Origin of the sequence: Arthrobacter sp. ZGTC412, from assembly GCF_002929215.1 — a bacterium.
In the GTDB taxonomy this organism is placed as follows: domain Bacteria; phylum Actinomycetota; class Actinomycetes; order Actinomycetales; family Micrococcaceae; genus Arthrobacter.
This window is the reverse complement of sequence record NZ_PJII01000001.1, coordinates 1-57017: the sequence shown is the minus strand read 5'-3', so window position 1 is coordinate 57017 and position 57017 is coordinate 1. Positions and strand designations below refer to the sequence as shown.

Annotated in this window: 54 protein-coding genes, 1 tRNA gene and 1 riboswitch; of the genes, 41 read left to right on the top strand and 14 right to left on the bottom strand. The window is 65.5% G+C overall.

Translation table 11 applies throughout. The features are described from left to right. Nucleotides 1-135 precede the first annotated feature (135 nt). The 3 genes from CXQ88_RS00275 to CXQ88_RS00265 all read left to right on the top strand — a co-directional run bounded on the left by CXQ88_RS00275 (nt 136) and on the right by CXQ88_RS00265 (nt 3725). Nucleotides 136-211, top strand: a tRNA-Glu gene (locus CXQ88_RS00275). 119 nt (nt 212-330) lie between these two features. Then, nucleotides 331-2112, top strand: coding sequence for a dynamin family protein (locus tag CXQ88_RS00270; protein WP_104042172.1), 1782 nt, complete (start codon nt 331-333; stop codon nt 2110-2112). Next, a complete protein-coding gene (locus tag CXQ88_RS00265; RefSeq protein ID WP_104042171.1) occupies nt 2109-3725 on the top strand; it encodes a GTPase in 1617 nt (538 codons plus the stop codon). The genes CXQ88_RS00270 and CXQ88_RS00265 overlap by 4 nt, the downstream gene beginning before the upstream one ends. A 30-nt stretch (nt 3726-3755) precedes the next feature. Here CXQ88_RS00265 and CXQ88_RS00260 read toward each other — a convergent pair whose 3' ends face one another. Together CXQ88_RS00260 and CXQ88_RS00255 are read right to left on the bottom strand one after the other, a co-directional pair. Continuing rightward, entirely contained in the window at nt 3756-4307 is a 552-nt protein-coding gene (locus tag CXQ88_RS00260) for a DUF1697 domain-containing protein (protein WP_104042169.1), read from the bottom strand. A gap of 55 nt (nt 4308-4362) precedes the next feature. Continuing rightward, on the bottom strand, nt 4363-5082 hold the full coding sequence (locus tag CXQ88_RS00255; RefSeq protein ID WP_104042168.1) for an IclR family transcriptional regulator: 720 nt from the start codon (nt 5080-5082) through the stop codon (nt 4363-4365). A 113-nt stretch (nt 5083-5195) separates the two neighbouring features. On the opposite strand from CXQ88_RS00255, the gene leuC reads away from it, so the two are divergent. The 6 genes from leuC to CXQ88_RS00225 all read left to right on the top strand — a co-directional run bounded on the left by leuC (nt 5196) and on the right by CXQ88_RS00225 (nt 11729). Further along, nucleotides 5196-6662: a 3-isopropylmalate dehydratase large subunit gene (gene leuC, locus CXQ88_RS00250; protein ID WP_104042686.1), complete on the top strand. Its 1467-nt coding sequence runs from the start codon at nt 5196-5198 to the stop codon at nt 6660-6662. Nucleotides 6663-6670: 8 nt separating this feature from the next. Further along, nucleotides 6671-7273: a 3-isopropylmalate dehydratase small subunit gene (leuD, locus tag CXQ88_RS00245; protein WP_104042166.1), complete on the top strand. Its 603-nt coding sequence runs from the start codon at nt 6671-6673 to the stop codon at nt 7271-7273. Between the two features lie 150 nt (nt 7274-7423). Continuing rightward, the gene (gene murA, locus CXQ88_RS00240; RefSeq protein WP_104042164.1) at nt 7424-8749 is read left to right on the top strand and encodes a UDP-N-acetylglucosamine 1-carboxyvinyltransferase; all 1326 of its coding nucleotides are present in this window, start codon (nt 7424-7426) and stop codon (nt 8747-8749) included. Nucleotides 8750-8759: 10 nt separating this feature from the next. Further along, nucleotides 8760-9536 carry a lysophospholipid acyltransferase family protein gene (locus tag CXQ88_RS00235; RefSeq protein WP_104042162.1) on the top strand — a complete coding sequence of 259 codons (777 nt, stop codon included), beginning with the start codon at nt 8760-8762 and terminating at the stop codon, nt 9534-9536. Continuing rightward, complete coding sequence (locus tag CXQ88_RS00230; RefSeq protein ID WP_104042160.1) at nt 9526-10578, top strand: NAD(P)H-dependent glycerol-3-phosphate dehydrogenase; 1053 nt, start codon at nt 9526-9528, stop codon at nt 10576-10578. Before CXQ88_RS00235 ends, CXQ88_RS00230 begins: the two co-directional genes overlap by 11 nt. Nucleotides 10579-10580: 2 nt before the next feature. Beyond that, nucleotides 10581-11729 carry a D-alanine--D-alanine ligase family protein gene (locus CXQ88_RS00225; protein ID WP_104042159.1) on the top strand — a complete coding sequence of 383 codons (1149 nt, stop codon included), beginning with the start codon at nt 10581-10583 and terminating at the stop codon, nt 11727-11729. Nucleotides 11730-11762: 33 nt separating this feature from the next. Here CXQ88_RS00225 and CXQ88_RS00220 read toward each other — a convergent pair whose 3' ends face one another. Beyond that, entirely contained in the window at nt 11763-12266 is a 504-nt protein-coding gene (locus CXQ88_RS00220) for a DUF3515 family protein (RefSeq protein WP_104042157.1), read from the bottom strand. Nucleotides 12267-12370: 104 nt separating this feature from the next. Here CXQ88_RS00220 and thiL point away from each other — a divergent pair, with 104 nt between their 5' ends. Genes thiL through rsmD form a run of 4 tightly spaced genes read left to right on the top strand, consistent with a single transcriptional unit; the run spans nt 12371 to nt 17376 of the window. Further along, nucleotides 12371-13417, top strand: coding sequence for a thiamine-phosphate kinase (gene thiL / locus CXQ88_RS00215; RefSeq protein WP_373637677.1), 1047 nt, complete (start codon nt 12371-12373; stop codon nt 13415-13417). Between the two features lie 22 nt (nt 13418-13439). Then, the gene (locus tag CXQ88_RS00210; RefSeq protein WP_104042685.1) at nt 13440-14426 is read left to right on the top strand and encodes a DAK2 domain-containing protein; all 987 of its coding nucleotides are present in this window, start codon (nt 13440-13442) and stop codon (nt 14424-14426) included. Next, on the top strand, nt 14416-16680 hold the full coding sequence (locus CXQ88_RS00205) for an ATP-dependent DNA helicase RecG (protein WP_104042683.1): 2265 nt from the start codon (nt 14416-14418) through the stop codon (nt 16678-16680). The genes CXQ88_RS00210 and CXQ88_RS00205 overlap by 11 nt, the downstream gene beginning before the upstream one ends. A gap of 45 nt (nt 16681-16725) precedes the next feature. Next, on the top strand, nt 16726-17376 hold the full coding sequence (rsmD, locus tag CXQ88_RS00200; RefSeq protein WP_104042155.1) for a 16S rRNA (guanine(966)-N(2))-methyltransferase RsmD: 651 nt from the start codon (nt 16726-16728) through the stop codon (nt 17374-17376). On the opposite strand, the gene CXQ88_RS00195 is transcribed toward rsmD, so the two are convergent. Together CXQ88_RS00195 and CXQ88_RS00190 are read right to left on the bottom strand one after the other, a co-directional pair. Beyond that, a complete protein-coding gene (locus CXQ88_RS00195) occupies nt 17373-18161 on the bottom strand; it encodes a spermidine synthase (protein ID WP_104042154.1) in 789 nt (262 codons plus the stop codon). The two genes, rsmD and CXQ88_RS00195, sit on opposite strands and share 4 nt — an antisense overlap. After that, nucleotides 18161-19390: an aminotransferase class I/II-fold pyridoxal phosphate-dependent enzyme gene (locus CXQ88_RS00190; protein WP_258061630.1), complete on the bottom strand. Its 1230-nt coding sequence runs from the start codon at nt 19388-19390 to the stop codon at nt 18161-18163. The genes CXQ88_RS00195 and CXQ88_RS00190 overlap by 1 nt, the downstream gene beginning before the upstream one ends. Before the next feature lie 43 nt (nt 19391-19433). On the opposite strand from CXQ88_RS00190, the gene coaD reads away from it, so the two are divergent. From coaD to ftsY, 7 genes are all read left to right on the top strand, one after another. Continuing rightward, nucleotides 19434-19934, top strand: a complete 501-nt coding sequence (gene coaD / locus CXQ88_RS00185) for a pantetheine-phosphate adenylyltransferase (RefSeq protein WP_104042151.1) — start codon at nt 19434-19436, stop codon at nt 19932-19934. 123 nt (nt 19935-20057) lie between these two features. Then, on the top strand, nt 20058-20582 hold the full coding sequence (locus tag CXQ88_RS00180) for a YceD family protein (RefSeq protein ID WP_104042149.1): 525 nt from the start codon (nt 20058-20060) through the stop codon (nt 20580-20582). A gap of 36 nt (nt 20583-20618) precedes the next feature. Continuing rightward, nucleotides 20619-20822 carry a 50S ribosomal protein L32 gene (gene rpmF / locus CXQ88_RS00175; protein ID WP_009356569.1) on the top strand — a complete coding sequence of 68 codons (204 nt, stop codon included), beginning with the start codon at nt 20619-20621 and terminating at the stop codon, nt 20820-20822. Nucleotides 20823-20843: 21 nt separating this feature from the next. Continuing rightward, on the top strand, nt 20844-21572 hold the full coding sequence (gene rnc / locus CXQ88_RS00170) for a ribonuclease III (RefSeq protein ID WP_104042148.1): 729 nt from the start codon (nt 20844-20846) through the stop codon (nt 21570-21572). 5 nt (nt 21573-21577) lie between these two features. After that, nucleotides 21578-22552, top strand: coding sequence for a bifunctional DNA-formamidopyrimidine glycosylase/DNA-(apurinic or apyrimidinic site) lyase (gene mutM, locus CXQ88_RS00165; RefSeq protein WP_104042146.1), 975 nt, complete (start codon nt 21578-21580; stop codon nt 22550-22552). 117 nt (nt 22553-22669) lie between these two features. After that, a complete protein-coding gene (gene smc, locus CXQ88_RS00160; protein WP_181037361.1) occupies nt 22670-26272 on the top strand; it encodes a chromosome segregation protein SMC in 3603 nt (1200 codons plus the stop codon). 68 nt (nt 26273-26340) lie between these two features. Further along, entirely contained in the window at nt 26341-27549 is a 1209-nt protein-coding gene (gene ftsY / locus CXQ88_RS00155; RefSeq protein ID WP_104042145.1) for a signal recognition particle-docking protein FtsY, read from the top strand. On the opposite strand, the gene CXQ88_RS00150 is transcribed toward ftsY, so the two are convergent. Next, a complete protein-coding gene (locus CXQ88_RS00150; RefSeq protein WP_104042143.1) occupies nt 27546-28808 on the bottom strand; it encodes an MFS transporter in 1263 nt (420 codons plus the stop codon). The two genes, ftsY and CXQ88_RS00150, sit on opposite strands and share 4 nt — an antisense overlap. Before the next feature lie 226 nt (nt 28809-29034). On the opposite strand from CXQ88_RS00150, the gene CXQ88_RS00145 reads away from it, so the two are divergent. Both CXQ88_RS00145 and CXQ88_RS00140 read left to right on the top strand, forming a co-directional pair. Continuing rightward, a complete protein-coding gene (locus CXQ88_RS00145) occupies nt 29035-30396 on the top strand; it encodes an ammonium transporter (RefSeq protein WP_104042142.1) in 1362 nt (453 codons plus the stop codon). Further along, nucleotides 30393-30731, top strand: a complete 339-nt coding sequence (locus CXQ88_RS00140) for a P-II family nitrogen regulator (protein WP_104042140.1) — start codon at nt 30393-30395, stop codon at nt 30729-30731. The genes CXQ88_RS00145 and CXQ88_RS00140 overlap by 4 nt, the downstream gene beginning before the upstream one ends. 128 nt (nt 30732-30859) lie before the next feature. On the opposite strand, the gene CXQ88_RS00135 is transcribed toward CXQ88_RS00140, so the two are convergent. After that, nucleotides 30860-32263, bottom strand: a complete 1404-nt coding sequence (locus CXQ88_RS00135; RefSeq protein WP_104042139.1) for a glucose-6-phosphate dehydrogenase — start codon at nt 32261-32263, stop codon at nt 30860-30862. A gap of 84 nt (nt 32264-32347) precedes the next feature. Here CXQ88_RS00135 and ffh point away from each other — a divergent pair, with 84 nt between their 5' ends. Together ffh and CXQ88_RS00125 are read left to right on the top strand one after the other, a co-directional pair. Further along, nucleotides 32348-33934: a signal recognition particle protein gene (gene ffh / locus CXQ88_RS00130; RefSeq protein ID WP_104042137.1), complete on the top strand. Its 1587-nt coding sequence runs from the start codon at nt 32348-32350 to the stop codon at nt 33932-33934. A gap of 101 nt (nt 33935-34035) precedes the next feature. Beyond that, complete coding sequence (locus CXQ88_RS00125) at nt 34036-34770, top strand: alpha/beta fold hydrolase (protein ID WP_104042136.1); 735 nt, start codon at nt 34036-34038, stop codon at nt 34768-34770. Here CXQ88_RS00125 and thiC read toward each other — a convergent pair. Next, nucleotides 34767-36602, bottom strand: a complete 1836-nt coding sequence (gene thiC / locus CXQ88_RS00120; protein WP_373637676.1) for a phosphomethylpyrimidine synthase ThiC — start codon at nt 36600-36602, stop codon at nt 34767-34769. The two genes, CXQ88_RS00125 and thiC, sit on opposite strands and share 4 nt — an antisense overlap. Beyond that, nucleotides 36597-36704, bottom strand: a riboswitch (TPP riboswitch). Its footprint overlaps the gene before it by 6 nt. Before the next feature lie 77 nt (nt 36705-36781). Here thiC and CXQ88_RS00115 point away from each other — a divergent pair. The 17 genes from CXQ88_RS00115 (at nt 36782) to CXQ88_RS00035 (ending at nt 50254) form a co-directional block, all read left to right on the top strand. Beyond that, nucleotides 36782-37864 (top strand): amidohydrolase family protein, encoded by a 1083-nt coding sequence (locus CXQ88_RS00115; RefSeq protein ID WP_104042134.1) that lies wholly within the window; start codon nt 36782-36784, stop codon nt 37862-37864. Between the two features lie 110 nt (nt 37865-37974). Beyond that, nucleotides 37975-38850, top strand: a complete 876-nt coding sequence (locus tag CXQ88_RS00110) for a VOC family protein (RefSeq protein ID WP_104042132.1) — start codon at nt 37975-37977, stop codon at nt 38848-38850. A gap of 134 nt (nt 38851-38984) precedes the next feature. Next, nucleotides 38985-39425 (top strand): hypothetical protein, encoded by a 441-nt coding sequence (locus CXQ88_RS00105; protein WP_181037385.1) that lies wholly within the window; start codon nt 38985-38987, stop codon nt 39423-39425. A gap of 207 nt (nt 39426-39632) precedes the next feature. Next, entirely contained in the window at nt 39633-40049 is a 417-nt protein-coding gene (rpsP, locus tag CXQ88_RS00100) for a 30S ribosomal protein S16 (RefSeq protein WP_104042129.1), read from the top strand. Between the two features lies 1 nt (nt 40050). After that, nucleotides 40051-40293, top strand: coding sequence for an RNA-binding protein (locus CXQ88_RS00095; RefSeq protein WP_013601399.1), 243 nt, complete (start codon nt 40051-40053; stop codon nt 40291-40293). 104 nt (nt 40294-40397) lie between these two features. Further along, on the top strand, nt 40398-40961 hold the full coding sequence (gene rimM / locus CXQ88_RS00090; RefSeq protein ID WP_104042128.1) for a ribosome maturation factor RimM: 564 nt from the start codon (nt 40398-40400) through the stop codon (nt 40959-40961). After that, a complete protein-coding gene (gene trmD / locus CXQ88_RS00085; protein ID WP_104042126.1) occupies nt 40962-41774 on the top strand; it encodes a tRNA (guanosine(37)-N1)-methyltransferase TrmD in 813 nt (270 codons plus the stop codon). It abuts the gene before it with no gap. Between the two features lie 261 nt (nt 41775-42035). Then, complete coding sequence (rplS, locus tag CXQ88_RS00080) at nt 42036-42395, top strand: 50S ribosomal protein L19 (RefSeq protein ID WP_104042125.1); 360 nt, start codon at nt 42036-42038, stop codon at nt 42393-42395. A gap of 81 nt (nt 42396-42476) precedes the next feature. Further along, nucleotides 42477-43154 carry a signal peptidase I gene (lepB, locus tag CXQ88_RS00075; RefSeq protein WP_104042123.1) on the top strand — a complete coding sequence of 226 codons (678 nt, stop codon included), beginning with the start codon at nt 42477-42479 and terminating at the stop codon, nt 43152-43154. Next, nucleotides 43155-43997: a signal peptidase I gene (gene lepB, locus CXQ88_RS00070; protein ID WP_104042122.1), complete on the top strand. Its 843-nt coding sequence runs from the start codon at nt 43155-43157 to the stop codon at nt 43995-43997. A 2-nt stretch (nt 43998-43999) separates the two neighbouring features. Next, a complete protein-coding gene (locus tag CXQ88_RS00065) occupies nt 44000-44863 on the top strand; it encodes a ribonuclease HII (RefSeq protein WP_104042120.1) in 864 nt (287 codons plus the stop codon). Nucleotides 44864-44914: 51 nt separating this feature from the next. Next, nucleotides 44915-45241 carry a DUF2469 domain-containing protein gene (locus tag CXQ88_RS00060; protein ID WP_013601392.1) on the top strand — a complete coding sequence of 109 codons (327 nt, stop codon included), beginning with the start codon at nt 44915-44917 and terminating at the stop codon, nt 45239-45241. A gap of 134 nt (nt 45242-45375) precedes the next feature. Then, nucleotides 45376-45732: a YraN family protein gene (locus tag CXQ88_RS00055; RefSeq protein WP_104042119.1), complete on the top strand. Its 357-nt coding sequence runs from the start codon at nt 45376-45378 to the stop codon at nt 45730-45732. A 30-nt stretch (nt 45733-45762) separates the two neighbouring features. After that, on the top strand, nt 45763-47277 hold the full coding sequence (locus tag CXQ88_RS00050) for a YifB family Mg chelatase-like AAA ATPase (RefSeq protein WP_258061666.1): 1515 nt from the start codon (nt 45763-45765) through the stop codon (nt 47275-47277). Beyond that, complete coding sequence (dprA, locus tag CXQ88_RS00045) at nt 47274-48473, top strand: DNA-processing protein DprA (RefSeq protein WP_104042116.1); 1200 nt, start codon at nt 47274-47276, stop codon at nt 48471-48473. Before CXQ88_RS00050 ends, dprA begins: the two co-directional genes overlap by 4 nt. An 88-nt stretch (nt 48474-48561) precedes the next feature. Next, nucleotides 48562-49488: a tyrosine recombinase XerC gene (locus CXQ88_RS00040; RefSeq protein ID WP_104042114.1), complete on the top strand. Its 927-nt coding sequence runs from the start codon at nt 48562-48564 to the stop codon at nt 49486-49488. A gap of 262 nt (nt 49489-49750) precedes the next feature. Beyond that, complete coding sequence (locus CXQ88_RS00035) at nt 49751-50254, top strand: DUF3145 domain-containing protein (RefSeq protein ID WP_104042113.1); 504 nt, start codon at nt 49751-49753, stop codon at nt 50252-50254. A 149-nt stretch (nt 50255-50403) separates the two neighbouring features. Here the strand turns inward: CXQ88_RS00035 and CXQ88_RS00030 are convergent, their stop codons facing one another. From CXQ88_RS00030 to CXQ88_RS00005, 6 genes are all read right to left on the bottom strand, one after another. Beyond that, a complete protein-coding gene (locus CXQ88_RS00030) occupies nt 50404-51639 on the bottom strand; it encodes a beta-ketoacyl-[acyl-carrier-protein] synthase family protein (protein ID WP_104042111.1) in 1236 nt (411 codons plus the stop codon). A 171-nt stretch (nt 51640-51810) separates the two neighbouring features. After that, the gene (locus CXQ88_RS00025; protein WP_009359314.1) at nt 51811-52056 is read right to left on the bottom strand and encodes an acyl carrier protein; all 246 of its coding nucleotides are present in this window, start codon (nt 52054-52056) and stop codon (nt 51811-51813) included. Between the two features lie 80 nt (nt 52057-52136). After that, entirely contained in the window at nt 52137-53198 is a 1062-nt protein-coding gene (locus CXQ88_RS00020; protein ID WP_104042110.1) for a beta-ketoacyl-ACP synthase III, read from the bottom strand. Further along, the gene (locus CXQ88_RS00015; RefSeq protein WP_181037360.1) at nt 53195-54124 is read right to left on the bottom strand and encodes an ACP S-malonyltransferase; all 930 of its coding nucleotides are present in this window, start codon (nt 54122-54124) and stop codon (nt 53195-53197) included. Before CXQ88_RS00015 ends, CXQ88_RS00020 begins: the two co-directional genes overlap by 4 nt. 88 nt (nt 54125-54212) lie before the next feature. Beyond that, the gene (locus CXQ88_RS00010; RefSeq protein WP_104042107.1) at nt 54213-55457 is read right to left on the bottom strand and encodes a PucR family transcriptional regulator; all 1245 of its coding nucleotides are present in this window, start codon (nt 55455-55457) and stop codon (nt 54213-54215) included. A gap of 174 nt (nt 55458-55631) precedes the next feature. Then, a partial coding sequence (locus CXQ88_RS00005; protein WP_441296475.1) for a transketolase-like TK C-terminal-containing protein occupies nt 55632-57017 on the bottom strand: 1386 nt, incomplete at its 5' end.

Below are 57017 nucleotides of genomic sequence, written 5' to 3'. Positions count from 1 at the left end.
GTTCAACCCCTCTAAAGGGGGCTGGGAGCAGGAGGTTTCAGGCGGTCTACCGATTTGAAACCACAGCGAAGTGTATGAAACAATCACTGAGCTTGACCAGCGGATACGCCGGTCGGAAGTATGGAAAAAGTGCAAGGCCCCATCGTATAGCGGCCTAGTACGCTGCCCTCTCACGGCGGTAACGCGGGTTCGAATCCCGCTGGGGTCACCATAAAATGGTCCCGGGCAAACGCCCGGGACCATTTTTCTTGCCCGGACGATTACCGGGCCCGACGATGCCGAGCCCGCGGAACGGCGCCGGCAGCGGGCCTGGACTGGCATGATGTTGCTGTGACCTCCCCGAACGAGCAAGACCTCCCGCACGACGCGCAGACTGCCCCGCAGGCATTGGCGGCAGTTACGCTGCTGGAAGAGGTGCGCGTTGACCTTGCCGGCGCGGCACTGCCGCTGGCCTTGCCGGACGCGGAGCAGGCCCGGCGCGACGCCGCCGGTGCGGTTGCCCAGCTTGATGACTACATTCTTCCCCGGTACCGCAGCCTTGACGCTCCGCTCCTGGCCGTCGTCGGCGGTTCCACGGGCGCGGGCAAGTCCACGCTGGTTAACGCATTGGTTGGCCACCCCGTCACCCGGTCCGGCGCTATCCGCCCAACCACCCGCCAGCCAATCCTCCTGCACCACCCGTCCGAGTCAGCCTGGTTCGAAGGCCAGCGCGTCCTGCCCAGCCTCAGCAGGATCCGGGGATACGCCGCCAGCAGCCCCGTGCCGGCCAGCCGCGCAGGCGCCATCCCGGACGCGGGCGCAATGTCTTCGCTCGTCCTCGTAGCCGACCCCGCAGTCCCCGCAGGAATCGCCGTCCTGGACGCCCCCGACGTTGACTCCATCTCAGACGACAACCGCAAGCTGGCAGGACAGCTCCTCGCAGCCGCCGATCTGTGGATTTTCGTCACCACTGCCAACCGCTACGCCGATGCCGTCCCCTGGAAATTGCTTTTGGACGCAGCCTCGCGGGACATCATGGTGGCCGTGGTGCTGGACCGGGTACCGCCGGGGGCGGAAACAGAAGTCAGTGACGACCTGCGCAGCCTCCTGGACCGTGAGGGCCTGGGCGCGGCACAGCTGTTTATCATCCCGGAGACACCCTTGGATCCGCTGGGCATGCTCACGGCCGCAACAGTTCTCCCGTTGCGGACCTGGCTCGAAGAGCTGGCCGCAGATGCCGCCGGCCGTTCAGAAATCGCCCGGCGGACGCTCAACGGGACCGTCAGGGCACTGGCCGGCCGTGTTGCGGCCGTGGCGCAGGCCGCCCGGGAGCAGCAGATCGCCGCAGACAGCCTTGAAGCCGCTGCGGCAGCTGCCTACCGTGATGCTGCCGGCCGAATCCTCGACGCTACCAAGGACGGCGCCCTGCTGCGGGGAGAAGTGCTGGCCCGCTGGCAGGACTTCGTGGGCACCGGTGAGTTTTTCCGGGTCCTGGAACAAAACGTTGGCCGATTGCGTGACCGGGTGGGCGCCTTCTTCCGCGGCGAGCCGGCCCCGGCCGTGACTGTCGAAGCCGCCATCGAGACGGGTTTGCAGGCCGTCATCGTCGATGAAGCTGCAAACGCCGCCGAGGACACCGACCAGCGCTGGCGGACCGACCCCGCAGGGCGCCAACTGCTGGGGACGGACGATCTCTCCGGGACCACGCCCGGCTTCGAGGACCGGACCGCCGCCGAAATCAGGGCCTGGCAGGAAGCGCTGATGGAACTGATCCGCACCGAAGGCCAGGGAAAGCGGACACAGGCCCGCTGGCTGTCCTTTGGGATCAACGGGCTGGGTGCTGCCCTGATGATCGTGGTGTTCTCGATGACCGCCGGACTGACTGGGCTTGAGGTTGGAGTCGCGGGTGGAACCGCCGTCGTGGGCCAGCGGCTGCTCGAAGCGGTCTTCGGCGAGGACGCGGTCCGCCGCATGGCCGAAAAGGCGCGGGAGGACCTTCACGCCCGCTGCCAGCGCCTGTTGCAGGAAGAGAAGCAGAAATTCATGACCCGGTTGCCGGAGCGCGATGAAAGCGGCCCGCAGACCCTCGCCGCCCACGCGGACGCACTTGTCCGTCTGGCGGACAACGCATGAGCCGCCACAGCGACACCCGGGATGCGTCCCGGCTGGACCGCCGGCTTTCGGCCCTCAACGATGCCCGCGAGCTCGGTGAAGGTGTCCTTCCCGATGAGTCCCTGCAGGAAGTGTTCAGCGTCCTGGAGCGGGCCAGTTCACGGCGGTCACTTTCGGCCGACCACACCGTGGTGGGGTTTTTCGGTGCCACCGGAAGCGGTAAGTCCTCCCTGTTCAACGCGGTCAGCGGAGCTGAAATTGCGACGGCGGCAGCCCGCCGCCCTACGACGTCGGAACCTTTGGCGGGGGTGTGGGGAGCCGAGGGCAGCGAACCGCTGCTTGACTGGTTGGAGGTCCGGAACCGGCACCACGCAACGGCCGTGGAAGGGTTTGCCGACGAGGAAACCGGCCTGATCCTGCTGGACCTGCCGGACTTCGATTCCACCAGGGCATCGAACCGCGAGGTGGTCCAGCGGATGGTGGGCCTGGTCGACGTCCTGGTCTGGGTTCTTGATCCCCAAAAGTACGCAGACGCAGCCGTGCACAATGACTTCCTGTCGCGCCTGGCCTCGCATGGCGCCGTCACACTGGTGGTCCTCAACCAGGTGGACCGGCTCCCGGAGCATGACGTGCAGCCTGTCCTGGAATCGTTACGGTCCATCCTGGCCCGGGACGGACTCGCCAAGGTCGAGGTGCTGGCCGCCTCGGCCCTGACAGGGGCAGGGGTGGATAAGGTCCGGAGGGCTGTCCGGAGCGTAGCCGTAAAGCGCAAAGCCCAGTCGCAGCGGCTGGCTGCAGACATCACCAGGGCATCGGCGGAACTGGGCGCGGTGTCCGGCGGGGGAGAGGCCGCAGGCGTCCGACCGACGGCCAAGGCACGCCTGGCTGATGAGCTCGCCGTGGCAGCCAACGTACCCACGGTGGTCCGGGCGGTGGCACAGTCCTACCGGCTCGAGTCTGTGAAGCGAACAGGGTGGCCGGTGACCAGGTGGCTCTCCCGGTTCCGGCCTGATCCGTTGCGCAGGCTCAATCTGCGAAGTGTTGCTCCGTCTGAGCTTAACCGGACCTCGCTGCCGCCCGCGGGGGCACCGGAGCGCGCCCGGACGGACGCGGCGGTGCGGGAGTTCGCCGATAATGCCAGTGCGGGCGCTCCCGGTCCTTGGCGGGCCGCCATCCGGGGCGCGGCCCGGGAGGGCAGGGAACGCCTTCCTGACGCGCTTGACCAGGCCATCGCCGGAACGGATCTTGCCGCGAACCGCAGATCCTGGTGGTGGGGAGTGTTCAATGTGGTGCAATGGCTTGCCCTGCTCACCGTGCTGGGAGGCCTCGGCTGGCTTGGCGTGCTGGCTGCCCTTGGATACTTCCAGATGCCTGTTCCGGAGGTACCAAGGGTTGAAGGCTGGCCGGTGCCAACGCTGATGATCGCAGCCGGGGTGGTGCTGGGAATCTTCCTGGCTGTTACCGGCCGTTTTATTGCCGCTGCCGCGGCAAATGCCAGGGCGGCGAGGGCGAGGAAACGGCTTAGTGCTGCGGTAGCCGCCGTTGCCCAGGAACTTGTGGTGGAGCCCGTGGAGGTGGAAGTCACCAGGCTTGCCGCTTTTAACGCCGCGCTGAAGACGGCCGAGGCGGGATAGGCACACGCCCCTGCCGGAAGCGGGAGGTGGCTAGCTGCCGGTAGCCGCGAGTTCCGCAGCAGCGTCCCGGACCTTGACCAGGGTCCGCAGGTTGCGTGTTGTGGTGGAGGCCCTGAACCTGGGTTTGGCGGAGATCTTGCTGAAGGGGCTGTCCAGCGTTCCGCCGGCCGGTGCCAGCCAGGCCAGTGCCTCGGGTCCCAGCCTTTTCTGCTCCGCCCCCTCCAGCGCGGCTCCCGCGGCATCCAGTTCGTCCAGCATGGCTTCGTCCGAGGAAAGCGTGATGTAGGTGTGGGTGCTTTTGTTATCGTCCGGGTAGGGGCAGGCTGCTACGAGTTCAGACACCCGGGCTGCATCCAGCACCACCACCCAGGCGTCATAACCGAACGCTTCGCGAAGGCGCTTCTCGCACTCCCGTTTCACCGCCGCTGCATCCAGGCTGCTGGCCAGCACCACGTTCCCGCTGGCCAGCAGGGTCCGGGCATCAGAAAATCCCGCCGCCTTCAGCGCCTCGCGGAGGTCGGCCATTTTGATGTTGATGCCGCCCACGTTGATGCCGCGAAGAAACACTGCGTAGCTGCCCATGGCGAAAATCCTAGCCCCCGCCGTGCAGGTCCGGGCTGTCCAGCCGTTGTTGACGTCAGTCGTTGTTTTTGCGCAGGGCCTCGGTAAGGACCCGGCCGGCGTTGCAGACCACTTCTGCGTGGAGCCTGCCGGGCTGCCGGGTGAGGCGCTCGATAGGCCCGGAAATTGAAACAGCGGCTATGACCCGGCCGGAAGGTCCCCGCACGGGTGCCGAAACTGAGGCGACCCCCGGCTCACGTTCGCCGAGGCTCTGGCCCCAGCCCCGCCGTCGTACCCCTGCCAGGACTGTGGGCGTGAAGCGGGCTGACTGCAGCCCTTCAAGCAGGCGGTCGTGGTCCTCCCACGCGAGCAGCACCTGGGCAGCCGATCCTGCCTTCATGGACAGCTGCGTGCCTACCGGGATGGTGTCGCGGAGCCCGATGGGGCGTTCGGCGGAGGCAACACACACGCGCCAGTCACCCTGGCGGCGGAAGATTTGGGCACTTTCACCCGTGGCATCGCGCAGCTGCATCAGCACAGGGCCTGCGGAAGCGATGAGACGGTCCTCGCCAGCAGCCGACGCCAGTTCAACCAGCCGGCTTCCCAGGACAAAGCGACCCTGGATGTCGCGGCTCACCAGGCGGTGATGCACGAGGGCCAGGGCTAGCCGGTGGACAGTGGGACGGGCAAGGCCGGTTGCCGCCACCAGCTGCGCCAGGGTGGTGGGGCCGGCCTCGAGCGCATCAAGCACATGAGCCGCTTTATCAATGACACCGACTCCACTAGAATTGTCCATGTAATGATATTGCCGTCTCATTATCTGAGATGCAAATCTTTCGGCTGGCGCAGTGCGAAGGCGTACTGGTTCAGTGGAACACATCAGCCAAACAGCAGTGAAGGGAGATGGCCATGGCAAAGACATTGGCCGAGAAAGTCTGGGACGCGCACGTGGTGCGCAAAGGCGATGGCGACGGTGCCAACGCCCAGCCCGACCTTCTCTTCATCGACCTCCACCTTGTCCACGAGGTCACGTCCCCGCAGGCTTTTGAGGGCCTCCGGCTGGCCGGCAGGAAACTGCGCCGGCCGGACCTGACCATCGCGACCGAGGACCACAACACCCCCACGCTGGACATTGACAAGCCTATCGCCGATCTCACCAGCCGCACGCAGATCCAGACCCTCCGCAACAACTGCGCAGAGTTCGGTGTCCGGCTGCATTCCCTCGGCGACGCCGAGCAGGGCATCGTGCACGTGGTGGGCCCGCAGCTGGGGCTCACCCAGCCGGGCATGACTGTTGTCTGCGGTGACTCGCACACCTCCACGCACGGTGCTTTCGGGGCGCTGGCCATGGGCATCGGAACCTCAGAGGTGGAGCACGTTATGGCCACCCAGACGCTGTCCCTGAAGCCGTTCAAGACCATGGCCATCAACGTTGAAGGCACGCTGCGGCCCGGGGTCACGGCCAAGGACATCATCCTCGCCGTCATCGCCAAGATCGGCACCGGCGGCGGCCAGGGCTACGTCCTGGAGTACCGCGGCTCGGCGATCCGCGCGCTGTCCATGGACGCACGCATGACCATTTGCAACATGTCCATCGAAGCGGGCGCCCGTGCCGGCATGGTGGCGCCGGACGAAACCACCTACGACTTTATGAAGGGCCGTCCGCACGCCCCGGAAGGCGCCGACTGGGACGCCGCGGTCGAGTACTGGAACACGCTGCGTACCGACGACGACGCCACCTTCGACGCGCAGGTGGACCTGGACGCCGACACCCTGGAGCCGTTCGTCACCTGGGGCACCAACCCCGGCCAGGGCGTCTCGCTGTCCGAATCCGTCCCGTCGCCCGAGGACTTCGGCGACGAAAACGCAAAGGCCGCCGCCGAACGTGCCCTGCAGTACATGGGCCTCGCAGCCGGCACGCCCATGAAGGACATCCGGGTTGACACTGTGTTCCTTGGATCCTGCACCAACTCACGCATGGAGGACCTGCGCGCCGCTGCCGACATCATCCGTGGCCGCCGGAAGGACCCGAACATCCGGATGCTGGTGGTGCCCGGTTCGGCGCGGGTCCGGCTGGAAGCCGAGGCCGAGGGCCTGGATAAGGTCTTCAAGGACTTCGGTGCGGAATGGCGCTTCGCCGGCTGCTCCATGTGCCTGGGCATGAACCCGGACCAGCTGGACGTGGGGGAGCGCTGTGCGTCCACCTCCAACCGCAACTTCGAAGGGCGCCAGGGCAAGGGTGGCCGCACCCACCTGGTGTCCCCGGTGGTTGCCGCAGCAACGGCCATCCGCGGCACGCTCAGCTCGCCGTCGGACCTTGATCCTGATCCGGTGGTTGAGCCTGTCGAGACCCCCATCCGCACCGACGCAGCCTAGGACACGCCATGGAAAAGTTCACCACCCACACCGGAATCGGTGTTCCGCTGCGCCAAAGCAACGTGGACACGGACCAGATCATTCCCGCCGTCTACCTCAAGCGCATCACCCGCACGGGGTTCGAGGACGCCCTGTTCTCGGCGTGGCGCAAGGACCCGGCTTTCATCCTGAACCAGGCCCCTTTCAGCTCCGGTTCGGTCCTGGTGGCGGGTCCGGATTTCGGCACCGGCTCCTCCCGTGAGCATGCTGTCTGGGCGCTGAAGGACTACGGCTTCAAGACCGTGCTCTCCTCCCGGTTCGCCGACATCTTCCGGGGCAACTCCGGCAAGCAGGGTCTGCTCGCTGCCGAGGTTGCCCAGGATGACATCGAACTGATCTGGAAGGAACTGGAGAACGCCCCCGGCACCGAGGTCACCGTGGACCTCGTATCCAAGACGGTGGTCTGCGGCAACATCGTGGCACCCTTCGAGATCGACGATTACACCCGCTGGCGCCTGCTCGAAGGCCTGGATGACATTGGGCTGACCCTTCAGCACGAGGCGGACATCACTGCCTACGAAGCCACCCGCCCCGCCTTCAAGCCGAAAACCCTGCCGGCCCGCCTTTCCTGAGCCGGCTCAAGCAGCCCTGAGAGGGGCTACGGCGGGGCGCCACACCGTGCCGCCGTCGCCCGCGTATTTCGGTTCGGTAACGCGACCTCCTATGCTTGGTTGGAGCCTTTGCAAGGATTTGGGGGCTAGTCATCGTTAGGAAACCGGTATATGAGTAGTGTTCTGACAATCCGCGGCGGAGTCCCGCTTACGGGCCGCGTCACCGTTCGGGGAGCGAAGAATCTCGTTCCCAAGGCGATGGTGGCAGCGTTGCTGGGCAACGAGCCGTCGGTGTTGCGGAATGTGCCGGAGATTAAGGACGTGGAGGTCGTCACCTCCCTCCTGCAGCTCCACGGCGTGACAGTGGTCAAGGACCCGGTAAACGGGGACCTCACCCTGGACCCGAAGGCAGCCAAGACTGCGCCCAGCACCGCCATCGACGCACATGCCGGCGACTCCAGGATTCCCATCCTGCTCTGCGGCCCGCTGATCCACGCCATTGGTGAAGCATTCATTCCGGACCTGGGCGGCTGCAAGATCGGCGACCGTCCCATCGATTACCACCTTGACGTGCTCCGCCAGTTCGGCGCCGTGGTGGAAAAGCGGCCCGGCGGCATTCATATTTCCGCTCCCAAGGGCCTGCACGGTGCCAAAATCTCCCTGCCGTACCCCTCTGTCGGTGCCACCGAGCAGGTGCTGCTGAGCGCCACGCGCGCCGAGGGCATCACGGAGCTTTCCGGCGCCGCAACGGAGCCGGAGATCATCGACCTCATCGCCGTGCTGCAGAAGATGGGCGCGATCATCAGCGTTCAGACCGACCGCACTATACGCATCGAAGGCGTCCGCCACCTCGGCGGCTACAACCACCGCGCGCTTTCGGACCGCAACGAGTCGGCGTCGTGGGCCTCCGCGGCCCTGGTGACGAAGGGCGACATCTACGTTGAAGGCGCCTCCCAGCGCGACATGATGACCTTCCTCAACACCTACCGCAAGGTGGGCGGCGGAATGGACATTGGCGAGGAAGGCATCCGCTTCTACCACCGCGGCGGTAAGCTCAACCCGCTGGTTTTGGAAACAGACGTGCACCCCGGCTTCATGACGGACTGGCAGCAGCCGCTGGTGGTTGCGCTGACACAGGCGGAAGGCGTCTCGATCGTTCACGAGACCGTCTACGAAAACCGGTTTGGCTTCACTGATGCCCTTATCCGGATGGGTGCCAGCATCCAGGTGCACCGTGAATGCCTGGGCAGCGTGCCCTGCAGGTTCGGCCAGCGCAACTTCCTTCACTCCGCGGTGATCTCCGGACCCACGCAGCTCAAGGGAACCGACATCGACGTGCCGGACCTCCGAGGCGGCTTCAGCCACCTGATCGCGGCCCTGGCGGCCACCGGAACCTCACGGGTGACCGGAATCGACATCATCAACCGGGGCTACGAGCGCTTCACCGAAAAGCTCGCCGGACTTGGTGCCGACTTCGACATCACTACAGCGAAGTAACGGTACCGAAGTGAAGGAATCGGCCAAGAGCCGCGCCACCCTTGCGGTGGTCGCCGCCATCGTACGTCCCCTGTTCAACCTCATGATGGACAAGAAGTGGGAAGGCACCGAGAAGCTGCCGTCCGGCGGCTTCATCGCGGCGCCCAACCACTGCACCGAAATCGATCCCCTGATCATCGGCCATCTCCTCTACAACCACAAGGTTGCGCCGCACTTCCTGGCGAAATCCGGACTCTTCAAGGTTCCGGTCCTGGGCTGGGTCCTGAGGGCAACCAAGCAGGTCCCGGTGGAACGTTCGACGGCGGGTGCCAACCGTTCGCTGCAGGTTGCCCAGGAGATTGTTGCCGAAGGCGGCGCCATCATTATCTATCCTGAAGGCACACTGACCCGCGACCCGGACTTGTGGCCCATGAAGGGCCACACCGGGGCGGCGCGGATGGCCCTCGAAGGCGGCATTCCCGTGGTCCCGATCGCCCACTGGGGTGCGCATGAAGTGTTCCCGCGCTACGGCAAGCGGTTCCACCTCTTTCCCCGCAAGAAGTCGCGGGTGGTGGTGGGCGAGCCCGTCGATCTCAGTGCCTTCGCCGGCCGTCCCCTGGACAAGGCCACGCTGGCCGGGGCCACCGATGCGATCATGGACGCCATCACCATGCTCCTTGCGGAGATCCGGGATGAGCAGCCTCCAGCAGAGCGCTGGGATCCGGCAAAGCAGCAGCAGGCGAAGCACGGCCGCTTCGTGGAGCGCGGGCAGCCGCAAACCGGGGAACGGACGCCCGGTGACCTCTGAGGGGAATCACGCCGGTTCGGCCCGGTCCGTTGCAGTGCTCGGCGCGGGCTCCTGGGGGACTACGTTCGCCAAGATCCTGGCCGATGCTGCCACTGCTGCAGGCGAGCCGCGTGCCATCCGCCTCTGGGGCCGGCGAAGCGAAGTGGTGGACGAAATCAACACGTTCCACCGCAACTCGCAGTACCTGAAGGACATTGCCCTTCCGGATGGCATCACGGCCTCCACGGACGTCCGCGACGTGTTTGCAGGGGCGGATCTGGTGGTCCTTGCCGTCCCGGCCCAGTCCCTGCGGCCGCAGTTGCGCGGGTGGAAAGACCTGATCGCCCCAGGTGCCATGGTGGTTTCCCTGATGAAGGGCCTTGAACTCAGTACCGACGCCCGGATGAGCGAGGTCATCAGCGAGGAACTCGGCCTGCCCACGGAGCGCATTGCCATCGTCTCAGGGCCAAACCTTGCGATGGAGATTGCCCGTGAAGAACCTACGGCCTCCGTGGTTGCCTGCACCGACGCGGCTGCTGCAGGCTGGATCGCCCGCAGCTGCACGGCACCCTACTTCCGGCCTTACACCACCTCAGACATCGTTGGAGTGGAAATCGGCGGCATCGTCAAGAACGTCATTGCTTTGGCGGTGGGCATCTGTGAGGGAAGGCAAATGGGGGACAACACCAAAGCCTCGGTGATCACCCGCGGACTGGCTGAAACGTCACGCCTTGCCCTGGCGCTGGGCGGGGACGCCAAAACGATGGCAGGCCTGGCAGGCCTGGGCGACCTGGTGGCAACCTGCTCCTCGCCCCTGTCCCGGAACCACACCGCTGGGCGGCTGCTGGGCCAGGGCCTCACGCTGGAGGAAGTGGGCCAGAAGATGACCCAGACCGCCGAAGGCATCAAGTCCGGCCAGGCCGTCCACGAACTGGCAGCAAAACTGGGCGTCGACATGCCGATTACGGCCGCCGTCGTCGCCGTGCTGGCAGGCAAGCTGTCCGTTGACCAACTGGGGCCCGTCCTGCTGGCCCGGGAACTGAAACCTGAAGGCGATTACTGACAATGTCCCACGACAAACTGACCGCGGCAGAGCCGGCCGGCGGGGTAAAGCCCCGGGTGGCGGTACTTTTCGGTGGCCGTTCCAGCGAGCATGCCGTCAGCTGCGTGACTGCTGCCGGCGTCCTTGGCGCTATAAACAAGGATAAGTACGAGGTCATCCCCATCGGGATCGCCAAGTCGGGGCAATGGGTTCTGGCCGCCGCCGATACTGCACAGTGGTCCCTGGCAGCGTCCTCGCTGCCGGAGGTGGTTCCGTCGCAGCAAACGGTGACGCTGGCCCAGATCGGCGGCGAACACCAGCTGATCGTGGCCTCCCCGAACGAGGTCCCGCAGGAACTCGGTGCCGTGGACGTGGTGTTCCCGCTTCTGCATGGCCCGTTCGGCGAGGACGGCACCATCCAGGGGTTGCTGGAACTCTCCGACACCCGGTACGTCGGAGCCGGCGTCCTGGCTTCGGCAGTGGGCATGGACAAGCACTTTATGAAAGTGGTTTTTGAGGCTGCGGGCCTTCAGGTTGGCCCTTACATCGCGGTGACCGACAGGCAATGGCGCAAGGATGCGGAATCCGTACGGAAGCAGGTGGACCGGCTCGGTTTCCCCGTTTTTGTAAAGCCTGCGCGGGCCGGATCGTCCATGGGAATCTCGAAAGTCGATTCACTCGATGAGCTGGACGCCGCCATCGAGGAAGCACGGCGGCACGACCTCAAACTGGTGATTGAAGCCGGCATCACCGGCCGGGAAATTGAGTGCGCGGTGCTGGAAGGCAGGGGCACTGATGCTCCCCGGACGTCCATGCCGGGTGAGATCTCCGTGGCCGGAGGGAGTCACGAATTCTACGACTTCAACGCCAAGTACGTCGAGGACGATGCCGCATCGCTCAGCTGCCCGGCAGACCTCCCGGAGGAAGCGATCGCAAGGGTGCGGGAGCTCGCCGCAGCCGCCTTTGACGCGGTGGGAGCAGAGGGCCTGAGCCGGGTGGATTTCTTTTACACGCCGGACGGCCGGCTGATCATCAATGAGATCAACACCATGCCGGGCTTCACCCCGAAAAGCATGTACCCGCAGATGTGGGCCGCATCAGGGCTGGACTACGCCGAGCTGATCGACGAACTCATCTACCTGGCATTGAACCGCAAGACAGGTCTCCGCTGACGGCTCGACTTCCGTTGGTTGAGCCACTGGGACCTACCGGCTTTGCGGCAGGTCCTGCAGCTCTTCCTGGCCCACGCAGTTCCGGGTGGGCGGGATCTCACCTGCGGCAACGGCAAGATCGGCCAGGACAGTGGCAGAGCTGATCTTGTCAGGATCTATCAGGATTTCGGTAGCGGGCTCCCGGCCATAGGTGGTCAGCGTCCAGACGGGGTTGCCTTCCTTGATCACCCAGTCGACTCCGTTGACGGTTACGCAGCGGTCCGTGGTGGGGCCGGGCACGTTGACTCCGCAGCGAAGGATCACCAGGGACGGATCGCCCCAGACCGCGGTGGCCTGGCTGTTCGTCTTGCGCAGCGCCGAGTCACCAATGGCTTCCGGCAAGGCCACCATCATGGGAGCGCACGCGGGGTTAGCGGCATCCCGGGCCGCGGGGACGTCGACGGCGGGGGAGCAAGAGGCCAAGGCGAGGGAAGCAACAGTCCCGGCCAGCGCCATCCTGGCAGCGCGGGCGGGCTGGGAAAGCTCGGGACGGGGCATAACTCCAAGACTATCGTTGCGGCCCGATCTTCCGGGCACCGCGCCGGCGGCGGTACCGGCGGCCCCACACCGCCGATGTCGGGGGCCCGCTGTAGCGTAGTGGCGTGCCTGAAAAGCGTATAACCGTCCAAGAGCAACCGCCCGCCGTCGCTGCCCTCTCCGAAGCCGAGCTGCTGGGGCGGATATTTCCGCGCCTCTCCATGGGAGGGGACCACAGCCAGGCCACCCTGCTCGGTCCGGGTGATGATGCCGCCGTGGTGGCGGCGCCGGACGGGAAGACCGTCATCAGCATTGACACACAGGTCCAGGACCAGGACTTTCGCCTGGAATGGCCCAACGGCTACCGGACCACCGGGTTCGACGTCGGCTGGAAAGCAGCGGCGCAGAACCTCAGCGACATCAACGCAATGGGAGCCACGGCCACGTCCCTCGTCGTGAGCCTGACCCTTCCGCCGGAGACACCCGTCACCTGGGTGGAGGCCCTGGCGGAAGGACTGACAGCGGGAATCAGGGACCTGGGCGCCGCCAGGTGTTCGGTGGCGGGAGGCGACCTGGGGAAGGGCCGGGAAATCTCTGTCACGGTTGCCGTCCTGGGTACGCTCGACGGCAACCACGCCGTCCTCCGGTCAGGCGCGCAAGCAGGGGATGTCCTGGCGCTTGCGGGAACGGCAGGGCATGCGGCCGCGGGCCTGGCGCTTCTTGAGTCGACGGTAGACATCGATGCCCTCCGCCCTGAACAGCGCGTCTTCCTGGACCTGCAGTGCAGGCCCCGGCCCCCTTTGGCTGCCGGGCCTGCTGCCCGGGCCGCCGGCGCCACTGCGATGCTGGATATTTCTGATGGCCTGCTGCGGGACGGGTTGCGGTTGGCGGCGGCCAGCGGCCAAACCATGGACCTGGATCCGGCGCAGCTGCGGGCGCTGGCGGATGTGCTGCGGCCCGCATCGGAACTGTTGGGAACGGACCCGATGGCGTGGGTGCTGGGTGGCGGGGAGGACCACGGACTGCTTGCCACATTCCCACCCGATGTTCAGCTTCCTGCCGGATTCACTGCGATAGGCTCGGTACAAGCATTGGGAAGCAACGAAAGCCCGAGCGTCAAAATAGCGGGCCGGGCCGCGGACACCGGGGGATGGGATCACTTTGCACACTAAGGTTGCCGCCAACGCGCAAGCGATGAAGAGGTGGTTGGGCAAGGCTGAGACCGTCCTTGGGAACCACAGCGACCGCCTCAATGCCATCAATATCTTCCCGGTGGCCGACGGCGACACGGGTACTAACCTGTACCTCACCGTCCGTGCCGCCGCCCAGTCTGCGGCGGCAGCCGGGGACCAGCCCGCACAACTGGACGTGGGTGCTGTCCTGGCCAGCGCCGGCCAGGCGGCCATGGAGGAGGCAAGGGGCAACTCCGGCACCCTGTTCTCCGTGTTCCTATGCGCCGCGGCTGAGCCCCTGACGGGTCACACCCGGCTGACCTCAACACTGCTGGCAGCTGCCCTGAACCGCGCCCAGATCCGTGCATGGTCAGCGCTCAGCGATCCCGTCCCCGGAACGATGCTTTCAGTCATGGAGGCTGCTGCGCGGGCGGCAGCCGCGGTGGATGCGGGGCAGAACGGCGATGACAGCAACCACGCCCTGGGCCTGGCCCTTGATGCCGCCGTCGAAGCTGCTCTTGCTGCCGTCATCCGGACTGAGGATCAGCTGGACGCACTGACGTCCGCGCACGTGGTGGATGCCGGCGGAGTGGGAATGCTCCTGATCCTGGACTGCCTCCGGTCCGCTGTCCTGGGTGAGGAACTCCAAAGCGAGCTCCTTGACGGTCTTCACGGCTACGACGTATCCGATCCCCATATCCACACGGCCTTGCCGGATGACGATGGCGTCGAAGTCATGTGCACCATCAACCTCTCGCCGCTGAACGCCGCAACGCTCCGGCAGCAGCTTGACGAGATCGGCGAATCAGTCATCATGAGCCAGGTGGGCAGCAGTCCCGACAGTGACGGAAACTACCGCTGGCGGGTTCACGTCCACGTTCCTGCTCCTGAACCGGCTGTTGCCATCATCCGGTCCCTCGGCGAGCCGGTCCAGATCAGTATCAGCGAACTTGCCCTGCCGCAGGTACCGCACACGGATGCAGTGAACTCCAGTGGGCATGAGCGCTGAATTGGACCTTGCGCTGGAACGGCGCCTCGGCAAACGTTCCGCAGCGGTCATCGAAAAGCACCTTGGCATCACCACGGTGGACGGCCTGTTGAACTACTTCCCGCGCCGCTACATGAACCGCGGCGAGCTGACGCCCATCAGCGACATCCCCCTTGACGAGGAAGTCACCCTCATCGCCCGGGTGCTGTCCAGCAGCACCCGGAACATGCAGGCACGCCGCGGGACCATTACCGACGTCGTGATTTCCGATGACGACGGGCAGCAAGGCCTTCGGCTGGTAGGCGGCACGGACTACCGGGGCAAAGTCCCGGGTACCCTCAAAATCAGCTTCTTCAACGGCTACAAAGCGAAAACCGATCTCCTGCCGGGACGCCGGGCTTTGTTCTCCGGAAAGGTCACCAGCTTTAAGGGAACACTGGGCCTCACCAACCCCGACTTCCAGCTCCTGGACGAAGACTCTTCCAGCGATGGCGGCCAGGACCCGGAAAAGCTCGCGGCCATGCCCGTTCCGGTCTATCCGGCGACGTCCAAGCTTCCCAGCTGGAAGATCCAGAAGGCCGTTTCAACACTGCTTGAAACCGTGGACCTTGACGCCCTGCCCGATCCCGTCCCGCCCTCCGTCGCCGCACGCGAGGGATTCCTGCCGCTTGCCCAGGCGTACCGGCTTATCCATACTCCGGAATCTCCCGACGACTGGCGGCGGGCACGGGACCGGCTGCGGTACCACGAAGCGCTCGTGCTGCAGTCCGCGCTGGCCCGGCGCCGGGCGCAACTGGCCGCGGAGGAAGCCACGGCACGCCGGCCCGTCCCTGACGGCCTGCTTGCCGGCTTTGACGCAAACCTCCCTTTCACCCTCACCGCCGGGCAGGCCGCCGTCGGGAAAACCTTCGCAGCGGAACTGGCCCGCGACTCTCCGATGAATCGGCTGCTGCAGGGCGAAGTGGGGTCCGGAAAGACCGTCGTGGCGCTGCGGGCCATGCTGCAGGTGGTGGACGCTGGGGGTCAGGCGGCACTGCTGGCGCCGACAGAAGTTCTCGCGGCGCAGCACTTCGAGTCCATCCGCCGCGCACTGGGGCCGCTCTCCAAGGACGGCCTGCTGGGAGGGCTCGACGACGCCTCCGTCCAGGTCACGCTGCTGACAGGCTCCATGCCCACTGCGGCACGGAAGCAGGCTCTGCTCGATGCAGCCTCCGGGACAGCCGGGATCATCATCGGCACCCATGCACTGCTCAGCGGCAACGTCACCTTCTACGATCTTGGCCTGATCGTGGTGGATGAGCAGCACCGCTTCGGCGTGGAGCAACGGGATGCGCTCCGGGCCAAAGCCAGGAAACCGCCCCACCTGCTGGTCATGACCGCCACGCCCATCCCGCGCACCGTTGCCATGACGGTGTTCGGAGATCTTGAAACGTCGGTTCTGGACGAGCTTCCCGCGGGCCGGGCACCTATCAGCACCCACCTGGTGGGGCTTGCGGAAAATCCTGCCTGGGCCGGCCGCATCTGGGCCCGTTCCCGTGAGGAAATCGATGCCGGACACCAGGTGTACGTCGTTTGTCCAAAGATCGGGACCGATGATGACGGCGACTTCAGCCCCGGGGAAGCCGACCTCGCCGAAGGCCCCGATGGGGAAACCGGACGGGAACTCGCATCAGTGACCGCCGTCGTCGAACAACTCTTGGACGAACCCGCCCTTGCGGGGGTTCCACTGGCACCGCTGCACGGGCGCCAGCCGCCCGAGGTGAAGTCCGCCGCCATGGCCGGCTTTACGGCAAATAGCGTTAAGCTGCTGGTCTCCACCACCGTGATTGAGGTGGGCGTCGACGTCCCCAACGCCACCTTAATGGTCATCCTCGACGCCGACAGGTTTGGCATCTCGCAGCTGCACCAGCTGCGCGGCCGGGTGGGTAGAGGTGGGTTGCCCGGGACCTGCCTGCTGGTCACCGCTTTGGAACCTGAACACCCCAGCCGGCGCAGACTGGACGCAGTCGCTGCCACCACCGACGGGTTTGAACTTTCCCAGGAGGACCTCAAGCTGCGCCGCGAGGGCGACATCCTGGGCGCCTCCCAGTCCGGCGGTCGCTCCACCTTGAAACTGCTGCGCGTGCTCGAACACGAAGCCATCATCAGCCGCGCCAGGGACGATGCCCAGCAGATCGTGGCGCAGGACCCCTCGCTGGGCAGGCATCCGGATCTGGCCGAAGCAATCGACAAGTACCTCAATCCCGAAAAGGAGGCGTTCCTTGAACGCGGTTAGCACTGTTGAACGCAAAATGTGCGGCGGCCGAAGCGCGGGCGCCCAGTGAGCAGGATCGTTGCCGGAGCCGCGGGCGGTACCCCCCTTCAGTCCGTTCCGGGGTCCCTGACAAGGCCCACCACCGACCGGGTTAAGGAGGCACTCTTCTCGCGGCTGGATGCTTTTGACGTCATCAGCGGGGCGCGGGTGCTGGACCTGTACGCCGGCTCAGGCTCGCTGGGTGTGGAGAGCGGCAGCAGGGGCGCGCAGACAGTGGACCTGGTGGAGTTCGATGCCAAGGCGAGTGCCGTCTGCCAACGCAATGCCGACCTCATCAATGGGGTCTTGGGCCGCAAAGCCGTGACTGTCCACCGCTCAAAAGTCGAGCCCTTCCTGGAACGCGCCGCCGACACTGCAACCTGGGACCTGGTGTTCGCGGACCCGCCCTATCATCTGGACGAGATCGCGCTGTCAGCGGTGCTCGAAAAACTCTCCGCTCATCTTTCGCCGGCGGCTGTGCTGGTGGTGGAACGGTCGTCCCGCTCACCGGAACCGAGCTGGCCTGGTGGCCTGGCGCGGTTTGCTGAGAAGAAATACGGCGAGACCCGGCTGTGGTTCGCAGAGCCGTTTGTGCCGGACGCCATCGACCCGGACGAGGTGGATAAAGACAGGGTCGACCCGGACGACGTCGAAGAAGACGCGGTCGATCAGGACTAGGGCGCCAGTGCGTCCAGGTCCACGCCGGCCAGGACCTTAGCGGGATGCGGGCCGCGGGACACTAATTCCGCGGACCAGTCTTCAGGCCAGGGCGTCTGGGTGCCGACGAGGACGATGTTGCCCGGGTAGCGGCCCTCGAACATTCCTGTTTCGGCAAACGCGGCCACGTCGCCCATCGCCCGCCGCATTGCTTCCACCTGGCTGCGGACCAGGGTGAGCCCCGGCTCGTCGCCCACATTGACGATCAGCAGCCCGCGCGGGGTGAGCCGTTCCCGCACCTCGCCGTAGAACTCAGTGCAGGCAAGGTGCTCCGGCGCTTCCGGGCCGGAAAAGATGTCCAGGATGACGACGTCGAACCGGCGTTCGGGTTCGAGTTCAGCGAGGGCACCGCGGGCATCCCCGATAATGGTGTGCAGGTCCGTCCCCTCCTGGAGGGGCAGCTGGCGCAGGACGAAATCCAGCAGTTCACGTTCCAGCTCCACCGCGTGCTGGACCGACCCCGGGCGGGTCGCCTGGATATAGCGGGCCAGAGTCAGCGCGCCTGCCCCCAGATGCAGTGCCGCCACGGGCATTCCTGCAGGGGCGGCCAAATCCACCAGATGGCCGATCCGCCGCAGATACTCGTAGAAGATCTCGTCCGGCCGTGAAAGGTTCACATGGGACTGCTCCGCGCCGCCGATGCTGAGTACGTAGCTGCCGTCGGTGAAGGCGTCCGGTTCGATGGTTGCGTGTTGCCCGGTGGTGCGAAGGAACCGTTCCGCCCGCCCATTGCTGCCTGCCCGCATCAAAGCCGGTCGCTGAGGGTAGCCAGCCGGGCGGCGGCTTCCTCCAGGACCCCGGTCTTTTTGCAGAACGCAAACCGGAGGAGGCTGCGCGTCCTCTCAGCTCCCTCGGGATGGCAGAAAACAGGGACCGGGATGGCGGCCACCCCAACCAGGCCAGGGAGCTTGCGCGCCAGCTCCACAGAGTCATGAATGCCCAGCGGTGCAGTGTCCACGTTGACGAAGTAGGTTCCCTGCGGGGTGAAAACGTCGAAGCCCGCCGCCCGGAGGCCTTCGCTGAGGATGTCCCGCTTGCGCTTCAGGGTGTCGGCAATATCTTTGTAAAAAGCGTCCGGCAGGCCGAGGCCCATGGCAATCGCCGACTGGAACGGCGTGCCCGAACTGTAGGTGAGGAACTGCTTGACCGTGCGCACAGCAGACACGAGTTCCTCCGGACCTGTGAGCCAGCCGATCTTCCAGCCGGTCAGGGAGAAGGTCTTTCCGGCCGAGGAAATGGTGATCGTCCGCTCGCCGGCGCCCGGCAGGGATGCCACGGGCACGTGGCGGTCGCCGAAGGTGAGGTGTTCGTAAACCTCGTCGGTGACGATCAGGCAGTCGTGCTTTCGGGCCAGGTCGACGACGCGCTGCAGCACCGCGCGCGGAAAGACGGCGCCGGTGGGGTTGTGCGGGTTGTTCAGCAGTACCACCCGGGTCCGCTCGTTGAAAGCCGACTCCAGGGCGGCGAGGTCAGGCATGAAGTCCGGGGCCAGCAGGGGTGCCGTTACGTGGGTGGCGCCGGAAAGGCCGATGACTGCGCCGTACGAGTCGTAGAACGGTTCAAAGGTCAGCACCTCGTCGCCGGGTCCGGTAAACGCCAGCAGGGAGGCGGCGATGCCCTCGGTGGCGCCGGTAGTGACGATCACCTCGGTCTGTGGGTCGGGGGAGAGTCCGTAGAACCTTTGCTGGTGCGCAGCCACTGCTTCGCGCAGCTCCAGGACGCCTTTGCCCGGCGCGTACTGGTTCGCCCCGGAGGCGATGGCTGCGCGGGCGGCTTCGCGTATCTCCAGCGGTCCGTCCTCGTCTGGAAAGCCCTGGCCCAGGTTGATGGCGCCGGTCTGGACCGCCAGGGTGGTCATTTCTTCGAAGATCGTGACTCCCAGCCCGCCGTCGCGCCCCAGGAGGTTGGCTCCGAGCGCGGTCCGCTGCCAGGGGGCAGGGGCCGTGGGGGTGGAAACTTCCCGTCGTGGATGCATCCAGTCATGGTATCCCGGCCATTTCATGGGGTAGGTTCGGAGCATGAGACGTGCAGTCTGCCCCGGATCCTTTGACCCCATCCACAATGGACATCTTGAGGTTATTGCCCGGGCTGCGGGCCTTTTTGATGAAGTCATCGTTGCGGTCTCCACCAACCCGGCAAAAAAGTACAAGTTCACCTTGGAAGAGCGCCTGGACATGGCGCGGGAAACCCTGGCCTCACTTAAGGGCATTGTGGTGGAACCCGTTGGGGAAGGGCTCCTGGCCGAGTACTGCCGCCAACGGGGCGTCTCGGCAATCGTCAAGGGCCTCCGGTCCTCTTCGGATTTCGATTACGAGCTTCCCATGGCCACTATGAACCGCCAGCTCAGCGGCGTGGAAACAGTGTTCCTGCCGGCCGAGGCCCACTACATACATCTGTCTTCCACCCTGATCAAGGAAGTCGCGGGCCTGGGCGGCAATGTATCCGAATACGTTCCCAGGTCCGTGCACAGGAGGATGCTTGCGGGCGAGTCGGCGCAGGAACAGTCGCCAAGAGGGTAGGCTAGTTCGGTACTTCGGCGCCGCCGGCTGCCTGGTTTGAGTCCCTGTGACTCTTCAGGCTAAGATGGTACGTCGGTCATATGTTCAACAGGAGTTCTCATTAAACGAGGTGCTGGTTCGCCCTTGGCGTTCGACGTCAAGGACCTCGGACGCAGTCCGGGAAGCATGCGGACACTGACGGAACATGTACCCGCACCGAGTGACCTTGGTGTGGCGCTCATTGGTGTTCAGGAAGGCTCGGATATCGAGCTGGATCTGAGGCTTGAGGCCGTACACGAAGGAATTCTGGTATCAGGAACCGCACTTGCCGGGGTAACCGGTGAATGCGGGCGATGCCTGGATCCCCTTGCGTATGACCTTGAGGTCAATGTGCAAGAACTTTTCTTCTATGAGGGCGTGGAGCTTTCGGACGAAGAAGATGATGAAGAGCAACGTCGAGTCGAGCACGATGTAATCGATCTTGAACCGGTGTTGCGGGACGCGGTTGTCACCAATCTGCCGTTCCAGCCGGTGTGCCGGGAAGACTGCCAGGGCCTTTGCTCCGAATGCGGAGTTCGCCTGGAAGACGAGCCGAGGCACCACCACGAGGTCTTGGATCCTCGCTGGGCTGCCCTAGCTGATATGGCTAAGCCTGACCGGCAAAATTGATTTGTACGAGTTTGTCTAGAGAGAAATGAGTTAGCCGTGGCTGTTCCCAAGCGGAAAATGTCTCGCTCGAATACCCGCGCCCGCCGCTCGCAGTGGAAGGCGACCGCCCCCCACCTGGTGAAGACCGTGGAGAACGGCCAGGTTACTTACAGCCTGCCGCACCAGGCAAAGGTCGTCACCGACTCGGCCGGCACCGCGCTGTTCCTTGAGTACAAGGGCCGCAAGGTCGCGGACGTCTAATCGGCCCCTCCGGCTGACATGATGTCTTCAACTGAAGAGCTTTTGAAGCGTCTCGGTGTCTCTATTGACGCCGGGACGCTTCGTCTTGCGCTCACACACCGTTCCTACGCCTACGAAAACGGCGGCATCCCTACGAACGAGCGGCTCGAATTCCTGGGCGACTCCATCCTTGGGTTCTCCGTAACGGACGCTTTGTACCGGGACAACCCGGATCTTCCCGAAGGCGACCTCGCCAAGCGGCGCTCCGCCGTGGTCAGCACCCGTGCCCTCGCCGGCATCGGACGCAGCCTCGGTATTGGCGACTACATCTACCTCGGGCAGGGCGAAAAGATCACGGAGGGCAAAAACAAGGCCTCCATCCTGGCTGACACCATGGAGGCGCTGATCGGTGCCACCTATGTGTCCAACGACATTGAGACGGCCCGCCAGCTTGTTATGCGCCTGATCGGGCCCCTGCTCAAGGATGCCGCCGCTTTGGGTGCCGGGACCGACTGGAAAACCAGCATCCAGGAACTCGCAGCCAGCCGGCAGCTCGGAACCATCCACTACGCGGTGGAGGGCTCTGGCCCGGACCACGCACGGGTCTTTTCCGCTGCCCTGCACATTGGCGGCAAGGCCTATGGCAAAGGCACCGGACACTCGAAAAAGGAAGCGGAGCAAGTAGCTGCCGCCGACGCCTGGCGCACCCTTACCGGCGATGCCGGTTCCGCGCCGGCGGGCAAGCCGGCCGGTTCCGTAGCCGCCAAGTAGTCGACGTGCCTGAGCTTCCCGAGGTTGAGGTGGTCCGTCGCGGCCTGGTGAGCTGGGTCCGCGGCAGGACCATCGAACGTGTGGAAGTCCTCGACCAGCGCTCGATCCGCCGTCACGCGCTGGGAACTGAAGACTTCGTCGGTAACCTCGAAGGCGCAACGGTTGCCGACGTCGTGCGGCGGGGCAAGTTCCTCTGGATGCCGTTGCTTGATACATCCGTAGGCCGGGACGCGGCTGCCGCAGGGCGGCCGGCCGGCCGGCCGCAGGTGGCACTCATGGCGCATCTGGGCATGAGTGGCCAGCTGCTGATGCAGGACCGGAATGTCCCGGACGAGAAACACCTCAAAGTTCGGATCCGGTTGAGTCCGCGCGACGGCATGCCGGAGCAGTTGCGGTTCGTGGACCAGCGGATCTTTGGTGGCCTGTTCGTCACCGCTATGGTTCCAACGGACGACGGCGGCCCCGGCGGCCTCGCTGAATCGCCCCTTCCGCTGATTGCTGAGGAGGCGGCACACATTGCACGCGACCCCCTGGATCCGGCCTTTTCCTTTGACCTCTTCTATCGCCGCCTCCGCAAACGCAAAACAGGACTGAAGCGTGCCCTGCTGGACCAGGGCCTGGTGTCCGGCATTGGAAATATCTACGCCGATGAGGCGTTGTGGCGTGCCCGTCTTCATTACGCCCGGCCCACTGACACCCTGCGTCGCACCGAAGCGGAAAGGGTGTTGGGCAGCGCGCGTGAGGTCATGCTCGATGCGCTGGCCGCAGGCGGAACCAGCTTCGATTCCCTGTATGTGAATGTCAACGGTGCCTCGGGGTACTTCGACCGTTCCCTCAACGCCTACGGGCGGGAAGGCCAGCCGTGCAAGCGGTGTGCCGCTGCGGGAATCCACGCGTTCATTCGCCGGGAGCAGTTCATGAACCGTTCCTCATACACCTGTCCTGTGTGCCAGACCCGTCCCCGGAACGGGCGCTGGTAGGCAAACAGGGCCATAGTTCACGCCTTGTACGGCGTCTCGGCCGGGTCTTCGGCATGTGACGCAGTAGATTTGGTGCAGGGAAGCACCCGTCCCAGCCATCCAGGAGATCCAAAAGCCTTGCACCTCAAAAGCCTGACCGTCCGGGGGTTCAAGTCGTTTGCGTCCGCCACCACCTTCAACTTCGAACCCGGCGTCACCGCCGTCGTGGGCCCCAACGGCTCCGGCAAGTCCAACGTGGTGGACGCCCTCGCTTGGGTTATGGGGGAGCAGGGCGCCAAGACCCTGCGCGGCGGCAAGATGGAGGACGTCATCTTCGCCGGAACATCAGGCCGGGCCCCACTCGGACGCGCGCACGTCTCGTTGACCATCGACAACACTGACGGTGCCCTGCCCATCGAATACAGCGAAGTGACCATTTCCCGGACACTCTTCCGTGCCGGCGGTTCCGAGTACGCCATCAACGGTGCCGGCTGCCGGCTGCTGGACATCCAGGAACTGCTGTCCGACTCGGGCTTGGGCCGGGAGATGCATGTCATTGTGGGCCAGGGGCAGCTGGACCGCGTCCTCCACGCAACCCCCGAGGACCGCCGGGGCTTCATCGAGGAAGCCGCCGGAATCCTGAAACACAGGCGCCGCAAGGAGCGGACAGTCCGCAAGCTCGAAGCCATGCAGGCCAACCTGCAGCGCCTTACCGACCTCACGGGGGAGATCAGGCGCCAGCTGACCCCGCTGGGCAAACAGGCGGAGGTGGCCCGCCGTGCCCAGCGCGTGCAGTTCGACGTCCGGGACGCCAAGGCACGGCTTCTTGCAGACGACCTCGTCCAGCTGCAGGAAGCACTGGAGCAGGACGTCGCGGACGAAGCCGCGCTGAAAGCACGGCGGACCGCCGTCGAGCAGGAACTGGAAACAGGGCGCCGGCAGCAGGCTGCCCTGGAGCAGTTGGCCGCGGAAGCCACGCCGAAACTGAACGCGGCAAGGGACACCTGGTACCGGCTCACCGCCGCGCGTGAACGGCTCCGTTCCCTCGGAACCCTGGCGCAGGAACGCAGCCGCCTGCTCGGGTCCACGGAACCTCCGGCAGCCGGCCGCGATCCCGAACAGCTGGAGCGGCAGGCCGCGCGGGTCCGGGGGGAACTAGCCGAGCTCGAACGTCACATCCTGGATAAACGCAGCGGCCTTGAGGCCTCCAGCGCAGCGAAGGCAGAGGCAGAGGCGGCTGCCCTGGCCGAAGACAAGCGGCTCACGGCTGTGCTGCGGGCAGCCGCTGACCGGCGCGAAGGACTGGCGCGGCTGGCCGGACAGGTAGCTGCTGCGAGGTCACGCGTCGAATCCGCGCAGGCTGAATTGGGCAGGCTCCGGGAATCCCAGGCTGCCGGGGCGGAACGGCGCGCCCGGGCTCAGTCCGAGTTCACCGCGCTCGAAAACCAGGTGGCAGGAGTGGAAGAAGGGGAGGAATCCCTCGACGCCGACTATGAAGCCGCCAGCGCGGCACTCGATGCAGTGCTCCAGGACATCTCCAACCTCAAAGCCGCCGTCAGTGAAGGAATCCGAAAGCGTGATGCCCTGGCAGCGCGCCGGGACGCCCTGCAACTCGGGCTCAGCCGGAAAGACGGGGCAGGCCACGTCCTCGAAGCCGGCCTGGCAGGGGTAATGGGAACCCTCGCAGGGGAACTGACAGTGGAACAGGGTTATGAAACGGCGATAGCCGCTGCCCTGGGCGAAGCGTCCGAAGCGGTCCTCGTACGGGACCACGAGGCAGCAGCGGGCGTGGTTCAACTTCTCAAGGACGACGACGCCGGGAGGGCAGCGTTGCTGCTTGAACTCGTGGGTGCCGCCCAGGGGGCCGGAGCCGGCGGTGCCCCGTCCGGCAAGGCCCCAGCACTGCCGGACGGAGCGCGCTGGGCAGCGGAACTGGTGCAGGACGCCGGACGCGCAGCCCCTGCAGTGAGGCATCTGCTGGCCGCGACCGCCGTCGTCGCTGACGTAGAGGCGGCCGCCGCGCTGGTGGCCGCCCGCCCCGGCACCACCGCAGTGACCCGGGCGGGGGACGTTTTCACCGTGGTTTCAGCCACCGGCGGGTCCGCGAAGGCGCCGTCCCTCCTCGAGGTCCAGGCTGCAGTGGACGACGCCGAAGGCAAGCTTTCATCCGTCACCGCGGCGCTGGAGCGGAACAGGTTCGCCCTGGCCGGGGCAGAGGCCCGGCAGGCTGAGGCGCAGGAACGGGCGGACGCGGCCCTTGACCGGCTGCATGAATCAGATGCCAGGCTCGCAGCGGTGGCGGAACGGCTGGGACACCTCAACTCCGTACTCCGCAGCGCGGTGGGCGAGAGCGACAGGCTGGCGGCATCGCTCGCAGGGGCAGAAGCAAATGTTGTGGCGGAGCAGGAGGCGCTCGCCGCCATGGCTGCTCGGCTGGCCGCAGCCCAGGAGGCACCGCTGGAGCAGGAGCCCTCCACCGAACACCGGGATGCCCTCGCCCAGGCTGCCTCAACAGCCCGGGCCGCCGAGGTGGAGGCCCGGCTGGCACTGCGCAGCGCCGAAGAGCAGCTGGCCGCCACCCGGAACCGGGTGGAGTCGCTGGAACGCGCCGCTGCCACCGAGCGCCGCGCCCGTGAGGAAGCAGCGGAACGCGCCCGTCGCCGCAGGGCCCAGGCGAAAAGGGCTGCCGCCGTAGCGGCCGCTGTTGAACTCGCCCTGCGGTACATGGACGTGTCCGTGGACCTGGCAAGGCATGAACGCGACCTCGCTGAAGAGAACCGGGAACAGCGCGACAAGGAACTGCTGCATATCCGGACCGCGAATGACTCACTGGCGCGGGAACTTGCCGAGCTCACGGACAACGTCCACCGCGATGAGCTTGCCCGCACGCAGCAACTGGCCCGTATTGAAGCCCTGGAGAGCCGCTCCATCGATGAACTCGGCATCACCCCGGATGCCCTGGTGGCGGAATATGGGCCGGCGGTCCCTGTCCCGGTACCTGCTGAAGAAAGCGGCGACAAATGGGCAGCGCTGCGCGCCCCGGTGGACTCCAGTGGCGCGGAGATCATCGCGGGGAAACCCTATGTCCGCGAAGAGCAGGAGAAGCGGCTCAAGAAAGCAGAACGCGATCTCGCCAGCCTGGGCAGGGTCAACCCCCTGGCGCTGGAGGAATTCGCCGCGCTCGAGGAACGCCACCAGTTCCTCAGCACCCAACTGGAGGACCTCAAGGCAAGCCGGAAGGACCTGCTGGACATCATCAAGGAAGTGGATGACCGCGTTCAGCGGGTGTTCACGGAAGCCTTCGAGGATACCCAGGCACAATTCGTCAGGGTCTTCGCCCGGCTGTTCCCCGGAGGTGAGGGACGGCTGGTGCTCACCGATCCTTCGGATATGCTCACCACCGGGATCGAAGTCGAGGCACGCCCCGCCGGCAAGAAAATCAAACGCCTTTCGCTCCTGTCCGGCGGTGAGCGCTCACTGACTGCCGTGGCCCTGCTGGTAGCCATTTTTAAGGCACGCCCGTCGCCGTTCTACGTGATGGATGAAGTGGAGGCTGCCCTCGATGACACAAACCTGGGCAGGCTCATCACCATCTTCGAGGAACTCCGGGAGTCCAGTCAGCTCATCGTAATCACCCACCAGAAGCGGACCATGGAAGTAGCAGACGCACTCTACGGCGTGACCATGAGGGGCGACGGCGTCTCCACAGTGATCAGCCAGCGCCTGGGCGCCGACGTGTAAGCAGGGTGAAGGGGCGGGCTGCGCCTGCCCCGCCCAACACGTCCGCTGCGTTATGAGAAGCTAGGGGAGTGAATGACATCCTCCCCATAATTTTGTCCATTGTTGCTGCCTTGGCGGTTATTGGCGGGCTGATTCCGGTCCTGCTTAAGACACGGAAGAACATCACCCAGTACCCGGGAACCCGGGATGCCAACGACCCCGTCCTGCCGCGGAGTGGAAGCACGGCCGTTGACGACAACCCGGCAGCGGCGACGGACCGCAGGGCACCGGACGGCGTGGACCTGGAGGGGCTGGAAACCACCACGGTTCCCGACGATGCCGCCGGGCTGGAAGTCATTTCGGTGGAGACGCCCATGCCCGTCGCCGGCCGGCTCATCCGCCTTCGCGAACGGCTGGTCCGCTCCAACAACGTCATGGGCAAGGGACTCCTGGTCCTGCTTTCCAGTGACAGGATCGACGAAAACGTCTGGGACGAAGTTGAGGAAACCCTCCTTCTGGCGGACCTCGGCACCGAACCCACCATGCAGCTCGTGGACGCCCTGCGCGAACGCGTGAAGGTGCTGGGCACCCGGACTCCCGAGCAGGTCAAGCTGCTGCTCCGGGAGGAACTCATCAAGCTGGTTGACCCCACCATGGACCGCACGCTGAATGTCCAGCGGCACGCTGACAGGCCTGCCGTCATAATGGTGGTCGGCGTGAACGGCGTCGGCAAAACCACCACTGTGGGCAAACTCGCGCGCGTGCTGGTGGCCGAAGACAAGGACGTCATCCTTGGCGCCGCGGACACGTTCCGGGCAGCCGCCGCTGAGCAGCTGGCAACCTGGGGCCAGCGGGTCGGCGTTCCAACAGTGAAGTCGGACATCCACGGCGCCGATCCGGCTTCAGTGGCCTACGAGGCTGTGAAGGCGGGCATCGACCAGGAAGTCGACGTAGTGATGATTGATACCGCCGGCCGGCTCCAGAACAAGGTCGGGCTTATGGACGAGCTGGGCAAGGTCAAGCGCGTGGTGGAAAAGCTGGCTGAAGTGGACGAGGTCCTCCTCGTGCTGGATGCCACCACCGGCCAGAACGGCCTGAACCAGGCGCGGGTGTTCTCTGAGGTGGTCAACATCACCGGTATCGTCCTGACGAAGCTGGACGGTACGGCCAAGGGCGGCATCGTCGTCGCGATCCAAAAGACCCTCGGCGTTCCGGTCAAGCTGATCGGACTGGGTGAAGGTGCTGACGACCTTGCCCCGTTCGAGGCTGAAGCGTTTGTGGACGCCCTGCTGAACTAGCGTCCGTCCGCTGTGCCCGGGCCCTTGGCGGCCCGAAGGGTCTCGCGGGTGCCGAGCCAGGTGCAGGCGGCAACCAGCATGATGCCGCCGGTGACTCCGAACGCCCAGCCATAGCCCAGCCGGTCCGCCAGCACACCGGCCAGTACGGGTCCAACGATCGCGCCGACGTCGGACGTCATCTGGTAAACCGCCAGGACCTTGCCGCCGGAGCGCCCGTTGCCGATCACATCGGCGACGGCGGCCTGCTGGGCGGGTCCGAACAATCCGGAGCCGACGCCGGCCAGCGCCGAGGCTGCCAGGAACCATGCCAGTTCGCCGGCGAAGCCGATCCCGCCCGTGGCCGCGGCAGCCACGAGCAGGCCCGAGATCATCATGGGCTTGCGACCCATGCTGTCGGCCAGGCGGCCCGAAAACGTCAGCGCCAGGGCGTTGCCCGCGGCGAAGACCGCCAGCGCCAGCCCTGCTGCCTCGGGTCCGGCTCCAAAGACAGCCGCGGCAAACAGGGGAACCGTGGCCATGCGTACGCCGAAGGTGGCCCACCCGTTGGCGAAGCTGGACACCAGGGCAGCCCGGTACGCTCCCGACGCCAGGGCTTCTCCGAGCTTCATCGCCGGGTCGCGCTGCTGCGCCTCAGCGGAGCCTCTGCGCTCGTGGCTCAGCTGTGTCTGGACCACCAGTGCGGCCACTACCAGGGCTGCGGCGTACGCCAGGAAGGGTATTCGGAGACCGAATCCTGCCAACAGTCCGCCCACAATCGGCCCGCAGACGTTACCAATCAGGAACGCTGAGGCGTACGCTCCGGACACCCTGCCCCGGCTCTCCGGAGGCGCCAACCGAATCACCAGCGCCATGGAGGCCACGGTGAACATGACTGAACCGGCGCCGCCGAGCCCGCGGAAAAGCAGCAACTGCCAGTAGTCCTGTGCGAACGCGCACGCCGCCGTGGACAGGGCCACAATCAGCAGCCCCGCCACGTATACGGGCCGTTCTCCCAGTTTGCCGATCATGCTTCCGCCCGCGGGGGCAAACACCAGCCGCATAAAAGCGAAGATGGCAACAATCACGGACGCCTCCGTGTTGCCCACCCCGAATGTCGTGGCAAACTGCGGCAATACGGGCGCAACAAGCCCGAATCCCAGCGCGATCAGGAACGCGGCCGCGAGCATCACCTTAATGTCCCGGGGAAGCCGGTCCCGTTGCGGCCGGAGGCGGGCCAAAATCCTTGATGTGGCGCCGCTTCCGCGGGGTGCTGCCGTCATGGTGCGCAAATCCTTGCATTCTGGAGTGCCGGGTGCCGGCGAAAACGATGAAACACAACCGTAACAAGCACGATATGCACCATTTACTTCCTAGAGGTTGTTGTAACAGCCCGGAAATCCAAATCCTCCGTGGGCGAAACACGGTGCGGACAAACTCGTTACAGGACGCAAAAAGGCGTTGGCAGGCGGAGGACTCCGCATTATTCGACCAGAGAGGACGTGCACCATGGAACTCACCCCAGGTCACGTATGGATCATGGTGTCGGCAGCCCTCGTGCTGCTCATGACACCGGGTCTGGCATTTTTCTACGGCGGCATGACCCGCGCCAAGGCCGCACTGAACATGATGATGATGAGCTTCATCTCCATCGGCATGGTGGGCGTTGTCTGGGTCCTGTGGGGCGCCTCCATGAGTTCCGGTGAAGGATTCCTGCAGATCGTCGGCAACCCGTTCGCCACCTTCGGCCTCGAAGGGATCGACACTCCTGACGGACTGATCAAGGTTGGCTACGCTGCCACCTTCGCCATCATCACCGTCGCACTGATCAGCGGTGCCATCGCGGACAGGGCAAAGTTCGGCGCCTGGAGCGTCTTCGTCCCTGTCTGGGTCACCCTGGTGTACTGCCCCCTGGCCTACATGGTCTGGGGCGGCGGCCTCTTCGGTCCCGAAGGCGCTGTAGGCCAGGCACTTGGCCCGGCCATCGACTTCGCCGGCGGCACCGTAGTCCACATCAACGCAGGCGTTGCCGCACTGGTCCTCGTCCTCATCATCGGCAACCGCAAGGGCTTCGGCAAGGATCCCAACCACCGCCCGCACAACATCCCGTTCGTGATGCTCGGCGCGGCCATGCTGTGGTTCGGCTGGTTCGGTTTCAACGGCGGCGCCGCCGCCACCGCGGAACAGGGCGGCCTCATCTGGGTCAACACCCTCGCAGCACCCGCCGCCGCAATGCTCGGCTGGCTTGTCACCGAACGTATCCGCGATGGACACCCCACTTCCCTGGGTGCAGCATCCGGTGTGGTTGCCGGCCTGGTGGCCATCACCCCCGCCTGTGCCAATGTCAGCCCGGTCGGCGCCCTCGGCCTCGGTGTGGTTGCCGGTGTGGCATCCGCCCTGGCAGTGGGGCTGAAGTTCCGCTGGGGCTTCGATGACTCGCTCGACGTCGTGGGCGTCCACCTCGTCTCCGGCATCATCGGCACCGTGGCCCTCGGCTTCATCGCACTGCCCGCCGACGGCGTGGGCGGCGGCCTCTTTTACGGCGGCGGCATGACCCAGATGTGGGCCCAGCTCGCGGCAGCCGGCATCGCCATTGCCTACTCCGCGATCCTGACCGCGATCATCGCCCTGGCCATCCACAAGACCATGGGCTTCCGGGTCTCGCAGGAACAGGAGACGGTGGGTGTGGACCTCAGCCTGCACGCCGAAACCGCCTACGAGTTCGGTGTTGGCGGCCACGGCGGAAGCTTCCAGCCGCTGCACGACATGATCACGGGCAAAACCCAGCCGGAGGCTGCACAGGCTACCGAAGCCACGGCGGACGCCCAGAAGACCACATCAGCAACAGGCAAGGAAAGCGTGGGGGCATGAAACTGATTACCGCAATCGTTAGGCCGGAGAAGCTGGAAGCCATCCGCGAAGGGCTGGAGGCCTACGGCGTACAGGGCCTTACGGTCAGCGCGGCCAGCGGCTACGGCCGGCAGCGCGGCTACACCGAGGTGTACCGCGGAGCCGAGTACAACGTGGATCTCCTGCCGAAGATCCGGGTGGAAGTCCTGGCAACAGATGAGCAGGTAGACGACATCCTGGATGTCATCATCGCCAGCTCAAACACCGGCCGGGCCGGGGACGGCAAGGTCTGGACCATGGACGTCTTTGAGGCAGTGCGGGTCCGGACAGGCGAACGGGGAGTAGCCGCCATCTAGGCGGACGCCACCCGGCAGAGCAGTCACAGAAGAGCGGGCAGGAAACCGGAAGGTTTCCTGCCCGCTCTTCTGTTTGTCCTGTTCACTTCGACCCACCGCTGCCGGGTCCGCTCGTTAAGCTTTCCGCGCTACTCAGCCTGCGCGGTACCGGACCATTCCGCCGGTCCGGACGATCCGGCGTCGTACTCCTCCAGCGGGACCGTGCCCTGTTGCCATGCCCTCAGGACCGGCTCCACAATCCGCCAGCAATCTTCTGCCGTATCGCCGCGGACGGAGAGCAGCGGGTCGCCGGCGAGCACGCCCTCCAGCACTTCACCATAAGGGAGGAGCTCCGAGGCGCTCAGTTCCGCTTCGAGGGTGAGCCGGCTGAGACTGAGGATTTCGCCGGGGCCGTTCACGTCCACGTCAAACTGGAGGGTGTCCGGCCCGAAACCGATCCGGAGCTGGTTTGGCGCGTCCACGCCCGTGAAGCCCTGGGGAAGGTGGGGGACCGGCCGGAACGTCACCACGGCCTCCTTGCGCTTGGCGCCAATGGCTTTGCCGGAACGCAGGATGAACGGAACGCCCTTCCAGCGCCAGTTATCGATTCCCACCTGGATCTGAGCCAGGGTCTCGGTACCCCGCGACGCATCGACGCCGTCCTCCTTGGCGTAGTCAGGCACTTTCTTCCCTGCCACCGTCCCGGACGTGTAGCGCGCCCTTCTGGTTGAGGCTGCGTAGGGGGCGCCGACGCGGCTGGCGCGCAGGACCGCGGAGACGGCGTCGCGCAGGTCCCGTTCGCTGATGGTCGACGGCGGCTCCATCGCCATCAGGGCCATGATCTGGAGCAGGTGGCTCTGGATCATGTCCCGGAGTGCGCCGGCGCCGTCGTAGTAGCGGGCCCTGCCCTCCAGCGCGAGGTCCTCGTCGAAGATGATCTCCACCTTCTCCACGTGCTGGCGGTTCCATACTGGCTCCAGGAAGTTGTTGGCAAAACGCAGGCCCAGGATGTTCAGGACTGTGGCCTTGCCCAGGAAGTGGTCGACCCGGTGGATATGGTCCTCCGGTACCAGCCGCACCAGGGTCCGGTTGAGTGAGCGGGCTGATTCCTCATTGGAACCAAAGGGCTTTTCCATCACCAGCCGCGTGCCGGCCGGAACCTGCTCAGGCCGGAGGGCTTCACAGGCAAGCTGGCTGATCCGGGGCGGCAGGGCAAAGTAAACGGCGGTGGGACCCTCAAAGGTGGCGAGCAGCGCGGCCAGCGCACCGTCCGCCGTGACGTCCAGCTGGTGGTAGACCGTTTCCTTTTCCAGGTCCTCCAGTGCCCGCAAGCCGTCGGGGTCAGCAGACTCCGCGGATGCCGCAAAGGCCGTACGGACCCTCTCCCGCCACTGTTCCGGGGTCCAGGGATCGGAGCCTGCCCCGACGAGCCGGAGTCCCGCCGCGCGGCCCTTGGCCACAAGCCGCGCCAGGCCGGGCAGGAGCAGCCGGCCGGTGAGGTCCCCGGAAGCGCCGAGGATGAGCAGGGTTTTTACTGTTGTTTGGCTCGTCATTTTGCCAGCATGCCACCTTGCGGGCCCGACTTGGTACCCTAGATAGTCGAGTCCTGATCATCCACTGAAAGAAGTGCACGGCGCGTGTTCAATTCACTCTCTGACCGGTTGACAGCAACCTTCAAGAATCTCCGCGGCAAGGGCCGCCTCACTGAGGCGGACGTTGACGCCACAGTCCGCGAGATCCGCCGCGCCCTCCTGGACGCGGACGTTGCCGTTCCCGTTGTCCGTGAATTCACGGCCAGGGTGCGCGAACGCGCGCTGGGCGCCGAAGTTTCCGGTGCACTGAACCCCAGCCAGCAGATCGTCAAGATCGTTAACGAGGAACTCGTAGAGATCCTCGGCGGCGAGACCCGCCGCATCCGCCTGGCCAAGAACGGGCCCACCATCATTATGCTGGCCGGCCTCCAGGGCGCCGGTAAGACCACCCTTGCCGGCAAGCTGTCCAAATGGCTGAAGGCACAGGGCCACAGCCCCATGCTGGTGGCCTGTGACCTGCAGCGCCCCAACGCGGTAACCCAGCTCCAGGTTGTTGGCGAGCGGGCCAAGGTGCCCGTCTTCGCGCCCCACCCCGGAGCCACGTCATCCGAACTTGAGCACCCTGCCGGTGACCCGGTGGCGGTGGCCCGCGCCGGCGTTGAGGAAGCCCGGCAAAAGCTGCACGACGTCGTCATTGTCGACACCGCAGGACGCCTTGGCGTTGACGCCGACATGATGGAACAGGCGCGCCAGATCCGCCGCGCCATCGTGCCCAACGAAGTCCTGTTCGTCCTTGACGCCATGATCGGCCAGGACGCCGTTAACACTGCGCACGCCTTCGATGAGGGCGTGAACTTCACCGGCATCGTGCTGTCCAAGCTCGACGGCGATGCCCGCGGCGGTGCCGCCCTTTCGGTTGCGTCGGTCACCGGCAAGCCTGTGATGTTTGCTTCCACCGGTGAAGGCCTGGACGACTTCGAGCTCTTCCACCCGGACCGGATGGCCTCGCGCATCCTCGACATGGGCGACGTCCTCACGCTCATCGAGCAGGCCGAAAAGTCCTGGGACAAGGACGAAGCCGCCCGGATGGCGAAGAAGTTCGCCGACCAGGAGGACTTCACCCTGGACGACTTCCTGGCCCAGATGCAGCAGATCCGCAACATGGGCTCCATGAAGAAGATGCTCATGATGATGCCTGGCGCGCAGAACATCCGCCAGCAGCTCGAGCAGTTCGACGAGCGCGAGATCGACCGCGTCGAAGCCATCGTCCGGTCCATGACGCCGCACGAGCGCGTGGCTCCCAAGATCATCAACGGCTCCCGCCGGGCCCGCATCGCCCGCGGTTCTGGTGTGCACGTCTCCGAGGTCAACGGCCTCCTGGAGCGCTTCGCCCAGGCCCAGAAGATGATGAAGAAGATGGCCCAGGGCGGGATGCCGGGCATGCCTGGTATGCCCGGCATGCCGGGTGCGGGCGGCGGCGGCGCGCGGAAGAATGCCAAGAACGCTCCCAAGAAAAAGGCCAAATCCGGCAACCCCGCCAAGGCCGCCCAGGAGCGCAAGGATGCCGAGGCCCGGCGTGCAAATGCCGCCAAGGCGCTGCCCACCGGGGCCGCCTTCGGCCAGCAAACGGGCGACTTCGATCCTTCGCAGCTGAACCTGCCCAAGGGTTTCGACAAGTTCCTCGGCCAGTAACCACATTCGCAACCACGTAGCGCCAGGCGTCGTTTGAAGGTTCAAGGCGACACTTGGCGCTGCCCGGTTGGGTTGTCGGTGACGTGGAATAGGGTTGGGTCATGTTCAAGCAGAGGATAGTGTTCGTGCACGGCGCCGGCAGCTTCGGCTCCGTGGCCTGGCCGCGCCAGCACGGCATGGCACTTTCCTATGACGCGCTGTTCCTGCGCCGGCACGGCTACGATCCGGCCGCGGAGCCCGTCGAGTCCTCCTTCGAGGAGGACACCGCCATTGTGCTGCGGTCCCTTGCGGACGACGGCAGGGGTGCTGCCGGAGGGCATATCGTGGCTCACGCCCAGGGAGCCATCTCAGCCATGATGGCCGCCGTCGAACGGCCGGACCTGGTTTTTTCCTTGACGCTGGTGGAGCCGGCGTGCCTGTCACTGACCGCCGAGCTGCCGGCCACGGCGGCGCACATCGGTCTTATGCAGCCACTGTTCGACGTCCGGCACCAGATGAGTGATCAGGATTTCCAGCGCGAGTTTGTCCGCAGGGTCTACGCCACGGACCTGCAGCAGCCGTCCACGGCGGAGGAAAAGCGTTCCGCCAGGCGGCTCCGGCTCCAAGCCCCCTCCTGGGAAGCGCCGCTGCACATTGTTCCCGGCGTTCCCACCCTTGTCCTGACCGGGGGATGGGAGCCGCTCTACGAGGAAATTGCCGGGTACCTGCGGGAGACCGGTGCCCTGCACCGCACGGCGGCGGGAGGGCACCGGCCCCATGACTCCCGCGAAGGGGACCGCATCATCCGATCCTTCATCAGCGAGGTCAGCCGGGTCCAGTCAGCGCGGGCCTCCTAAAGGCCCTGTCCTCCGGCGGGGACGCGTGGCTCCGGCAGGTAGACCTTGCCGCCTGCCGCCAGGAATTCCTCGCTCTTGCCTTTCATGCCTAAGGCCATCTCAGCCAGGGCCGTCTGCGACTCCGCTGAACCGTATTCGTCCCGGATATCCTGGCTGATTCTCATGGAACAGAACTTGGGACCGCACATGGAGCAGAAATGCGCGGTCTTGGCTGGTTCGGCCGGGAGGGTCTCGTCGTGGAATGCCTCGGCCGTCACCGGGTCCAGGGACAACGCGAACTGGTCCCGCCAGCGGAACTCGAAGCGGGCCTTGGACAGCGCGTCATCGCGTTCGTGCGCCCCCGGGTGGCCCTTGGCGAGGTCTGCTGCGTGCGCTGCGATCTTGTACGTGATCACGCCTGTTTTAACGTCGTCCTTGTTGGGCAGGCCAAGATGTTCCTTGGGGGTGACGTAGCACAGCATGGCGGTGCCGTAGCGGGCAATCTCCGTGGCGCCGATGGCTGAGGTGATGTGGTCGTATCCCGGTGCCACGTCGGTAACAAGCGGCCCCAGCGTATAGAAGGGCGCTCCCTTGCACAGCTCCTGCTGGCGTTCGACGTTCTCCCGGACCAGATGGAATGGAATATGGCCGGGGCCCTCCACCATCACCTGCACGTCGTACTCCCAGGCGCGTTGCGCCAGCTCGGCGAGTGTGTCCAGCTCCGCGAACTGGGCGGCATCGTTGGCGTCCGCTGTTGCCCCCGGCCGCAGGCCATCACCCAGTGAAAACGCGACGTCGTACCTTGCGAAGATCCCGCAGAGCTCGTCGAAGTGCGTGTAAAGAAAGTTTTCCCGGTGATGTGCGAGGCACCAGCCCGCCATGATTGACCCGCCGCGGGACACAATGCCCGTCACCCGGTTGGCGGTCAGGGGAACGTACCGGAGCAGGACGCCGGCGTGGATGGTCATGTAGTCCACCCCCTGTTCGCACTGCTCAATGACGGTGTCCCGGAAAATCTCCCACGTGAGGGCGTTGGCTTCGCCACTGACCTTCTCAAGGGCCTGGTAGATGGGAACGGTGCCGATCGGAACCGGCGAGTTGCGGATGATCCATTCCCTGGTGGTGTGGATGTCATCGCCCGTGGAAAGGTCCATCACTGTGTCTGCGCCCCACTGGGTGGCCCACTGCAGCTTGTCCACTTCTTCTGCGATGGAACTAGTGACGGCCGAGTTGCCGATGTTGGCGTTGATCTTCACCAGGAAGGCCTTGCCGATGATCATGGGTTCAGATTCAGGATGGTTGACATTGTTGGGAATGATCGCTCTGCCGGCGGCCAGTTCACTGCGCACCAGTTCCACATCGCAGTTCTCCCGCAGGGCCACGAAGCGCATCTCCGGGGTAATGATGCCCTGCCGTGCATAGTGCATCTGCGTCACCGTCCTGCCCTCGACGGCGCGGCGGGGCACCGGCCGCGCACCCTTCCACTCCGCGCTGGCGGCGCCCCGGCGCACAGCCGAGCGGCCGTCGTCGAGCAGGTTCCGTCCCCGCCCGCCGTAGGTTTCAGTGTCCCCTCGTGCTGTTATCCACTCCGATCGGAAGGGGTTGAGGCCGCGGACGGGGTCGCTGCCCGGGCCGGCCGTACGGTAGGTACGGAAGGGCCCGTTGGCCTCGCCGTTCGGCGAATTGGTGAGGGTTATTTCCGTGACGGGCACCCGGATACCAGAGGTTTCATCATGGATAAAGGCCAGCGAATGGGACTTCAGCGACTGGGTGACAAGAGGCTGGTCCTGACCGCCGGCCATCGTGGCGGACGGAATGTGGGCAGGGTTCAGCTGTGCATTTGGTGTATTCAAGGAATACTCACTTCCTTCGCCGGCATTACCCGGACAGGTTCGACGGTCGCAGGCTGCGTCAGCCCGATCTCAGCCCCTGCAGGGGCACCCGTGTGGTCACAACGAAGCTACCACAGCCTCCCGAAGGTCAAGTGCCGCATCCGCGGTGCTAGCCTTTCGGGGCGGGAGAGAGGCAATCCATGGCAAGAATCATCCAGTTCACAGGAATGGTCCTGACCGGGCCGGACAGCGAGAAACGCGGCCTGTGGTCCGTTGACGGCAGGCTCACATTCCACCAGCCGGCAGGGGAGCCGGAGAGGATCCTGGACGGCTGGGTGCTTCCGGGGTTCGTTGACGCCCACTGCCATATCGGGCTGGGACCCGGAGGCGCGGTGGACCCCGGCACGGCGGAGGAACAGGCTCGTACCGACCTGAACGCAGGCACACTGCTGGTCCGGGACGCCGGTTCCCCTGCTGACACCCGCTTCCTGCAGGACAGGCGGGATGCCCCCGTACTGATCCGCGCCGGCAGGCATGTCGCCAGGACCCGCCGCTATCTGCGGGGCTTTGCTGAGGAAGTGGAACCGGACGGGCTGGTGGAAGCCGTCCGGAAGCAGGCGCGCGATGGCGATGGCTGGGTCAAGCTTGTGGGGGACTGGATCGACCGCGACGCCGGTGACCTGGCGCCGTCGTTTCCCGCCGCCGTCGTCAAGGACGCTGTCCAGGCGGTGCACGACGAAGGAGCCCGGATCACCGCCCATTGCTTCGCCGAAGAAACCCTGGACCAGATGCTGGACGCGGGCATCGACTGTATCGAACATGGCACCGGCCTCCTGCCACGCCACCTCCCACGGTTGGCAGAGCAGGGCGTTCCCATCGTGCCTACCCTCATCAATATCGCCACCTTCCCGGACATCGCTGCCCAGGCAGAGCCCAAGTTCCCACGGTACGCCGCACATATGCGCGCACTGTGGGAGCGCCGGGCGGAGCGGGTGCTGGAGGCGTACGAGGCAGGGGTGCAGATTTACGCCGGTACCGATGCCGGCAGCGTCATACGGCACGGCAGGATCGCGGATGAGATCCTGGCCCTCCACGGTGCAGGGCTGCCGATGGCCGCTGCCCTCGACGCTGCCTGCTGGGCCGCCCGGAAGTGGCTGGGGGCGGAGGGCTTGCAGGAGGGAGCCCGCGCGGACGTTGTGCTGTGCCGGGAGGATCCGCGGAAAGTTCCGGAAGCGGTCAGCGGGTTGGCACACGTGGTGTTGGGCGGCCGCATCCTACGTTGATACGGGCAACGGGGCTGAGTTTGAAGGCACTTGGAATAAATTGAAGCTTCAAGTAATTTTAATAGTCATAGGCCCCACCCCAGAAGGGCCCCAGTACCGGGAGTTCCCAAATGACTGCAGAAGCCACCAGCCAGGACCTTCTTCCCGCCGACCTCACCATGGGCACCGTGATGCTCAAGGTAGGCGACATGAAGGTCATGACCGATTACTACCAGCGCGCCCTCGGGCTTGAGGTTGTCGCCGAGCAGGATGGCGGACTCTACCTCGGCCGCCTGCAGAAGCCCTTGGTCCACCTCGCGCCCGCTCCCGGACTGAACCTCCCGGGCAGGGGGGAGGCCGGTCTTTTCCATACCGCGCTTCTTTTCGAGAACCAGGCGGACCTCGCCGCCACCATCGCCACCGCCGCCCAGTTCGAGCCCCGCTCCTTCACGGGCAGCGCGGACCACCTCGTCAGCGAGGCCTTCTACTTCAATGACCCCGAAGGCAACGGCATCGAGCTCTACTGGGACCGGCCGCGGAGCAACTGGTCCTGGAACGGCACAGACGTGGTCATGGACAGCCTGGCCCTGCCGCCGCAGCGCTACCTGGAACAGCACCTCACTGAAGAATCCCTCGAGCGCCAGCGCGGAAGCGTGGCGGGAGTGGGCCACGTCCATCTCCAGGTGGGCGATGTCCAGTCGGCCCGGGACTTCTATGTAGGAATCCTCGGGTTTGAAAAGACCGCGGGCTGGCACGGGCAGGCATTGTTTGTCTCGGCCGGCCGCTACCACCACCACATGGCCATGAATGTCTGGAACAGCCGCGGCGCCGGCCCCCGCAAAGACACCCTCGGCCTCGGTGAGGTACTCATCGAAGTGCCGTCCGGGGACGATGTCGGGGCGCTCGCGGACCGGCTGAAGGTGGCCGGGCTGCCGGCGCACCACACTGGTGCGGAACTGCGCTTCGAGGATCCCTGGCGCAACAGGATCCGGGTAGCGGCCCGCTGACGCTGCCGAGCCCGGCCAACGGGCTGGCTGCACCCGGGCAGGGGCGGGCCGTGTACTAGGCTGAAGCCGAACGGCCGGGCGGCGGGCGCCGCTTCCCGAAGGGCCGCACCGTCGACGGAATGAGGGCAATTCCCATGGGCTTTACCGAAATCTTTGTGGCCACCCACGACGGCGCGCTGAAGCGCGCCGGAATCCTTGACCAGGGCGGAAGTGCGCCTGCCGGCGATGCCGTCAGGATCCAGGGGATCAGTGATTTCGAAGTAGAGCAGCTCGGCGACCTCGCCGGCACTGCGGTGCACGCCGGTGGAGCCGACTATGAGCTGACCATGGTGGATGTTTCAAGCGATTCGCTCCTGGCTGTTCCGGCCGCCATGGTCCGTGCCCTGGCCGACCTGCTCTCCTATGAAACCGAGGGGGAAGGCAACGTCCTCGACGACGTCGCCGAGCAGTGGGCCGCCCAGGACGACATGCCGTTCGAAGCAGCCCAGGCGCGCACCTACGTGCAGCAGCTGGCGGAACTGGCCGGCGGAATCGACGACGCGGAACGCACAGGCCTGTACGTCTGGTCATCCTGACACCTCCGCCGGGTTTCCCACCGTCGACGGCGGGCGGGGTGTCAAGTCGAAATCCGGACGCTCATCTGGCACAATAAACAGGTACTCGATCTGCGTGGCCCCTCTCTCCGCGTCCGGATCCTGTCCTTCGAACCCGCAAGTACGGCCCGCCCCACGGGTGCAGAACGCCGGGTTCACCCCCTTTCTGAAACAGGAGTGACCACAAAAGTGGCCGTAAAGATTCGCCTTAAGCGCTTTGGCAAAATGCGCGCACCGTACTACCGCATCGTCGTCGCAGACTCACGCACCAAGCGTGACGGCCGCGCCATCGAGGAGATCGGCAAGTACCACCCCACCGAAGAGCCCTCATACATCGAGGTCGACTCCGAGCGTGCCCAGTACTGGCTCTCCGTCGGCGCCCAGCCGTCCGAGCAGGTTGCCGCGATCCTGAAGATCACCGGTGACTGGCAGAAGTTCAAGGGCCTTCCGGGCCAGGAAGGCACCCTGAAGACCAAAGCTCCGAAGGAAGCCTTCGTTGCCCCGGAAAAGGGTTCTGTGATCATCCCGGAAGCCATCACCAAGAAGGCCTCCAAGTCTGACGCAGCCGAGGCACCGGCCGAAGCAGAGACCACCGAGGCTGAGTAAATTGCTGGCAGAAGCGCTGGAACACCTGGTCCGGGGGATCGTCGATTCCCCGGATGACGTCAAGGTCAGCTCGAAGAGCAACCGCCGCGGGGACACCCTCGAGGTGCGGGTCCATCAGGACGACCTCGGACGGGTGATCGGCCGCCAGGGCCGCACGGCACGCGCATTGCGCACCGTTGTGGCAGCCCTGGCCGGCGGCGAACCGGTAAGGGTCGACGTCGTCGACACCGACCGCCGCCGCTGAGCGCTCAGCAACATCAGTTTTGCTCCGGCCCCTCCACCAAACGGTGGAGGGGCCGGAGTGCTTTCACCAGAACACCGCCAACCACATCCAAGACAGAGGAACACATGCAGCTCCAGGTGGCACGAATCGGCAAACCCCACGGCATCCGCGGGGAAGTTACCGTCCAGGTCCTGACGGACGCCCCTGAGGACCGGTTTGTGCCGGGTACTGAATTTGTGGTGGAACCGGCGTCCGCAGGCCCGCTTACCGTGAACAGCGCCCGCTGGAACAAGGACATCCTCCTGCTCGGGTTCGACGAGATTGAGACCCGGAACGAAGCGGAAACCCTGCGCGGAGCCAAGCTCTTTATCGAAACCGAGGAGCTGGACGAGGACGACGACGAAGGCTGGTACGAGCACGAACTGGTCGGACTCGAGGCCCGCGTCGGTTCCCGCGTAGTGGGCAAGGTCACCGCATTGAACACCATGCCGGTGCAGGACTTGTTGATGGTCACCACCCCGGATGGGGAAGAGATCCTTATTCCCTTCGTTGAGCAGATCGTGCCAGAGGTCAACATCGAGGAAGGGTTCATCCTCCTCACCCCGCCGGATGGCCTGTTCGAGGTCAACTCGGACCAGGATGCGGGGCCGGGCCAGGATGCCGCGCCGGAAACTGAAGGCAAAGCGTAAATGCGTATCGACGTCGTCAGCATCTTTCCCGAGTACCTGGCGCCGCTGGAACTGTCGCTGATCGGCAAGGCACGCCAGGACGGGCTGCTGGACCTTCGAGTCCACGACCTCCGCACCTTCACCACGGACAAGCACCGCACAGTGGATGACACACCGTACGGCGGCGGCGCCGGAATGGTGATGAAACCTGAACCGTGGGCCCAGGCACTCTCCTCGATCGCAACGGAGCGTCCGGAAGATGCGGACAGGCCGGTCCTGATTGTTCCATCGCCGGCGGGGGAGCGGTTCACACAGGCCCTCGCCTACGAACTGGCCGAGGAGGAACATCTCACGTTTGCCTGCGGACGGTACGAGGGCATCGATGAGCGGGTCATCGAGTGGTCCCGCGAGCACTTCACCGTCCGTCCCGTCAGCCTTGGCGACTATGTCCTGAACGGCGGGGAAGTGGCCGTCCTGGCCATGGTGGAGGCCATCGGAAGGCTCCTGCCGGGCGTTGTGGGCAACCCCGAGTCGCTGGTGGAGGAGTCCCATTCCGACGGGCTGCTGGAGTACCCCGTCTACACCAAGCCTTCCGTCTGGCGGGAACGCGAAGTGCCGGCGGTACTCCTCAGCGGCAACCACGGAAAAATTGCGCAGTGGCGCCGCAGCGAACAGTACCGCCGGACGGCGGAGCGCCGCCCGGACCTGCTCGAAACGTTCGACGCCGGGAAGCTGCCGCGTGCCGACCGCACCGCCCTGCAGGACCTGGGGTACGACGTCGTCGACGGCCGTCTGCTGCGCCGCCCGGACGCGCCAGGGGAACAGCCGGACTGACGCGGCCGCTGGTTCGTCGCGGAAGCCGCCGAAATTGGCTGTACGTGGCGGACTGTGGCAAAATTAGTCCTTGTGTCTGCTGGGTCCGCACCTGCCACAGGGGGAGCGCAACCAACAGCTAAGACAACCGTCGTCTTCAATCAGTGAAAGAGGACGGACCACTTACCTTTCGGCAGTAATTTCCGGTAGCGCTGCAAGCGTCCGGGCTTGGCTGCCGTGACCTAAAGTGAATGACCTGTGGCGTTCACCAGGAGTGCAATCATGCATATTCTCGATTCCGTAGATGCAGCTTCGCTGCGCACCGATGTTCCCCAGTTCCGCGCGGGTGACACCCTCAAGGTTCACGTGAACATCATCGAAGGCAAGAACTCCCGTGTCCAGGTATTCCAGGGCTTCGTCCTGGGCCGCCAGGGTGACGGCATCCGCGAGACCTTCACGGTCCGCAAGGTCTCCTTCGGCGTCGGCGTGGAGCGTACCTTCCCGGTACACTCCCCGATCATCGACAAGATCGAGCTCGTCACCAAGGGTGACGTGCGCCGCGCCAAGCTTTACTACATGCGTGCACTGCGCGGTAAGGCTGCGAAGATCAAGGAAAAGCGCGACTTCAGCACCGCCAAGTAAGTCCTTAGACCTACAAAGGCAGGACCGCAGCCGTATCCGGCCAGCGCCGGAGCCACGCACCAGCGCCCAGGATACGGACTTATGGACCACACAAAACGCCAGCCCCGAAAAACGGGCTGGCGTTTTGTGTTCCTTGCCCTGGTCCTGGCCATTGCCGTCAGCGGACTGGTCCGCTCGCTGTGGCTCGACGTCTACTTCATTCCGTCCGAGTCCATGGAACCGGTCCTTGAGGGCGGAGACCGCATCCTTGTGTCCCGCACCGATTTCCGGGCTGAACCCATCCGGCGGGGCGACATCGTGGTCTTTGACGGCCGGGGAACCTTCGCGCCGCTCAACAGTGGCAAGGGTCCGCTCGTGGACGCCGCGTCCGCCATCACCCAGTGGCTTGGCCTCACCGGCAGCGACACCACGTATGTAAAACGGGTCATCGGCCTACCAGGAGACACCGTGGTCTGTTGTGATGCCGACGGGAAGATCACTGTGAACGGCCAGCCATTGGATGAGCCATACATCTTTCCCGGAGATGCTCCCAGCACCCGGAAGTTCAGTGCCGAGGTGCCTGACGGGCGGCTGTGGCTGCTGGGTGACCACCGGTCGCTGTCCGCCGATTCCCGGAGCCTTCTCGGTGCTCCCGGCGGGGGAATGGTGCCTGTAGACCGTGTGATCGGCAGGCCGGTCCAGATCATCTGGCCGCTTGATAGATTTGCTGAAGTACCTCGGCCGCCAGCGGCAGGCCCCTTAACAGAGAACGGACAGTAGATGCCCGAGAACCACGCGCGGACACCCGAACCGCGTCCCGACGGAGCTTCGGATTCCCGGGCCGACGACGCACCCGAGGCAGCCGCGCCTAAGGCAGCCGCCGCGGGGCCGGAAGTACCTGCTCCCGGACAGGCCGGCAGCCGTGCCGCAGCCAAGGCCAGCGGGAAAGACGGCGGAAGCCAGGTGCTTGCCTGGCTGAAGGAAATTGCCACGGTGGTGGTGATCGCCGTCGTGCTCTCCTTCCTCATCAAGACCTTCCTGTTCCGGGCGTTCTTCATCCCTTCCGAGTCCATGGTCAACACGCTCGACGTTGATGACCGCATCTTCGTTAATCTCCTGGTGCCTGAACCTTTCTCGCTGAGCCGTGGTGACGTTGTGGTCTTCCGCGACACCAAGGGCTGGCTGCCGGCCGCGGAGGAAAGGGCCGACGGGCCGTTCACCTGGGTCCAGGACGGCCTTACCTTTGTGGGCCTCCTGCCGGACAACTCCGAGCAGCACCTGGTCAAGAGGGTCATCGGACTGCCGGGGGACCACGTGGTCTGCTGCGATGCCGGCGGTAAACTGACAGTCAACGGGACCGCCATCGACGAAAGCTACATCAACCCGGCTGAGGTTCCGCAGGTCCGCAATTTCGATGTGACTGTCCCCGAAGGCAAGGTGTGGGTGATGGGGGATAACCGGAACCATTCAGCTGACTCCAGGGCGCATATGGATTCCGACGGCGGGTTCATAGACATCGCCGACCTTGAAGGCAAAGCTGCGGTCATAGCTTGGCCGCTGAACCGAATTACAGCCCTGGGCAACTATCCGGACGTGTTCCGGAACGTACCGGCGGCACCCTGACCATGTCCTCCGCAGTTCAAGCCGGCACTGCCAAGGCCAGCCCCGCGATAACGGATCCCGCAAACGCCGGTTCCGCGAAGGCCGGCGCTGTAAAGGGTGGCGCCGCTAAGGGGCGGGCCGGATCCACGAAAGTGGCCGCACGCCCGGGACAGGCGCCCACCCTCAGGCACGAACGTACGTTCAAGGCCCAGGGCGCACGGCTGGTGGCCGGCGTCGACGAGGTGGGACGCGGCGCTCTTGCCGGTCCCGTGAGCGTTGGCATTGCCGTTGTGGACCTGGAGCGCCAGAGGCCGCTTGCCGGCGTGAGGGACAGCAAGCTCCTGAGCCCCGCTGAACGCGAACGGCTGGAGCCGCTGGTCCGCCGGTGGAGTGTTGCGTCCGCGGTGGGCCACGCGTCTGCGCAGGAAATTGATTCCATCGGCATCATCGCTGCCCTGCGCCTGGCAGGAACCCGGGCCTGGTACGAGATTCTCGCTGCGGGAGTCACCCCCGACCTGGTTCTCCTGGACGGCAGCCACAACTGGCTTTCGCCCGCAGACCAGCTGTCGCTGTTTGACGAGCCGGTTCTTGACGCCGGCTGTGACGCGCCTGTGCACACCAAGATCAAGGCCGACATGCAGTGCCTGAGCGTTGCCGCTGCCAGTGTCATCGCCAAAGTGGAGCGGGACAGGATGATGCGGGAGCTCCACGCTGAGTACCCGGACTTCGGGTGGGACATCAACAAGGGCTACGCCACCGTCCTGCATCGGGACGTCCTCCGGGCGGCAGGGCCTACGCCCTACCACCGCGTAAGCTGGCGCCTGCTCGGCGGGGAACTGCTGGACGGCGGTCCCCTTAGCGGAGACGTAGCCGGCATCGAAGACTGACTCCGGCCGGCGTGGGCGCCAGCGGCGCCGGAGATGGTGCAAGATGGAACCATGAGTGCTGAGGACCTTGAAAACTATGAGACCGACATGGAGCTGCAGCTCTACCGTGAATACCGCGACGTTGTCGGTCTGTTCAGCTACGTTGTCGAGACCGAACGGCGCTTCTACCTTGCCAACCACGTAGACCTGCAGGCCCGCAGCGCCGACGGCGAGGTTTACTTCGACCTGACCCTGCAGGACGCCTGGGTGTGGGATGTGTACCGGTCGGCACGGTTCGTTAAAAGCGTTCGTGTCCTCACGTTCAAGGACGTCAACGTCGAAGAGCTCCCGCGCAACGAGGAACTGGCTCTGCCCAAGGATGTTGACCTGGGCCAGTAGCCCCTGAACATGGTGCGCTCCTGACTGTCCCTTGAACCGCCGACTTTTCCTGCACAGGGGCAGTAGTACACATACGGGATCAGTTCCCTTACCTTCGCAACCATGCGGCCGCAGGCTGGTTGCGGAGGTAGAAAATGAAATCAAAAGACCTGTTGGGCCGGCACGGCGAGGACCTCGCGGTTGGCTATCTTGAGTCGTTGGGAATGCTGGTGGTGGAGCGCAACTGGCGCTGCACCGAAGGCGAAATCGACATTGTGGCCCTTGACGGCGACGCCCTGGTTATAGCCGAAGTAAAGACACGCCGTTCCCTGGATTACGGCCACCCCTTCGAGGCCGTGGGCCCGGAGAAACTGGCCCGCCTGCACCGGCTCGGCTCCGCGTGGTGCCGCGACCGGGAGTTGCGGATGCCGCTGCGGCGGGTGGACGTGATCGCAGTAGTGGACGACGGCGTCGGCGAACCCCTGGTGGAGCACCTCAAGGGGGTGGGATGAGCGGCCCTTGGAAGAACCTACTCCATCGCCCTGGTGGGCCTGAACGGGTACATAGTGGAGGTGGAGGCTGACATCGGCCAGACCTTGCCGGCATTTGTGCTCCTCGGTTTGCCGGATGCTTCCTTGAATGAAGCCAAGGAACGCATCCGGTCGGCCGCCAAGAACTCCGGGATTCCGCTGAGCCGCCGGAAGATCACGGCGAACCTTATTCCTGCCTCCCTTCCCAAGCGCGGATCGGGTTTCGATCTGGCGGTCACCATGGCCGTGCTCCGCGCCGCGAACGACATCAAGCCGACAGGCAATACGGTCTTCATCGCCGAGCTGGGACTGGATGGCAGGTTGCGCCCGGTCCGCGGCATCCTTCCGGCCGTTATGGCGTCTGTTCAGGCCGGGTACCCGGACATCGTGGTGGCGCAGGCGAACCTGGCAGAGGCCGCCCTGGTGCCTGGCGCCAACGTCAGGGGATACCGCACCCTTGCCCGGCTGGCATTGGATTCCGGGGCGGACCCGCAGGAACTCGCGCTCGACTTCGAAACGGAGGACCGTGAGCAGCCCTCCGACGGCCCGGAGGAACCAGGGGTGTACCCGGACATGGCGGATGTGTCCGGCCAAGGTGACGCCAGGCGGGCCCTCGAAGTGGCAGCCGCCGGTGGCCACCATCTGCTCCTCACGGGACCTCCCGGCGCCGGCAAAACAATGCTGGCGGAGCGCCTTCCTGGGCTGTTGCCCGACCTGGGGGATCACGAGGCCATGGAAGTCACCGCCATCCATTCGCTTTGCGGACTGCCTTCATCGTCCGTCCAACTGCTCCGGCGGCCGCCCTTTGAGAGCCCGCACCACTCGGCTACGGCCGCAGCCATCATCGGCGGCGGCTCGGGCCTCCCCAGGCCAGGCGCCGCCTCCCGCGCCCACCGCGGGGTCCTGTTCCTTGACGAGGCACCGGAGTACGAACGCCGTGTGCTGGATGCACTGCGACAACCGCTGGAGAGCGGTGAACTCGTGATCCACCGCTCCGCCGGGACCGCTGCCTATCCGGCGCGGTTCCAGCTGGTCCTGGCAGCCAACCCCTGCCCCTGCGGCAAGGCGTCCGGCAAAGGGCTGGACTGTACCTGCACGCCCGTGATGCGCAGACGCTACCTGGCGAGAATGTCCGGGCCGTTGCTGGACCGGGTGGACATCCAGCTCCAGGTGGAGAGGGTGTCCCTGGCCGAGTTTGGACAGGCCGGTGCGGAAGAGGACACTGCTTCCGTAGCCGCCCGAGTCCGCAATGCACGCCTGCGGCAGCTTGAACGGTTGGCGCCCTTCGCCCTGGAAACGAACTCGCAGGTGCCGGGCCGTCTGCTGCGCGGAGAGCTGCGGCTGCCTCCTGCCGCCACCCGCATCCTGGATCATGCACTGGAGCGGGGTGTCCTTACTGCCCGCGGCTACGACCGGGTACTGCGCCTGGCCTGGACGCTGGCCGACTTGGGGCACCGTGAAAGACCTGACATGAACGATATTGGGCAGGCCCTGGGCCTGCGCCAAGCAACGGCGGTGGCCGCATGAATGAGACGGCAGTGGATGCCGAAAGACTTTCCCGCGCGGCGCTCGCCCGGCTCATGGAGCCCCAGGACGCCGCAGGCCTGGCCCTCGTGCAGGTATGCGGCGCTGTGGACGCTCTTCGGATAGCTACTGGCCAGGTTTCGGCCGGGCCTGAATTGGAGCAGGAGGTCACTGCCCTGCTCGCGGACAGCGGTTCCGCCACCAGCTGGGCCGGGATGGCCACGTCCTTAAAACGTTGGCAGCCCCGGATTCCAGACCTGGCACCCGAACGCGATCTGGCCACCATGGCGCGGCTCGGCGGCAGGCTGATTATCCCCTCGGACGAGTTGTGGCCTGTGCAGCTGGCAGACCTTGGCCTCCAGGAACCGCTTTGTCTGTGGTGGCGGGGGCAAAAACAACCTCTTCCCGGCGCGGACAAGTGCATCGCCCTGGTCGGGTCCCGCGACAGCACCAGCTACGGCGCCTCGGTGACCGGGGACATTGCCTATTCCCTGGCGCAGCGCGGTTTCACGGTCGTGTCGGGCGGTGCCTATGGCATTGATGCCCATGCCCACCGTGCCGCGCTGGCCGGTGCTTCCAGCGCTGTGCCCACCATTGCCGTGATGGCCGGGGGAGTGGACCGCTTCTACCCATCCGGCAATGAGGACCTCCTCCGCGCTGTCTGCAACCAGGGCGCGGTGATCGCGGAGGTTCCGCCCGGGTCAGCGCCCACCCGCTACCGCTTCCTCCAGCGGAACAGGCTCATCGCGGCCCTGTCTGCAGTGACTGTCGTGGTGGAGGCACGATGGCGGTCCGGAGCGCTGAACACCGCCCACCATGCCGAAACGCTTGGCCGGGCTGTCGGCGCTGTGCCCGGTTCCGTGCACAGCGCCAACTCGGCCGGCTGCCACCGGTTGCTGCGTGACGGCGGTGCTGTCTGCGTCACAGACGCAGCAGAAATTGCTGAGCTGGCAGCGCCGAGTGGAACGGGGCTTCCACAGCCACGCCAGGTTGGAGCGGAGGTCCAGGACGGGCTGACGCTGGAAGACCTGATCCTCCTGGATGCACTGCCGCTTCGCTCCACCACATCGGTGGAGAAACTGTGCTCTGTCGCCGGCTTGAGCCAGGAGTCCGTCCGAGCGGGCCTGGGGCGGCTCGGGCTGCTCGGGCTGGCGGTGTCCGAAGGAGGCAGCTGGAAACGCGGCAAGGCAACAGCCTGATGACCGACGGCGGGCCCCGAAGGCACAGGTAGGTGTGGCGTGTCGTGTCAGTCACCTGAGCCCCGGCAACACCTGAGAGAGTAGGAAGGTGGAGAACAAAGAACTGCCGCGGGAGCTGAGCCAGGCATCGGATGCCTTCTCGCAGTACCTGTCGGGGGAGCGGGCAGTGTCCGCCCACACCCTGCGTGCGTACCTGGGAGACCTGCGCAGCCTCCTGGCCCACGCCGCTTCCGAAGGCGCCAACCGGCTGGAGGACCTCGAGCTCGGAACCCTCCGTCGGTGGCTGGGTGCACAGAGCCAGGCGGGTGTCGCCCGATCCACCCTTGCCCGCCGGGCAGCCACCGCCCGTGCTTTCACAGCGTGGGCCCTGAGCGAAGAGCGCATTCACTCAGACCCGTCGTTGCGGCTCAAGGCTCCCAAACGGGAACGCACCCTGCCCGGAGTCCTGCAGTCACAACAACTGTCGCGGCTGCTGACCAGTCTGGAGGAAGCGGCCCACCGCGGTGAGCCCCTGCCTGTCCGGAACCGCGCCATCGTCGAACTGCTTTATGCAACAGGCATCCGCGTGGGCGAGCTCGCAGGACTGGACATCGACGATCTGGACCCGGACCGCCGCACGCTCCGTGTTATCGGTAAAGGCAACAAGGAACGCACGGTTCCCTACGGCGTTCCGGCGGCGCTTGCCCTGGACGACTGGCTGCGGCGCGGCCGGCCGCTGCTGGCCCGGGATACCAGCGGCCCGGCCCTGTTCCTGGGCTCCAGGGGCAGCCGGGTGGACCAGCGGCAGGTCAGAGAACTGGTCAACAAACTCCTCGAGGCCCTGGGCGATACTTCTGCCTCAGGTCCGCACGCCCTTCGGCACTCGGCAGCCACCCACCTGTTGGATGGCGGCGCCGACTTGCGTGCCGTCCAGGAGATCCTCGGCCACAGCAGCCTCGCCACCACCCAGATCTACACCCATGTCTCAGTGGACCGGCTGCGGAAAAGCTACCAGCAGGCACATCCCAGAGCCTGATCCGGAATCGCCACAGGCCTTGTACCGTAACCGCGAATCGCACTGGCGTAATTACGCGACGTACGGCACAATAAGAGTCACGTCCGGCAACTTTCAAGTACCGCTTGAGGCTCTTTTGCTTCGTGCGGACCAGCAAGTCCGGACACTGCTTAATCTGAACAACTGAATAGATGGCAGGGAGCAGTCCCGCAGAGCAGGGCGCAGCAGTTCCATCCAGGCAGAGGTCGTTGGGGAAGACGTACCTAGAGCTATGGAGGATGGAATGTCTGTTGCAATGACCCGCGGTGTGCTGTTTGTTCACTCAGCCCCTACTGCTTTGTGCCCTCACGTTGAGTGGGCCATCGGCTCCGTCGTGGACAAGCGGACGGATCTTGAGTGGACCCCTCAGCCTGCCGCGCCCGGAATGTTCCGGGCGGAGCTTTCCTGGACCGGCGCTCCCGGAACAGGTGCTCAGCTTGCCTCATCACTCCGGGGCTGGGCGCACCTCCGGTACGAGGTCACCGAGGAACCGAGCCAGGGTGTTGACGGCGGCCGGTGGTCACACACGCCCGAACTCGGGATCTTCCATGCCGTCACCGACGTCCATGGCAACATCATGGTCTCCGAAGACAGAATCCGTTACGCCTACGAGTCAGGCGCGGGCGATCCCGCCGCCGTCTACCACGAGCTGTCCCTGGCTCTGGGCGAGGCCTGGGACGAGGAGCTTGAACCCTTCCGGCACGCTGCCGAGGGCGCTCCCGTACGCTGGCTGCACCAGGTGGGTTGACCAGGCTACCTAAGGGCCGCCGTCGTAATCCGGCACCGGCAAACAGCAACAGACAGTGAAACCAAGAACCATTCTCCATAGCAAAACAGGAGGCCCCGCCGGCTGGCGGGGCCTCCTGTTGCGTCCGGGCGGCAAGCCCGGTGCAGAAACTAAACGCTGCGCACAGCCACCACGGCGTTGTGTCCGCCGAAGCCGAAGGAGTTGCTCAGGGCCACGATGTTGCCGGCGGGCAGGTCGCGGGCGGAGGTGACCACGTCGAGCGGGATCTCCGGATCCTGCTTCTCAAGGTTGATCGTGACCGGGGCCTTCCGGTCGTAGACGGCCAGCACGGTGAGCACGGCCTCCACGGCACCGGAGGCACCCAGGAGGTGGCCCATCTGCGACTTGGTGGCGGATACCGCAACGTTGTCGATGTGGTTGCCGAGTGCGGCGCGCAGTGCGGTGTACTCAGGCTTGTCGCCCACGGGAGTCGAGGTGGCGTGGGCGTTGACGTGCACCACGTCCTCGGCCTGGATGCGGCCGTCGAACATGGCGGCCTTGAGTGCCCGGGTTGCGCCAAGGCCCGCAGGGTCAGGCGCGGTGATGTGGTAGGCGTCAGCCGTAACGGAGGTGCCGGCGAGCTCGCCGTAGATCCGGGCTCCGCGGGCCAGTGCGTGTTCCTCGGCTTCGAGGACCAGCGCGCCTGCGCCTTCGCCCATCACGAAGCCGTCGCGGCCAAGGTCGTACGGACGGGAGGCGCCCTGCGGATCGTCATTGCGGCGTGACAGCGCCTGCATGGAAGCGAAGGCAGCCAGGGGCATGGGGTGGATGGCAGCTTCAGCGCCGCCGCACATCACCACGTCTGCCTTGCCCGAGCGAATCAGGTCCAGGCCCAGGTGCAGGGCCTCAGTGCCGGAAGCGCAGGCGGAAACCGGGGTGTGGGCGCCGGCGCGTGCGCCGAGGTCCAGGCTGACGGCCGCGGCAACACCGTTTGGCATCAGCATGGGGACGGTCATGGGGAGGACGCGCCGAGGGCCTTTTTCCTTCAGCGTGTCCCAGGCGTCCAGCAGCGTCCAGACTCCGCCAATGCCGGTGGCGAAGGCAACAGCCAGCCGGTCCTTGTCGAACTCGGTGATGCCGGAGTCGGCCCACGCCTCACGGGCAGCGATGACGCCGAACTGCGTCGAGGGGTCCATCCGCTTGGCCTCGACCCTGCTGAGTACCTCGAGTGCAGGTGTGCTGCAGCGGGCGGCGAAGTGGACGGGAAGTTCGTACTTGGCTACCCAGTCGTCCTCCAGGGTGCGGGCACCGGAGACCCCCTTGAGCGCGTTGTTCCACATCGTGGGTACATCGCCGCCGATGGGCGTGGTGGCACCCAGACCGGTGATGACTACTTTGCGTGTCATGGGATCACTCTTTCGTCGGTGGGGGATTCCAGCCCCGGCTTTCCGGAGGGTCCCGCGTATTGATGATCGGCGCCCTTCGCAAGGAGGAAGGTGCCGGAAAAATGCGGCGGGCCGCCGGTCCGGTCGTCCTGACCGGCAGCCCGCCAAGCCGATAAACGGCGAAAGCCTTGACTAGGCCTGTGCTCCGGCGATGAAGCTGACGGCGTCGCCGACGGTCTTGAGGTTCTTGACCTCTTCGTCCGGGATGCGCACGCCGAACTTCTCTTCAGCGTTGACTACGATGGTCATCATGGAGATGGAGTCGATGTCCAGGTCCTCGGTGAAGGACTTGTCCAGCTCCACGGCCTCGGGGGCCAGGCCGGTTTCCTCGTTGACGATTTCAGCCAAGCCGGCCAGGATCTCTTCGTTGCTAGCCATTGATGGCTCCTTTTCTTGTATTGCCGGCAGGGGCTGCCGGAAATGGTTCAGGACGCGGTTGCGGCCTGTTGGGGGCGTTCCTAAGGGAGGACAACTACCTGAGCGCCGAAGACCAGTCCGGCGCCGAAGCCGATCTGGAGGGCCAGCCCGCCGCTCAGTTCCGGCTTTTCCGCCAGCAAGCGGTGCGTGGCCAACGGGATGGACGCTGCAGAGGTGTTTCCAGCATCGGCGATGTCCCGTGCCACTGTAACTGTCTCGGGCAGCTTCAGCTTCTTCACCATCTCGTCGATGATGCGCATGTTGGCTTGGTGGGGGATAAACGCCACAAGGTCCTCGGCTTGTACACCTGCCGCCTCCAGGGCCTGCTGGGCCACCTTCGCCATTTCCCACACTGCCCAGCGGAATACGGTTTGGCCGTCCTGCCGCAGCGTGGGGTAGAGCTCCTGTGCTTCTTCGAGCAGGGCAAGGTCGCCGGTGGAGTCGGACTGCCGGGCAGCCATGCCAAGGTCCCGGACATCGAGCATGGAGCGGGTCATTCCAATGGCGTCCCATTTGCTGCCGTCGGATCCCCAGACGGAGGGCGCGATGCCGGGAGTCTCGGACGGGCCGATGACGACGGCGCCGGCTCCGTCTCCGAGCAGGAAGGAGATGGTGCGTTCCCGGTTGTCGATGACGTCGGACAGCTTCTCCGCACCAACCACCAGGACGTACTTCGCGGCGCCTGACCGGACGAGGGCGTCGCCCTGGGCAATGCCGTAGCAGTAACCGGCGCAGGCTGCGGAGATGTCAAAAGCAGGTGCGGGAGTGGCGCCGATACGGTCTGCCAGGCTGGCGGCCGCAGACGGCGTGGCGTAGGGGTGGGTGACAGTGGAAACAATGACGGCACCGAGGTCGGACGCTTGAATTCCGGCCTTTTCCATGGCTTCGCGGGCAGCACCCTCGGCCATGTCGATGACACTGACGTCAGCGGCCGCGCGGTGCCGGGTCACAATTCCGGTCCGCTGCCGGATCCATTCGTCCGAGGAGTCGATCCACTGGCAGACATCTTCGTTGGTGACGATGACGTCAGGCCGGTAGGCGCCGAGACCGAGGATTCGGGTGTGTTCCTGAAGGGGAGCCTGTTTCAGTGTGGGAACGCTCATGCGTTGCCCTCCAGTTCTGCGAAGAGCGCCAGGGCGGCGGAAAGATCATCGGGTGTCTTGACCGCAACGGTTTTGACGCCGGGCATCCCGCGCTTGGCCAGACCGGCAAGGGTTCCGGCAGGAGCAAGCTCGATGACGCCGCTGACACCGCGCTGGACCAGGCTTTCCATGCACAGGTCCCAGCGGACCGGGCGGGAGACCTGGGCAATCAGGCTGTCGACGGCGGCACCGCCGTCGGTGACTTCTCCGCCGTCGTAATTGGACAGCAGGGGCACCTTCGGTGCCTGCGGCTTCAGCGCGGGCGCCAGGGCGGTGAGGGCGCTGACAGCAGGGGACATGTGGCTGGTGTGGAACGCACCGGCCACCTTCAGCGGGATGACACGCGCCTTCGCCGGCGGGTTTTCGGCGAGGGTCTTCAGCTGGTCGAACGTGCCTGCGGCCACGGTCTGGCCCGCGCCGTTGACGTTCGCTGGAGTAGCGCCGGCGGCTTCGATGGCTGCCAGGACCTCGGCCGGGTCCCCGCCCACCACGGCACTCATACCGGTGGGGGTGACGGCCGCGGCGGCCGCCATGCTGTTGGCACGCTCCCGGACGAAGGTCATGGCTTCCCGTTCCGTCAGGACGCCGGCAAGAGCCGAAGCGGTGATTTCACCAACGGAATGGCCCGCCAGGATGACTGGCAGGGAGCTGAGCTCGACGTCAAAAAGGGAAGCTGCGGCCACCAGCCCGGCGGCAACAATCAGGGGCTGCGCCACGGCAGTGTCCTTGATGGTTTCTTCGTCCGAAGTAGTCCCATGGGCGATCAGGTCGATGCCTGCGATGTCGCTCAAGGAGGCCAGCTGGCCTGCCACCGGGGGCAGTTCCAGCCAAGGGGCCAGGAAACCCGGGGTTTGTGAGCCCTGTCCAGGGCAGACTATTGCAAGCACGTAACCAGCTTTCCAAATTACAGTGTGATTCAGCGGTGTTTGTCCGCACCAAGCTCACGGGGTCAGGTTGTAGGAAGTCTACAACGCCTCAGGGCTGGTTCCGCGACGGGTGACGCTCAACAGCCGCTTTGGGCGGGGCGGAAAGACGGCCCACCACAAGCGCCGCCTGAAGAACAAACGCCTCCCTTGGGAGGAGTGGATCCCAGCCGGTGACGTCGCAAACACGCTTCAGCCGGTACCTGACGGTGTTGGCGTGGACAAAGAGTTCCCGGGCTGTTGCCTCAAGGGAATGGCCCAATTCAAGATAGGTTCCAAGCGTTTCCACCAGCCCGTTGGACGCTGCCAGGAGCGGGCGGTAGATGTTCTTGACCAGCGAGCGGCGGGCGGCGTCGTCGCCGGAGATCACCCGCTCAGGCAGCAGGTCGTCGGCGGCAACCGGCCGCGGTGCGGAGGGCCAGGCCCGGGCGGCCGTCAGTCCGGCGAAGGCGGACTGGGCGGAGCCGCTGGCCTCCAGCAGGGAGCCGGCTTCGGGCCCGTACACCACGGGGCCGGGCGCGAACATATCACTGAGCTTCACGTAGGCGGTTTCCCGGTCCGAAACGCCGCCCAGGATCAGGATGAGCCGGTCGCCCTGGATGCCCACAAGGGCGTCCTCCGCGTAGCGGCCTGCCATCCGCCGGAGTTCGCTGACGTAGCTGGCGCTTGGCTCGGAGGGGGAGTTGCCCACCATAACAGTGAACCGTTCCTGCGCCTTCCAGCCCAGGGCCGCGATCCTCGAGCGCAGGGCGTCAGTGTTTTCGCCGCGAAGGATGGCATCCACGATCAGCGCTTCCAGCCGGGTGTCCCAGGAGCCGCGGGATTCTGCGGCCCGTGCATAAACGTCGGCCGCGGCGAACGCCACCTCCCGGGAATAGCGAAGTACGGCCTCGCGAAGCGAAGGCTGGTCAGCCTCCGGAGCGATGACCGGAACCTGGTCCTCCACCACCTCCACCACGATCCGGATCAACTGCAGCGCTTTTTGCAGGCTGATGGACCGGGTGAGCTCCGTTGGGGCCGTCCCGAAAACGTCGGTGAGGATCCAGGACGGGGAACTTGGGCGTTCATACCAGGTCACAAAGGCCGCGATACCGTTCTGGGCGACCATGCCAAGGGCGGAGCGTTCATCAGAGCTGAGCCGGCCGTACCAGGGCAGGGATTTCTCCAACTCCCGCAAGGTGGTGGTGGAAAGCTGGCCCACGTTTGCCCGCAGCTTTTTGAGGGTTTCGGATTTCTCCGGCGTGACCCTCGGCGTGGATGGTTTGCGCTTGGCGGACGGGGTGGCTGGTGCTGGCATTCTTTGAGCATACGGCCACTGCCCCGCAAGCTCCATTTGTGCAAAGGCTACAATCCCGTTGGTTGTGCGTCACAGCCGGTTCCTGCCGTAAAACGGACGACGGCGGCCCCCGCCTTTCGGTGGGGGCCGCCGTCGTCAGCACTTGGCAGGATCGCCGCAGGCTAGGTGCGCGTCCTAGGACTCGCCTCCGGCGTTGCCGGTGGAACCGGCATTGACGTTGTGCAGCCGGTACTTGTCGATCGCCTTCATCGGTGCCTGCGCGTCAACCTCACCGCGGCGGGCCAACATCTCCAGCGAACGCACCACGATGGAGTGGATGTCGTTCTTGAAGAAGCGGCGGGCTGCGGCGCGGGTGTCGGAGAAGCCGAAGCCGTCGGCACCGAGCGTTGCGAACTCGTTCGGCACGAATTGGCGGATCTGGTCCGGCACGGCCTTCATGTAGTCCGACACGGCGACGACCGGGCCGGTGGCTCCTTCGAGCTGCCGGGTCACGAACGGGACGCGGGCGGGCTGGCCGGGGTTGAGGAAAGCTTCCTCCTCGGCGGCCATGCCGTCGCGGCGCAGTTCGTTCCAGGACGTAACGGACCAGACGTCTGCGGAGACGCCCCAGTCATCGGCCAGGAGCTGCTGGGCCTCGAGTGCCCAGGGCACCGACACGCCGGACGCGAGGATCTGGGTCCGGGGACCGTCGATCTTTGCCGGCGCGAGCAGGTAGATGCCCTTGAGGACACCCTCGACGTCCAGCTCCTCCGGTTCGGCCGGCTGGGAGATGGGCTCGTTGTACACCGTGAGGTAGTACATGAGGTTCCGGTCTTCCGAGTCGGGCCCGTACATGCGTTCGAGGCCGTCGCGGATGATGTGGCCCATTTCGTAGCCGTAGGCGGGATCGTAGGTGACCACTGCCGGGTTGGTGGAGGCCAGGAGCGGGGAGTGGCCGTCGGCGTGCTGGAGGCCTTCGCCGGTGAGGGTGGTCCGGCCTGCGGTGGCGCCGATGATGAAGCCGCGGGTCATTTGATCTGCTGCTGCCCAGAAGGCATCGCCGGTGCGCTGGAAGCCGAACATGGAGTAGAACACGTAGACCGGGACCAGCGGCACGCCGTGGGTGGCGTACGCGGTTCCGGCGGCGGTGAACGCTGCCACGGCGCCGGCTTCGTTGATGCCGGGGTGGATCAGCTGGCCCTGGGCGGACTCCTTGTAGGCCAAGACCAGGTCCCGGTCCACGGACAGGTAGTTCTGGCCCTTGGGGTTGTAGATCTTTGCCGTGGGGAAGAACGCATCCATGCCGAACGTACGTGCCTCATCCGGGATGATCGGGGCGATGTGCTTGCCGAACTCCTTGTCCCGCATCAGATCCTTGAGCAAACGCACAAACGCCATGGTGGTGGCGGCCTGCTGCTTGCCCGAACCACGCTTGGCCACCTCGTAGGACTTGGCGTCCGGCAGGGTGATCTCAGCGTGCTTGGACCGGCGTTCCGGGACCGCTCCGCCCAGGGCGGCGCGGCGTTCCATCATGTACTGGATTTCCGGGGCGTCCGTGCCGGGGTGGTAGTACGGCGGTGA

What these genes read in the sequence shown, in the direction of transcription:
- CXQ88_RS00115 (WP_104042134.1), top strand. Translation starts at nt 36,782, where the DNA reads ATGGCAAGAATCATCCAGTTCACAGGAATGGTCCTGACCGGGCCGGAC.
- lepB (WP_104042122.1), top strand. Translation starts at nt 43,155, where the DNA reads ATGCCCGAGAACCACGCGCGGACACCCGAACCGCGTCCCGACGGAGCT.
- CXQ88_RS00210 (WP_104042685.1), top strand. Translation starts at nt 13,440, where the DNA reads ATGAAGAGGTGGTTGGGCAAGGCTGAGACCGTCCTTGGGAACCACAGC.
- rplS (WP_104042125.1), top strand. Translation starts at nt 42,036, where the DNA reads ATGCATATTCTCGATTCCGTAGATGCAGCTTCGCTGCGCACCGATGTT.
- trmD (WP_104042126.1), top strand. Translation starts at nt 40,962, where the DNA reads ATGCGTATCGACGTCGTCAGCATCTTTCCCGAGTACCTGGCGCCGCTG.
- CXQ88_RS00055 (WP_104042119.1), top strand. Translation starts at nt 45,376, where the DNA reads ATGAAATCAAAAGACCTGTTGGGCCGGCACGGCGAGGACCTCGCGGTT.
- CXQ88_RS00010 (WP_104042107.1), bottom strand. Translation starts at nt 55,457, where the DNA reads ATGCCAGCACCAGCCACCCCGTCCGCCAAGCGCAAACCATCCACGCCG.
- dprA (WP_104042116.1), top strand. Translation starts at nt 47,274, where the DNA reads ATGAATGAGACGGCAGTGGATGCCGAAAGACTTTCCCGCGCGGCGCTC.
- leuC (WP_104042686.1), top strand. Translation starts at nt 5,196, where the DNA reads ATGGCAAAGACATTGGCCGAGAAAGTCTGGGACGCGCACGTGGTGCGC.
- CXQ88_RS00110 (WP_104042132.1), top strand. Translation starts at nt 37,975, where the DNA reads ATGACTGCAGAAGCCACCAGCCAGGACCTTCTTCCCGCCGACCTCACC.
- CXQ88_RS00225 (WP_104042159.1), top strand. Translation starts at nt 10,581, where the DNA reads ATGTCCCACGACAAACTGACCGCGGCAGAGCCGGCCGGCGGGGTAAAG.
- CXQ88_RS00140 (WP_104042140.1), top strand. Translation starts at nt 30,393, where the DNA reads ATGAAACTGATTACCGCAATCGTTAGGCCGGAGAAGCTGGAAGCCATC.
- CXQ88_RS00145 (WP_104042142.1), top strand. Translation starts at nt 29,035, where the DNA reads ATGGAACTCACCCCAGGTCACGTATGGATCATGGTGTCGGCAGCCCTC.
- CXQ88_RS00255 (WP_104042168.1), bottom strand. Translation starts at nt 5,082, where the DNA reads ATGGACAATTCTAGTGGAGTCGGTGTCATTGATAAAGCGGCTCATGTG.
- CXQ88_RS00125 (WP_104042136.1), top strand. Translation starts at nt 34,036, where the DNA reads ATGTTCAAGCAGAGGATAGTGTTCGTGCACGGCGCCGGCAGCTTCGGC.
- coaD (WP_104042151.1), top strand. Translation starts at nt 19,434, where the DNA reads ATGAGACGTGCAGTCTGCCCCGGATCCTTTGACCCCATCCACAATGGA.
- CXQ88_RS00105 (WP_181037385.1), top strand. Translation starts at nt 38,985, where the DNA reads ATGGGCTTTACCGAAATCTTTGTGGCCACCCACGACGGCGCGCTGAAG.
- CXQ88_RS00150 (WP_104042143.1), bottom strand. Translation starts at nt 28,808, where the DNA reads ATGACGGCAGCACCCCGCGGAAGCGGCGCCACATCAAGGATTTTGGCC.
- CXQ88_RS00065 (WP_104042120.1), top strand. Translation starts at nt 44,000, where the DNA reads ATGTCCTCCGCAGTTCAAGCCGGCACTGCCAAGGCCAGCCCCGCGATA.
- CXQ88_RS00265 (WP_104042171.1), top strand. Translation starts at nt 2,109, where the DNA reads ATGAGCCGCCACAGCGACACCCGGGATGCGTCCCGGCTGGACCGCCGG.
- CXQ88_RS00220 (WP_104042157.1), bottom strand. Translation starts at nt 12,266, where the DNA reads ATGCCCCGTCCCGAGCTTTCCCAGCCCGCCCGCGCTGCCAGGATGGCG.
- CXQ88_RS00205 (WP_104042683.1), top strand. Translation starts at nt 14,416, where the DNA reads ATGAGCGCTGAATTGGACCTTGCGCTGGAACGGCGCCTCGGCAAACGT.
- CXQ88_RS00035 (WP_104042113.1), top strand. Translation starts at nt 49,751, where the DNA reads ATGTCTGTTGCAATGACCCGCGGTGTGCTGTTTGTTCACTCAGCCCCT.
- lepB (WP_104042123.1), top strand. Translation starts at nt 42,477, where the DNA reads ATGGACCACACAAAACGCCAGCCCCGAAAAACGGGCTGGCGTTTTGTG.
- CXQ88_RS00190 (WP_258061630.1), bottom strand. Translation starts at nt 19,390, where the DNA reads ATGCATCCACGACGGGAAGTTTCCACCCCCACGGCCCCTGCCCCCTGG.
- CXQ88_RS00025 (WP_009359314.1), bottom strand. Translation starts at nt 52,056, where the DNA reads ATGGCTAGCAACGAAGAGATCCTGGCCGGCTTGGCTGAAATCGTCAAC.
- CXQ88_RS00060 (WP_013601392.1), top strand. Translation starts at nt 44,915, where the DNA reads ATGAGTGCTGAGGACCTTGAAAACTATGAGACCGACATGGAGCTGCAG.
- leuD (WP_104042166.1), top strand. Translation starts at nt 6,671, where the DNA reads ATGGAAAAGTTCACCACCCACACCGGAATCGGTGTTCCGCTGCGCCAA.
- CXQ88_RS00260 (WP_104042169.1), bottom strand. Translation starts at nt 4,307, where the DNA reads ATGGGCAGCTACGCAGTGTTTCTTCGCGGCATCAACGTGGGCGGCATC.
- rnc (WP_104042148.1), top strand. Translation starts at nt 20,844, where the DNA reads ATGTCTTCAACTGAAGAGCTTTTGAAGCGTCTCGGTGTCTCTATTGAC.
- CXQ88_RS00030 (WP_104042111.1), bottom strand. Translation starts at nt 51,639, where the DNA reads ATGACACGCAAAGTAGTCATCACCGGTCTGGGTGCCACCACGCCCATC.
- rimM (WP_104042128.1), top strand. Translation starts at nt 40,398, where the DNA reads ATGCAGCTCCAGGTGGCACGAATCGGCAAACCCCACGGCATCCGCGGG.
- CXQ88_RS00020 (WP_104042110.1), bottom strand. Translation starts at nt 53,198, where the DNA reads ATGAGCGTTCCCACACTGAAACAGGCTCCCCTTCAGGAACACACCCGA.
- murA (WP_104042164.1), top strand. Translation starts at nt 7,424, where the DNA reads ATGAGTAGTGTTCTGACAATCCGCGGCGGAGTCCCGCTTACGGGCCGC.
- CXQ88_RS00195 (WP_104042154.1), bottom strand. Translation starts at nt 18,161, where the DNA reads ATGCGGGCAGGCAGCAATGGGCGGGCGGAACGGTTCCTTCGCACCACC.
- CXQ88_RS00135 (WP_104042139.1), bottom strand. Translation starts at nt 32,263, where the DNA reads ATGACGAGCCAAACAACAGTAAAAACCCTGCTCATCCTCGGCGCTTCC.